This window comes from Halovivax asiaticus JCM 14624 (genome assembly GCF_000337515.1).
Lineage (GTDB): Archaea > Halobacteriota > Halobacteria > Halobacteriales > Natrialbaceae > Halovivax > Halovivax asiaticus.
In genome coordinates, this window is sequence record NZ_AOIQ01000023.1 from 1 (window position 1) to 57,671 (window position 57,671).

The 57,671-nt window shown below is 63.5% G+C and carries 53 protein-coding genes (1 of these 53 running past the window's edge); 38 read left to right on the forward strand and 15 right to left on the reverse strand.

Annotated elements, in window-relative coordinates:
- Positions 1–79 precede the first annotated feature (79 nt).
- The 3 genes from C479_RS14985 to C479_RS14995 all read left to right on the forward strand — a co-directional run bounded on the left by C479_RS14985 (position 80) and on the right by C479_RS14995 (position 3,937).
- Positions 80–1,684 carry an electron transfer flavoprotein subunit alpha/FixB family protein gene (locus C479_RS14985; RefSeq protein ID WP_007704466.1) on the forward strand — a complete coding sequence of 535 codons (1,605 nt, stop codon included), beginning with the start codon at positions 80–82 and terminating at the stop codon, positions 1,682–1,684.
- Positions 1,684–3,453: an FAD-dependent monooxygenase gene (locus C479_RS14990; protein ID WP_007704468.1), complete on the forward strand. Its 1,770-nt coding sequence runs from the start codon at positions 1,684–1,686 to the stop codon at positions 3,451–3,453. The genes C479_RS14985 and C479_RS14990 overlap by 1 nt, the downstream gene beginning before the upstream one ends.
- Positions 3,454–3,562: 109 nt before the next feature.
- Positions 3,563–3,937 carry a hypothetical protein gene (locus C479_RS14995; protein WP_007704470.1) on the forward strand — a complete coding sequence of 125 codons (375 nt, stop codon included), beginning with the start codon at positions 3,563–3,565 and terminating at the stop codon, positions 3,935–3,937.
- A 63-nt stretch (positions 3,938–4,000) separates the two neighbouring features.
- On the opposite strand, the gene C479_RS15000 is transcribed toward C479_RS14995, so the two are convergent.
- The 4 genes from C479_RS15000 to C479_RS15015 form a co-directional block, all read right to left on the reverse strand.
- Positions 4,001–4,195, reverse strand: a complete 195-nt coding sequence (locus C479_RS15000) for a cold-shock protein (protein ID WP_007704472.1) — start codon at positions 4,193–4,195, stop codon at positions 4,001–4,003.
- Between the two features lie 82 nt (positions 4,196–4,277).
- Positions 4,278–4,730 (reverse strand): hypothetical protein, encoded by a 453-nt coding sequence (locus tag C479_RS15005; protein WP_007704474.1) that lies wholly within the window; start codon positions 4,728–4,730, stop codon positions 4,278–4,280.
- A 181-nt stretch (positions 4,731–4,911) separates the two neighbouring features.
- Positions 4,912–5,358, reverse strand: a complete 447-nt coding sequence (locus tag C479_RS15010) for a UPF0179 family protein (protein WP_007704476.1) — start codon at positions 5,356–5,358, stop codon at positions 4,912–4,914.
- A 68-nt stretch (positions 5,359–5,426) separates the two neighbouring features.
- Complete coding sequence (locus C479_RS15015; protein WP_007704478.1) at positions 5,427–5,834, reverse strand: DUF5820 family protein; 408 nt, start codon at positions 5,832–5,834, stop codon at positions 5,427–5,429.
- A gap of 546 nt (positions 5,835–6,380) precedes the next feature.
- Between C479_RS15015 and C479_RS15020 the strand changes: the two genes are divergently transcribed.
- The 4 genes from C479_RS15020 (at position 6,381) to C479_RS15035 (ending at position 14,197) form a co-directional block, all read left to right on the forward strand.
- Positions 6,381–8,456 carry a PrkA family serine protein kinase gene (locus C479_RS15020; RefSeq protein ID WP_007704480.1) on the forward strand — a complete coding sequence of 692 codons (2,076 nt, stop codon included), beginning with the start codon at positions 6,381–6,383 and terminating at the stop codon, positions 8,454–8,456.
- Entirely contained in the window at positions 8,453–10,741 is a 2,289-nt protein-coding gene (locus tag C479_RS15025) for a PrkA family serine protein kinase (RefSeq protein WP_007704481.1), read from the forward strand. Before C479_RS15020 ends, C479_RS15025 begins: the two co-directional genes overlap by 4 nt.
- A 91-nt stretch (positions 10,742–10,832) precedes the next feature.
- Positions 10,833–12,155, forward strand: coding sequence for a YeaH/YhbH family protein (locus C479_RS15030; protein ID WP_007704483.1), 1,323 nt, complete (start codon positions 10,833–10,835; stop codon positions 12,153–12,155).
- Between the two features lie 29 nt (positions 12,156–12,184).
- Positions 12,185–14,197, forward strand: coding sequence for a SpoVR family protein (locus tag C479_RS15035; RefSeq protein WP_007704484.1), 2,013 nt, complete (start codon positions 12,185–12,187; stop codon positions 14,195–14,197).
- Between the two features lie 90 nt (positions 14,198–14,287).
- On the opposite strand, the gene C479_RS15040 is transcribed toward C479_RS15035, so the two are convergent.
- Positions 14,288–14,833: a hypothetical protein gene (locus C479_RS15040; protein WP_007704486.1), complete on the reverse strand. Its 546-nt coding sequence runs from the start codon at positions 14,831–14,833 to the stop codon at positions 14,288–14,290.
- Between the two features lie 96 nt (positions 14,834–14,929).
- Here C479_RS15040 and C479_RS15045 point away from each other — a divergent pair, with 96 nt between their 5' ends.
- The 5 genes from C479_RS15045 (at position 14,930) to C479_RS15065 (ending at position 19,855) form a co-directional block, all read left to right on the forward strand.
- Positions 14,930–15,661 (forward strand): SDR family oxidoreductase, encoded by a 732-nt coding sequence (locus C479_RS15045; RefSeq protein WP_007704488.1) that lies wholly within the window; start codon positions 14,930–14,932, stop codon positions 15,659–15,661.
- A 178-nt stretch (positions 15,662–15,839) separates the two neighbouring features.
- Positions 15,840–16,958 carry a branched-chain amino acid ABC transporter permease gene (locus tag C479_RS15050; protein WP_193788379.1) on the forward strand — a complete coding sequence of 373 codons (1,119 nt, stop codon included), beginning with the start codon at positions 15,840–15,842 and terminating at the stop codon, positions 16,956–16,958.
- Positions 16,955–18,304 carry a branched-chain amino acid ABC transporter permease gene (locus C479_RS15055; RefSeq protein WP_007704491.1) on the forward strand — a complete coding sequence of 450 codons (1,350 nt, stop codon included), beginning with the start codon at positions 16,955–16,957 and terminating at the stop codon, positions 18,302–18,304. The genes C479_RS15050 and C479_RS15055 overlap by 4 nt, the downstream gene beginning before the upstream one ends.
- A complete protein-coding gene (locus C479_RS15060; protein ID WP_083893872.1) occupies positions 18,297–19,151 on the forward strand; it encodes an ABC transporter ATP-binding protein in 855 nt (284 codons plus the stop codon). Before C479_RS15055 ends, C479_RS15060 begins: the two co-directional genes overlap by 8 nt.
- The gene (locus tag C479_RS15065; RefSeq protein ID WP_007704496.1) at positions 19,151–19,855 is read left to right on the forward strand and encodes an ABC transporter ATP-binding protein; all 705 of its coding nucleotides are present in this window, start codon (positions 19,151–19,153) and stop codon (positions 19,853–19,855) included. The genes C479_RS15060 and C479_RS15065 overlap by 1 nt, the downstream gene beginning before the upstream one ends.
- A 379-nt stretch (positions 19,856–20,234) precedes the next feature.
- Here C479_RS15065 and C479_RS15070 read toward each other — a convergent pair whose 3' ends face one another.
- A complete protein-coding gene (locus C479_RS15070; RefSeq protein WP_007704498.1) occupies positions 20,235–21,476 on the reverse strand; it encodes an ABC transporter substrate-binding protein in 1,242 nt (413 codons plus the stop codon).
- A 243-nt stretch (positions 21,477–21,719) separates the two neighbouring features.
- Here C479_RS15070 and C479_RS15075 point away from each other — a divergent pair, with 243 nt between their 5' ends.
- The 11 genes from C479_RS15075 to C479_RS15125 all read left to right on the forward strand — a co-directional run bounded on the left by C479_RS15075 (position 21,720) and on the right by C479_RS15125 (position 33,820).
- Complete coding sequence (locus C479_RS15075; protein WP_049907445.1) at positions 21,720–23,090, forward strand: sodium-dependent transporter; 1,371 nt, start codon at positions 21,720–21,722, stop codon at positions 23,088–23,090.
- A gap of 250 nt (positions 23,091–23,340) precedes the next feature.
- A complete protein-coding gene (locus tag C479_RS15080; protein WP_007704501.1) occupies positions 23,341–24,885 on the forward strand; it encodes an acyl-CoA carboxylase subunit beta in 1,545 nt (514 codons plus the stop codon).
- 13 nt (positions 24,886–24,898) lie between these two features.
- The gene (locus C479_RS15085; protein WP_083893873.1) at positions 24,899–25,267 is read left to right on the forward strand and encodes a hypothetical protein; all 369 of its coding nucleotides are present in this window, start codon (positions 24,899–24,901) and stop codon (positions 25,265–25,267) included.
- A gap of 228 nt (positions 25,268–25,495) precedes the next feature.
- Positions 25,496–25,945, forward strand: a complete 450-nt coding sequence (locus C479_RS15090) for a hypothetical protein (protein ID WP_007704506.1) — start codon at positions 25,496–25,498, stop codon at positions 25,943–25,945.
- A gap of 386 nt (positions 25,946–26,331) precedes the next feature.
- Complete coding sequence (locus tag C479_RS15095; RefSeq protein ID WP_161607183.1) at positions 26,332–27,099, forward strand: hypothetical protein; 768 nt, start codon at positions 26,332–26,334, stop codon at positions 27,097–27,099.
- Positions 27,100–27,214: 115 nt separating this feature from the next.
- Positions 27,215–29,053, forward strand: coding sequence for an acetyl-CoA carboxylase biotin carboxylase subunit (locus C479_RS15100; protein ID WP_007704512.1), 1,839 nt, complete (start codon positions 27,215–27,217; stop codon positions 29,051–29,053).
- Between the two features lie 107 nt (positions 29,054–29,160).
- Positions 29,161–29,814: a transcriptional regulator GfcR gene (gfcR, locus tag C479_RS15105; RefSeq protein WP_007704515.1), complete on the forward strand. Its 654-nt coding sequence runs from the start codon at positions 29,161–29,163 to the stop codon at positions 29,812–29,814.
- A gap of 119 nt (positions 29,815–29,933) precedes the next feature.
- A complete protein-coding gene (locus C479_RS15110; protein WP_007704519.1) occupies positions 29,934–31,223 on the forward strand; it encodes a mandelate racemase/muconate lactonizing enzyme family protein in 1,290 nt (429 codons plus the stop codon).
- Between the two features lie 5 nt (positions 31,224–31,228).
- Positions 31,229–31,903, forward strand: a complete 675-nt coding sequence (locus C479_RS15115) for a bifunctional 4-hydroxy-2-oxoglutarate aldolase/2-dehydro-3-deoxy-phosphogluconate aldolase (protein ID WP_007704522.1) — start codon at positions 31,229–31,231, stop codon at positions 31,901–31,903.
- An 805-nt stretch (positions 31,904–32,708) separates the two neighbouring features.
- On the forward strand, positions 32,709–33,056 hold the full coding sequence (locus C479_RS15120; RefSeq protein WP_007704525.1) for a glutaredoxin family protein: 348 nt from the start codon (positions 32,709–32,711) through the stop codon (positions 33,054–33,056).
- 182 nt (positions 33,057–33,238) lie between these two features.
- Positions 33,239–33,820 carry a DUF7110 family protein gene (locus C479_RS15125; protein ID WP_007704526.1) on the forward strand — a complete coding sequence of 194 codons (582 nt, stop codon included), beginning with the start codon at positions 33,239–33,241 and terminating at the stop codon, positions 33,818–33,820.
- Between the two features lie 53 nt (positions 33,821–33,873).
- On the opposite strand, the gene C479_RS16170 is transcribed toward C479_RS15125, so the two are convergent.
- On the reverse strand, positions 33,874–34,194 hold the full coding sequence (locus tag C479_RS16170) for a hypothetical protein (RefSeq protein ID WP_152415930.1): 321 nt from the start codon (positions 34,192–34,194) through the stop codon (positions 33,874–33,876).
- A 548-nt stretch (positions 34,195–34,742) separates the two neighbouring features.
- Between C479_RS16170 and C479_RS15130 the strand changes: the two genes are divergently transcribed.
- From C479_RS15130 to C479_RS15145, 4 genes are all read left to right on the forward strand, one after another.
- On the forward strand, positions 34,743–34,997 hold the full coding sequence (locus C479_RS15130) for a hypothetical protein (RefSeq protein WP_007704528.1): 255 nt from the start codon (positions 34,743–34,745) through the stop codon (positions 34,995–34,997).
- 352 nt (positions 34,998–35,349) lie between these two features.
- Positions 35,350–35,586, forward strand: a complete 237-nt coding sequence (locus tag C479_RS15135; RefSeq protein ID WP_007704532.1) for a hypothetical protein — start codon at positions 35,350–35,352, stop codon at positions 35,584–35,586.
- On the forward strand, positions 35,586–35,984 hold the full coding sequence (locus C479_RS15140) for a hypothetical protein (RefSeq protein WP_007704534.1): 399 nt from the start codon (positions 35,586–35,588) through the stop codon (positions 35,982–35,984). Before C479_RS15135 ends, C479_RS15140 begins: the two co-directional genes overlap by 1 nt.
- 6 nt (positions 35,985–35,990) lie before the next feature.
- Positions 35,991–36,191 (forward strand): helix-turn-helix transcriptional regulator, encoded by a 201-nt coding sequence (locus C479_RS15145; RefSeq protein ID WP_007704537.1) that lies wholly within the window; start codon positions 35,991–35,993, stop codon positions 36,189–36,191.
- Positions 36,192–36,373: 182 nt separating this feature from the next.
- On the opposite strand, the gene C479_RS15150 is transcribed toward C479_RS15145, so the two are convergent.
- The gene (locus C479_RS15150; RefSeq protein WP_007704540.1) at positions 36,374–37,582 is read right to left on the reverse strand and encodes an aminotransferase-like domain-containing protein; all 1,209 of its coding nucleotides are present in this window, start codon (positions 37,580–37,582) and stop codon (positions 36,374–36,376) included.
- A 186-nt stretch (positions 37,583–37,768) separates the two neighbouring features.
- A complete protein-coding gene (locus C479_RS15155; protein WP_007704543.1) occupies positions 37,769–38,425 on the reverse strand; it encodes a hypothetical protein in 657 nt (218 codons plus the stop codon).
- A 284-nt stretch (positions 38,426–38,709) separates the two neighbouring features.
- Between C479_RS15155 and C479_RS15160 the strand changes: the two genes are divergently transcribed.
- Both C479_RS15160 and C479_RS15165 read left to right on the forward strand, forming a co-directional pair.
- A complete protein-coding gene (locus C479_RS15160; protein ID WP_007704546.1) occupies positions 38,710–39,681 on the forward strand; it encodes a phosphoadenosine phosphosulfate reductase family protein in 972 nt (323 codons plus the stop codon).
- A 272-nt stretch (positions 39,682–39,953) separates the two neighbouring features.
- Complete coding sequence (locus C479_RS15165; RefSeq protein ID WP_007704549.1) at positions 39,954–40,643, forward strand: YqjF family protein; 690 nt, start codon at positions 39,954–39,956, stop codon at positions 40,641–40,643.
- Between the two features lie 38 nt (positions 40,644–40,681).
- Here C479_RS15165 and C479_RS15170 read toward each other — a convergent pair whose 3' ends face one another.
- On the reverse strand, positions 40,682–41,452 hold the full coding sequence (locus C479_RS15170; protein WP_049907431.1) for a hypothetical protein: 771 nt from the start codon (positions 41,450–41,452) through the stop codon (positions 40,682–40,684).
- Between the two features lie 138 nt (positions 41,453–41,590).
- Positions 41,591–42,436, reverse strand: coding sequence for an aldo/keto reductase (locus C479_RS15175; RefSeq protein ID WP_007704552.1), 846 nt, complete (start codon positions 42,434–42,436; stop codon positions 41,591–41,593).
- Between the two features lie 182 nt (positions 42,437–42,618).
- Between C479_RS15175 and C479_RS15180 the strand changes: the two genes are divergently transcribed.
- Together C479_RS15180 and C479_RS15185 are read left to right on the forward strand one after the other, a co-directional pair.
- Positions 42,619–43,527 carry an RsmB/NOP family class I SAM-dependent RNA methyltransferase gene (locus tag C479_RS15180; protein ID WP_007704560.1) on the forward strand — a complete coding sequence of 303 codons (909 nt, stop codon included), beginning with the start codon at positions 42,619–42,621 and terminating at the stop codon, positions 43,525–43,527.
- Positions 43,527–44,129, forward strand: a complete 603-nt coding sequence (locus C479_RS15185; RefSeq protein WP_007704562.1) for a DUF7122 family protein — start codon at positions 43,527–43,529, stop codon at positions 44,127–44,129. Before C479_RS15180 ends, C479_RS15185 begins: the two co-directional genes overlap by 1 nt.
- A 72-nt stretch (positions 44,130–44,201) precedes the next feature.
- Here the strand turns inward: C479_RS15185 and C479_RS15190 are convergent, their stop codons facing one another.
- Positions 44,202–44,591: a hypothetical protein gene (locus tag C479_RS15190; protein ID WP_007704563.1), complete on the reverse strand. Its 390-nt coding sequence runs from the start codon at positions 44,589–44,591 to the stop codon at positions 44,202–44,204.
- A complete protein-coding gene (locus C479_RS15195) occupies positions 44,591–45,283 on the reverse strand; it encodes a SatD family protein (RefSeq protein WP_007704565.1) in 693 nt (230 codons plus the stop codon). Before C479_RS15195 ends, C479_RS15190 begins: the two co-directional genes overlap by 1 nt.
- Before the next feature lie 392 nt (positions 45,284–45,675).
- Between C479_RS15195 and C479_RS15200 the strand changes: the two genes are divergently transcribed.
- From C479_RS15200 to C479_RS15210, 3 genes are read left to right on the forward strand one after another with little or no spacing between them, the layout of a single operon-like run.
- A complete protein-coding gene (locus C479_RS15200; RefSeq protein ID WP_007704567.1) occupies positions 45,676–46,902 on the forward strand; it encodes an ABC transporter ATP-binding protein in 1,227 nt (408 codons plus the stop codon).
- 9 nt (positions 46,903–46,911) lie between these two features.
- Positions 46,912–48,045: a carbohydrate ABC transporter permease gene (locus C479_RS15205; RefSeq protein WP_007704569.1), complete on the forward strand. Its 1,134-nt coding sequence runs from the start codon at positions 46,912–46,914 to the stop codon at positions 48,043–48,045.
- Positions 48,046–48,048: 3 nt separating this feature from the next.
- Complete coding sequence (locus tag C479_RS15210) at positions 48,049–49,122, forward strand: carbohydrate ABC transporter permease (RefSeq protein ID WP_007704571.1); 1,074 nt, start codon at positions 48,049–48,051, stop codon at positions 49,120–49,122.
- Positions 49,123–49,321: 199 nt separating this feature from the next.
- Here C479_RS15210 and C479_RS15215 read toward each other — a convergent pair whose 3' ends face one another.
- Positions 49,322–49,621 carry a hypothetical protein gene (locus C479_RS15215; protein ID WP_007704574.1) on the reverse strand — a complete coding sequence of 100 codons (300 nt, stop codon included), beginning with the start codon at positions 49,619–49,621 and terminating at the stop codon, positions 49,322–49,324.
- Positions 49,618–50,877 carry an ABC transporter substrate-binding protein gene (locus C479_RS15220; protein WP_007704575.1) on the reverse strand — a complete coding sequence of 420 codons (1,260 nt, stop codon included), beginning with the start codon at positions 50,875–50,877 and terminating at the stop codon, positions 49,618–49,620. Before C479_RS15220 ends, C479_RS15215 begins: the two co-directional genes overlap by 4 nt.
- A 180-nt stretch (positions 50,878–51,057) precedes the next feature.
- Here C479_RS15220 and grpE point away from each other — a divergent pair, with 180 nt between their 5' ends.
- The 4 genes from grpE to dnaJ form a co-directional block, all read left to right on the forward strand.
- On the forward strand, positions 51,058–52,509 hold the full coding sequence (gene grpE / locus C479_RS15225) for a nucleotide exchange factor GrpE (protein WP_007704577.1): 1,452 nt from the start codon (positions 51,058–51,060) through the stop codon (positions 52,507–52,509).
- A gap of 370 nt (positions 52,510–52,879) precedes the next feature.
- Positions 52,880–54,805 carry a molecular chaperone DnaK gene (gene dnaK, locus C479_RS15230; RefSeq protein WP_007704579.1) on the forward strand — a complete coding sequence of 642 codons (1,926 nt, stop codon included), beginning with the start codon at positions 52,880–52,882 and terminating at the stop codon, positions 54,803–54,805.
- Between the two features lie 370 nt (positions 54,806–55,175).
- Positions 55,176–56,687 carry a hypothetical protein gene (locus C479_RS15235; RefSeq protein ID WP_007704580.1) on the forward strand — a complete coding sequence of 504 codons (1,512 nt, stop codon included), beginning with the start codon at positions 55,176–55,178 and terminating at the stop codon, positions 56,685–56,687.
- A gap of 148 nt (positions 56,688–56,835) precedes the next feature.
- Positions 56,836–57,671, forward strand: the 5' portion of a protein-coding gene (gene dnaJ, locus C479_RS15240; protein WP_007704583.1) for a molecular chaperone DnaJ. 334 nt of this gene lie beyond the right edge of the window; 836 of the gene's 1,170 nt are visible here — the first part of the coding sequence; it begins with the start codon at positions 56,836–56,838; its stop codon lies off the right edge, out of view.

Sequence of the window (57,671 nt, forward strand, 5' to 3'; positions counted from 1 at the left end):
TCCCTCGCGCCATCAGAGATGTGTATAAGAGACAGGTGCTAGAGGAGATGCAACCGTTCGCCGCGGGGGGTGATTGACGATGGTGAACCCCGACGAACACACGGTGGCTGCACTGCGAGAGGAACTGACCGACGTCGACGATCTCGAAACGCTGAGCGCCGCCCTCGAAGACGAACGTGAGAACCAGGATCGAAAGACGGCGCGCGAGGCCATCGAGGCGCGGATGGATGAACTCCGCGAGGCAGGCGAGGTCGACGAACCCGAGACCGAGGGCGAGTACGAAGAGCCCGACGATGCCGACGAATCGGCGGCAGCCGAGGAATCCGACGACGAGTCCGACGCGGACGACGAATCGGCCGATGAAGGGGAATCGTCTGACGAAGCGGAAAAGGACGAATCGGCTGACGAAGCGGAAACTGACGACGCAGCTGAGGGCGAGGACGAAGACGACGGCCTCACCCATCCGACCCGGGACAAAAAACACATCCGAGCGCTTCAGGGTGGCCACTACGAGGATATGTGGGTTTTCTGTGAGACCCAGCAGGGTGAGTTGCTCGACGTCTCGAAGGAGATGCTCGGCAAAGCCCGGGAGTTAATGGACGAGTACGCCGCGGACTACGGCGACGAGGAGCGTGTCGTCGCGTACCTGATGGGCGACGACTGTCGAGCCCACGCCGAGGAGGCGATCCAGTACGGCGCGGACGTCGCCGTCTTCCACGACGATGACCGCCTCGAACGCTTCCTCAACACGCCGTACACGCAGATTACGTCGCACATGGCTCGCGGGGAGGGTTCGTTCGACGACGACAGCTGGTACGACTACGACAAACCGCGCTACGCGCTCTTCCCGGCGACGAACAACGGTCGCGACCTCTCGGCGACGGTCCAAGCCGAACTCGACTCCGGGCTGGCATCTGACTGTTCCGACCTCTTCATCGAGGAAGAGAAGATCTCGAATCCCGTCAAGACGGGCGAACCTGGCGAGAAGAAAGTGTTCGAGAAGGTACTCCACATGAAGCGCCCGGACTTCTCCGGGTTCGAGTACTCGACGATCCTCTGTCTCGACAATCCCGATCGGGACTTTCACCCGCAGGGGGCGTCGGTCATTCCGGGAACGTTCGACGTTCCGGAGCCCGACTCCGACCGCGAAGGGCTGGTCGTCGAACACGACATGGGCCTGGACGACGAGTGGTTCGCCGTCACGGTCGAGGAGTCCGACGAACTCGACGAGGGTGTCGACCTCACCGGCCACGACGTGGTCGTCTGTCTGGGTCGCGGGATCGGCGACGCACCGACCGAGGGCATCGAACTCGGCCTCGATCTCGCCGACGCGTTCGAGGACGCGGCGTTCGGCATCACGCGCGGTATCGTGACGTCGTCCTACCAGTTCGACGGGCACGTCGAGCAGTACACGGGTGAGGATCGCCAGATCGGCGAGACCGGTCAGGAGGTCGCCCCCGACCTCTACGTTGCGGCCGGCGTCTCGGGCGCCGTCCAGCACAAGGTCGGGATGGACGAGTCGGAGACGATCGTCGCGATCAACACCGACCCGGATGCGCGGATCCGGGACTTTTCGGACTACTTCGTCGAGGGCGACCTCTTCGAGGTCCTTCCGCACCTGATCGAGGCGGTCGAGAGTGGCGAGTTGAACGTCGAGGCCGTCGCGGACGGAGGTGAGGACTGATGACAGACACTGGCGAGTACGAACACTACGAGGCGATCGTCGTCGGCTGTGGGCCGGGCGGGGCCGCAGCCGCGGCGCGACTGGCGGATCACGGGGTAGAGACACTGGTGCTGGAACGCGGCGTGGAGTCGGGATCGAAGAACGTCTCCGGCGGACTGGTCTACGCGGAGCAGTCCGCGCCGTACACGATGGACGACCTCTTCGACGGCTTTCGCGAGCACGCGGCCGAACGCCCCGTGACCGACTACGAGATCCACAACGTCGCCGGAAACAAGGTGAAGTCGATCTCGCTCGAGGACCTCCACGAACACGACACCGACTGGTGTGACGCCGTCCTCCGACGCAAGATGGACTCGTGGCTCGAAGACCGCGTCCACGAGAAGACGAGCGAGACGGGTGGCGGCGTCTTGACGGGCGTTCGCGCCAACGGGTTGCTACGCGAGAACGGCGAGATCGTCGGCGTCACCTTCGACGAACTCGATCCGATCACCGCAGACGTGATCGTCGCGGCGGACGGCGTCAACTCCGAACTGGCGCGTGACGCGGGCCTGATGGACTGGGACGAACCCGACGAGTGGTTCCAGGGCGTCAAAGCCGTCGTCGAGATGGATCCCGACGCGATCGCCGACCGCTTCGACGTCGGCGAGAACGAGGGTGCGGCCCACCTCTTCTCGGGCGACCTCTTTGAGGGCGTTCGCGGCGGCGGCTTCCTCTACACCAACGAGGAGTCCCTGTCCATCGGGACCGTGTTCCACTTAGACAGCCTGGTGGCCCAGGAGGCCAATCCACACGAGTTACTCGACGCCTTGCTCACTCACCCGCTGCTCGCACAGTGGCTCGGCGACGAGTACCACGAACGCGAATACAGCGCGAAACTCGTGCCCGACTCGAAGAAGGTGGCCCACCNCCCGCTGCTCGCACAGTGGCTCGGCGACGAGTACCACGAACGCGAATACAGCGCGAAACTCGTGCCCGACTCGAAGAAGGTGGCCCACCCCTCACCCTACCGCGGACGGCTCCTCCTGGTCGGCGACGCCGCCGGGCAGATGCAAGCCCAGGGCCCGATCATCAAGGGGATGAACCACGCCGTCTCCGCGGGTGCGCTCGCAGCCGATGCGTTCGCGAGCACCCGCACCGAGTCGGCGCCGGACGCGGCTGGGCGCAGCTACGTCGACATGCTGGAAAAATCCGGCACGATGGACAAGCTTCGTCCCCGGCGCTATCGCCTCGCGAGCAAACTCGGCGAACACGATCTCGTCGAGCGCGTGACGAACGGCCTTCTCAAATCGAAAGTTGGTCGCGTCGCCGCGACGAATCGGCTCTCGGCGAAGCTACTCGAGAAGGCGTACAACTCCCCGTTCCTCGTCGGTATGCTCCCCGATACCAGCACCGGGTACGTGACCCTGCCGACGGTCCTCGGCGAGGAACTCGGCCGGACGGTCCACTGGGACTCCCCGGTCGAACCCCCGGCGCTCGCCGAGCGAATCGGCGACCTCACGTACGACACGGACGTCGGTAACCCGCACATCCGGTTGCTGGACGAATCCTACGAGGCAAGCGGCGCGGCGGTCGCGGCCTGTCCGGTCAGCGCCGAGGACTTCGGTGGCGGCTGTTATCGTTCCGAGGACGTCGGGGCGAACGGCTCGACAGAACGCCTCGTCAGTCTCGACACGCAACCCTGTGTCGAGTGTGGAACCTGCGCCGTCGTCGCCGACACCGAGTGGGAACACCCGAGCGGCAACAAGGGAGTCGAGTTCAAACAGGGCTAGGTCGCCGTGTCGACTCCGTGCAATCACGGATGCAGACGACCCGCTGGGACACTGGATACGAACCGATGGGACACTGGATCCGAATCGATGGGACACTGGAGACGAACCCATGAAACATCGTGGCGCACGCATTTTGGCGCTGGCCCGGCAGGCCGAGCGGGATCGCCGGCGCTGTGAGCGCGACGACTGGTCGGCATCTGATCCGGAACAACGATACCTCCGTGAGGGTGCCGGACAGGCCATCTGGCTCTACGTGGAGGGTCGAACGGGTGGGCGGTTCGTCCAGTTTTCCGCGGCCGAGTACGATGCACTGGAGACGGCGATGAACGATTGGCTCGCCTGTTACGCGCGGGCCACGGGTGTCGACCTCGACGCCTCCTTTACCCTGCGGACGGCGGCCGAGTTACTATTGGAAACGCGAAATATTCACGATGTGGCCGCGTTGCTCATCAAGAATGACGATTGGAGCTCGGCGCGTGCCTAACGCTGGCGCTCGTCACATTCTGCGTCGCGAAGAAAATCTGCTACCGGGAAAACGCTCGCCGTGTTACAGGCGGGTGACGTTGGTCGCCCGGGGGCCCTTGGGGGCCTGTTCGATGTCGAATTCGATCTCTGTGCCTTCTTCGAGGTCCGGACCGCCAACGTCTTCCATGTGGAAGAAAACGTCATCGTCCGCGTCGTCAGTCTCGATGAAACCGTAGCCGCCTGTGTCGTTGAAGAAATCAACGTTGCCTTCTGCCATTGCTTCTAAACACAACGCCGGATCACGGATAAGACTTGCGTGGGTACTGTTGTCGCGTGAACACACGCCGCGACTGTGGTGATCATCGGTGTGTCCCGGTACCGCTCTCGGTACCATCGAGCGCGACGGATTCGAGCGCCCGGTCGGCGTAGAACGCGACCGAGAAGTCCTGTGGGCTCGGGAGCGCACAGGCGAACCAGCCGAGCGCGAACGACAGCTGGACGGGGGAGGCTGCCGTCGGCGTGTGGCCGAGCGCAGCCAGGGTGAACAGCGGGACAGCGAGGAGCAGCGGGGCGAGAGCACCAAGTTGGAGCGCCCAGGTGGGCGTGGCGGGCCGGGGAGCGGGCAACACCACTGCCCAGGGCGTCCGCGTGAGCCACCTGATCGGGTGGCCATCGCGGTGAGGGAGGATCTTCACACGGTACGGAACGCCGCTCAGGTGGAGGGCGACGGCGTGGGTTCCTTCGTGGGCGAGGAGGCCGAAACTCACGCCGAGAGCGAGCGACGCGCCGAGCAGGGTGAATTCCGGAACCATGCGCGCGAGCCACAGCGGTGAGCCCACGACAGCGGGTTGGTGGGCCCACCAGAGCGGGTGTCCACGAACTGTGTCTCGCAGCAGAGGCTGGGAAGGCGACTGCAAAACGCCTCAGGGTGTCCAGATCGCGCAGTTAAGTATGGGCCGCTGTCCGACGATCGGTTGGTCGGGCGGCGAGCACTCACCCGTCGGGGTCGAGCTCGACCGTGGTGAGCGAGCGATCGAGGTGGCAGACATCGTGGGGTGGGTCGCCGTGGACCGTCGCGATGCGAGCCGACTCTCCGTGCTCGATGCCGTCGGGTTCGCACAATTCGTGACTCGGGCACTCGACGTAGGGGCACGGTCCGGCGAGGCTAGCCGTACTTCCGGCGAAGGAGCCGTCTTCGGGGACGTTCGCTCTGACTGTCGTCGGCTCGACCTCGACAGCGCGGACCCCGCGATCGTGGATCGCACACTCGAGCAACTGGCCGTTCTCTCTGACGTCGGTTACCCGATACCGCCGTCCGGACTCCAGCGTGAGACATTGACTCCGATACGGACAGCCGGCACAGGCATCGGCTTCGCCTTCGTAGACGAACTCCGTGCCAGGCTCGGCCAGTAGATCGCCGAGCAGTGTGATCGTCGACATGAATCCTCGTAGTCGCCGCGGCGGGTTAAGCCCGACGGGGCGACCGCCTCGTCGATCGCCGTTCCCGGCTATCGGGTCGACGATCGGCCGGTCAACTCGTCGAGTCGATCGAGGTAGCGGTCCCGGGGGACCTGATAGGCGGCCCGGTAGTCGATTTCGCCGGCGGCGAAGCGCCTCAGCAAGTCGATGGCGGTCGACTCGGCGTCCGCCTGCGAATCGACTCGCTCGACGTCCCCGACGTACACCTCGGGTTCGAGATAGAGGGTGACGAACCAGTCGTCGTCGACGGTCCGGTCGGTGGGGTTCTGCCCGGGCCGGCGCGTCCGGGCGCCGTGGGTCAGATAACACACGGGAAGACAGGGGGCAGGGTACTCGCTGCCGTCGAAGACGTCCGGTCGGTAAGCGTAGACCGTTCGTCCGTCCGACTCGTCGTCCCAGACGACCCATCCGGGCGGCAGTTCGGTGGACGGCGTCATACCGCCACGTACACCGTGCACTCGTATAGCCCCGGCGGTTGCTGTGGGCTGTTGGCTGTTCCTTTGGTCTGTCCGTTGGGTGCGGTCCCCCCGCAGGGGCAGCAGCTATGGCGCGCGCCAAGCGCCTGGTCGGAGACGTGGCAAGTGCAAGCACGCCGCTTTAGCCATCGCTTCGTGTTGTCCGGGTACGCTGCCCCTGCGAACTTGATTCCCCGGCGCGAGGGGACGAATCGAGTGCTCATATAAACGCCTTGGGGGCAAGCTTATGTGTGTGGATTACAACCATATTAAATACCACCGATATCTGTCCAACGATCGGTGCCTGCGGTATCCGGGTGCGCACGTCCCGGGTGCCACGAGGAACAGTATGGTGTGTCAGCCCCTCCGTCAGCGCTGGTCCGTCCGTCCCCAGTGTCGCCGATCACGCGATCACAGCGTTCGGTGGACCCACCTGCCAGCGGGATCGGCCTCGAACCGAACGTGGTGGTCCCGCGGTGAACGGATGGACACCGTTTCGGGCGGCCGATACGCGATTCCAGTGATACCATGACCAGTGACACCGACACGCTCGAACGACTCAGTACCGCCTACCAGCAATCGATGCCCGCCGATCTGCGCGAGGCGAAATCGTTCGGCTGGTACCTAGACGAAGTCACCGCCGATCCGAAGATCGCTCGCAACGCCCACCAGCGCGTCGCGGACATGTTCGATCACTACGGCACGACCTACGACGACGAACGCGGCGTCGTCGAGTACCACCTGGCGTCGTTGGACCCACTCAACGACGGCGAGAACACGTTCTACGGTCGTGTCGTCCACCAGGCGATTCACGAGTTCGTCAACAAGGTCAAGTCGGGCTCGCGCCGGCTGGGGCCCGAACGCCGTATCAAACTCCTGCTGGGTCCCGTCGGCTCCGGGAAGTCACACTTCGACCGCCAGCTCCGCCGATACTTCGAAGACTACACGCTGACCGAGGACGGTCGAATGTACACGTTCCGGTGGACGAACCTCTGTGACGTCATTCGGGATCAGGACCCGTCGGACGACGTCGTCCGATCGCCGATGAACCAGGACCCGCTCGTCCTCTTGCCGATCGAACAGCGACGAGACGTCATCGACGCGATGAACGACGGTCTCGACGCGCCGTACACGATCCAGAACGAGCAGGCGCTGGATCCGGAGAGCGAGTTTTACATGGACCGGCTCCTGGCGCACTACGAGGACGACCTCCAGGCCGTACTGGAGAATCACGTCGAGATCGTCCGGTTCGTCGCCGACGAGAACAAACGCCAGGGGCTCGAGACGTTCGAACCGAAGGACAAGAAGAATCAGGACGAGACGGAGCTGACGGGGGACGTCAACTACTCGAAGATCGCCGTCTACGGAGAGTCCGACCCGCGCGCGTTCGACTACTCGGGCGCGTTCTGTAACGCGAATCGGGGCATCTTCTCCGGCGAGGAACTGCTCAAACTCCAGCGGGAATTCCTCTACGACTTCCTGCACGCGACCCAGGAGCAGACCATCAAGCCGAAGAACAATCCACGGATCGACATCGACCAGGTGATCGTCGGCCGGACGAACATGCCCGAGTACAAGGACAAGAAGGGCGACGAGAAGATGGAAGCGTTCAACGACCGCACGAAGCGGATCGATTTCCCGTACGTCCTGTCTTACGAGGACGAGGCGCGCATCTACGAGAAGATGCTCGAAAACGCCGACGTTCCGGACATCCACGTCGAGCCCCACACGCTGGAGATGGCCGGCCTCTTCGGCGTCCTCACCCGCGTCGAGGAGCCGGACTCGGACCGTGTCGACCTCCTCTCGAAGGCGAAAGCCTACAACGGCGAGATCGACGAGGCGACGGACGTCGACGTGAAGAAACTCCGCGAGGAGGCCGATCAGACCGCCGAAATCGGCGAGGGGATGGTCGGGATCTCTCCGCGGTTCATCGGCGACGAGATCGCGGAGGCGATCATGGATTCGAAGCATCGCGACCGCGAGTATCTCTCGCCGCTGACCGTGTTCTCCTTCTTCGAAGAGAACCTGGAGCACCACGGCTCGATCCCGGAGGCGGAGTTCGAGCGGTACTACCGCTATCTGGAGCGCGTCCGCGAGGAGTACCGCGAGCGCGCCATCGAGGACGTCCGCAACGCGCTGGCGTACGACGTCGAGGAGATCCAGCGCCAGGGCGAGAAGTACATGGACCACGTGATGGCCCACATCGACGACGCGACGATCGAGGACGAGCTCACCGGCCGCGAGCAAGAACCCGACGAGACCTTCCTGCGGGCCGTCGAGGAGGAACTCGACATCCCCTCCGACCGCAAGGACGACTTCCGACAGGAGGTCTCGAACTGGGTGTCACGGCGCGCACGCGAGGGCGAGGCGTTCGACCCGACGGACAACGAACGGCTTCGTCGTGCCTTAGAACGCAAACTCTGGGAGGACAAGAAGCACAACATCAACTTCTCCGCGCTGGTCAGCGCCGGTGAGATCGACGACGAGGAGCGGTCGGCGTGGATCGACGCGTTGGTCGAACAGGGCTACTCGAAGAACGGGGCGAAGGAGGTGCTCGAGTTCGCGGGCGCCGAAGTCGCCCGCTCGGAGATCGAAGAGCAATGACGCACGGAACCGACTACGTCTCCGACGCCGACAGCACACTGGCGGAGACGTACGAGGAGCCCCAGCGCCTGGACGCATTCGTCGATCGCCTCTTCGAGCGGCCGACGCTCGCCGCCCACGCCTCGAAGTACCTCCTCGACGCTATCGAGGCTGCGGGGACGCGAACCGTGCTCGAAGAGGGCGAGTATCGGACGCGCTATCGCTTCTTCGACGATCCGCACAACGACGGTGAGCACGCCGTGCTCGGCAACACGGAGATGCTGAACGCGTTCGTCGACGACCTGCGATCGATAGCCGCGGGTCGAGGCAAGGGCGAGAAACTCATCTGGTTCGAGGGACCGACGGCGACCGGGAAGTCGGAACTCAAGCGCTGTCTGATCAACGGCCTCCGTGAGTACTCGAAGACGCCAGCGGGCCGGCGCTACACCGTCGAGTGGAACGTCCGGTCGGCGACGGCGGAGGATCGCAGCCTGAGTTACGGCGTCGATCCGACAGCGGCCGACGACGAACACTGGTTCGCGAGCCCAGTACAGACACACCCCCTCTCGGTCTTCCCCGAGGACGTCCGCGACGACCTCCTCGCGACGCTCAACGAGTCGTCCGACGAATCCGTCCCGATCCGGCTGGAGACGGATCTCGATCCGTTCTCCCGGGAGGCCTTCGAGTACTTAGAAGAGCGCTACCGGAACCAGGGTGTCGATTCGCTGTTCTCGGCGATCACGGACGACCGGCACCTGCGCGTGCGCAACTACGTCGTCGACGTCGGCCAGGGGATCGGTGTCCTCCACGCGGAGGACGACGGAACGCCCAAAGAACGGCTGGTCGGCTCCTGGATGCACGGTATGCTTCAGGAACTCGACTCGCGCGGGCGGAAGAACCCGCAGGCCTTCTCCTACGATGGCGTGCTCTCGCAGGGAAACGGCGTCCTGACGATCGTCGAAGACGCCGCCCAGCACGCCGACCTCTTACGGAAACTGCTCAACGTCCCCGACGAGGGGACGGTCAAGCTGGACAAGGGGATCGGGATGGACGTCGATACGCAACTGGTTATCATCTCCAATCCCGATCTGGAGGCCCAGCTCGATCAGCACGCCGACAAGAACGGGATGGATCCGCTGAAGGCGCTGAAGCGCCGGCTGAACAAGCGGCGCTTCCAGTACCTGACGAACCGCTCCATGGAAGCCGAACTTATCAGGCGCGAGCTGACCGACGAGACGACCGTCTGGACGGCGACCGATCCCGACCAGCGAGACGAGAAGGTTCGCCAGCCACTTTCCGTGTCGGTTACCACCGAGGCCGGTCACACGCGAGCGCGAGAACTGGCCCCACATGCCGTCGAGGCGGCCGCGCTCTACGCCGTCGTCACCCGGCTCGTCACGGAGGATCTGCCGGCGGACCTCGACCTGGTCGAGAAGGCGGTGCTCTTCGATCAGGGGTATCTGCAACAGGGAGACGTTCGCCGCGACCTCGACGACTTCGGGTTCGAGGATGACGCGCCGGACGGTACGCACGGGATTCCAGTGACGTACACGCGCGACGTGATCGCCGACCTCCTGCAGGAGGGGAGCGATCGTCACCACCCCGAGCTCCCCGTCGAAGACGTCGTCATGCCGCGAGACGTGCTAGACGCGATGGCCGACGGGCTCTTCGAGGCGCCGATCTTCTCCACGGGGGAGCAGTCGGAGTTCGAGTCTCGCGTCACGCCGGTTCGCGAGCATGTCTTCGGCCGACAGGAGTCGGACGTGATCGAGGCGATCATGGCCGACCGCCGCGTGGACGAGGAGACAGTCGCGGAATACGTCGAGCACGTCTACGCCTGGGAGACCGGCGAGCAACTCACCGACGATCGGAACGATCCGGTCGATCCCGACCCGCTGAAGATGAAACTGTTCGAGGTCGAGGAGCTCGGTCGGTTCCACGAACTCGACTACGACGGAAATCGGCCAACCGAGGACGTCCGCGAGTTCCGCCAGGAGAATGTCATCACCGCGCTGAACCGGTACGCCTGGGAGCACCGCGACGAGGCGTTCTCCGCGGCGGATGCGGACCTGACCGCGATCCCGGTTCTGACGGACGTCCTCGAAGCACACGACTGGGAGGACGTCCGTCGTCACTACGAGGATCTGGATCCGCACGCGTGGGACGACCCGCCGAGCAATACGGAGACCGAGCGCGTCAAGTCGACGACGATCGATCGGTTGGTCGACGACTTCGGCTACTCCGTCGCCTCGGCCGAACTGACGAGTCGACACGTCATGAGCCAGGTGAGTTACCAGTGGGAGTGAGCGTCGAGAGCCGAGTGCGACACCGACGCATCCCGTACGATGAGGGAGGCCGGTCGATACTCGTCGTCACACCCGGTGAGGTGACTCGCGAATGGGGCTGAGAGACGACCTGGAGCGATTCCGGGCGGTCGGCGAAGACCGCCGGGAGGACCTCGCTGACTTCATTCAGTACGGCGACCTGGGCCACAGCGGCGCGGACGAGATCAACGTCCCGATCAAGATCGTCTCCCTGCCCGAGTTCGCGTACGACCGTCGTGACAGAGGCGGTGTCGGCCAGGGTGACGGCGACACGCCCGACGTGGGGCAACCGGTCGGCCAGCCACAGCCCCAGCCTGGCGACGGTGACGAGGAGGGTGACCCCGGCGAGGAGGGCGGCGAACACGAGTATTACGAGATGGATCCGGAGGAGTTCGCCCAGGAACTCGACGAGGAACTCGGCCTCGACCTCGACCCGAAAGGCAAGACGGTCGTCGAGGAACACGAGGGCCCCTTCACTGACCTCACTCGTTCCGGCCCGAACAGTACGCTCGACGTCGAACGCATGTTCCGTGAAGGGTTGAAACGGAAGGTCGCGATGGCGTTCGACGAGAATTTCGTTCGCGAAGTCTGCAAGGTCGAGGGGATCACGCCGCGCGAGGTCTTCGAGTGGGCCCGGGGCGAGCGGTTGCCCGTGTCGATGTCGTGGATCGAGCGCGCCCACGAGTCGGTCGCCGACGAGCGCGGGACGTGGGCCTCGATCGAGGAGGTCGAGGCGGGCGTCGATCGCCAGCCGGTCCAGCAACGGATCCGGCGCGACGGCATCGATCACGTGCCGCTCCGCCGCGACGACGAGCGGTATCGCCATCCGGAGATCGTCGAGGAACGTGAGCGAAACGTCGTCGTGGTGAACATCCGCGACGTCTCCGGGTCGATGCGAGAGACCAAGCGCGAACTCGTCGAGCGCGTGTTCACCCCGCTCGACTGGTATCTCACGGGCAAGTACGACACGGCGGAGTTCGTCTACATCGCCCACGACGCCGAGGCCTGGGCGGTCGAGCGCGAGGACTTCTTCGGCATCCGCTCGGGCGGCGGGACGAAGATCTCGAGCGCGTACGAGCTCGCCGCCGAACTGCTCGAGGCCTATCCCTGGAGCGACTGGAACCGCTACGTCTTCGCCGCTGGCGACTCGGAAAACTCCTCCAACGACACGTCGGAGCGGGTCATCCCGCTGATGGAGGAGATCCCGGCGAACCTTCACGCCTACGTCGAGACGCAGCCGAGCGGCAACGCGATCAACGCGACCCACGCCGAAGAACTCGAGAAACACTTCGGACCGGACGACGAGGACGTCGCCGTCACGTACGTCAATTCGCCCGACGACGTCGCCGGTGCGATCTACGACATCCTCAGTACGGAGAGTGAGCCAGATGAGTAACAGTACACAGCCGCCTGGCGGTGAGTCCGATGCGTGAGCCCGAGCACCGTCGCAAACGCGCGATCGCGACCGACCTCGAAGAGCCGGTTACGGCGGCCCGTAATCTCGCGGCAAAACTCGGGCTGGAACCGTATCCGGTCCGCTACTGGATCGTCGACCACGACGAGATGAACGAACTCATCGCCTACGGGGGCTTCCAGCGTCGCTATCCGCACTGGCGTTGGGGGATGCAGTACGATCGCCAGCAAAAGCAGGACCGCTACACCGGTGCGCGGGCGTTCGAAATCGTCAACAACGACAATCCGTCGCACGCGTTCTTGCAGGAGTCGAACTCGTTGGCCGACCAGAAGGCGGTCATCACCCACGTCGAGGCCCACGCCGACTTCTTCGCGAACAACGATTGGTTCGGCCTGTTCACCGATCGGCGCTCCGACTCGGACGACGTCGACGCCGCGGCGATGCTCGAGCGCCACTCGCGGGCCATCGAGGCGTACATGGCCGATCCGGAGATCGACCGAAGCGACGTCGAGCGCTGGATCGATCACGTACTCTCGCTGGAGGACACGATCGACCAGCACCGACCCTACCGCGGGCGCCTCGAACGGGACGTGGAGCCGCCGGATCTTGACGACGATCTGCAGGAGACGCTCGAAAATCTGGACCTCTCTTCGGAGGTAACCTCGGAGGTTTTCGACGACGAGTGGCTGGAAGCTCGGGCGGCAGACGATGGGGACGGTGACCCGTCGACGCCCGAGACGGACGTCCTCGGCTTCCTGCGCGAGTACGGCAAAGCCTACGATCCCGAGGAGGAACGCGCCGTCGAACTGACCGACTGGCAACGAGACATCCTCGAGATCCTCCGCGAAGAGGCCTACTACTTCGCGCCCCAGCAGATGACGAAGGTGATGAACGAGGGATGGGCCGCCCTCTGGGAGTCGCGTATGATGGCCGACGAGGCCTTCGCCGGCGACGACGAGGTGGTCGAGTACGCCGATCACATGGCGAGCGTTCTGGCCTCTCCCGGGTTGAATCCCTACAGCCTGGGCCTCGCGCTCTGGCAGTACATCGAGAACGTGACCAATCGGCGGGAGGTCGTCGAACACCTGCTCCGCGTCGACGGCATCACGTGGCGGACGCTCACTGAAGATATCGACTTCGACGCCGTCCTCGACCGGCTCGAACCGCCCGCAGCGATCGATTCGATCGATTCTGCGTCGCTCTCGGCGCTCGAAACGGTCCCTGACGCGTGGGTCGATGCGGACGCACTCGAGGCAGCCCGAGCGGGTCGGATCGACGTCGACCGGTATCCGTGGCGTGTCCTCTCCTACGAGGGACTGGCCCGCAGGCACTACTCGCTCGTGAAACCCGCCAATCGGGGCGTCTTCGAACGAATCGGTCGCGACCGCCTCGAGGAGCTCGGTCGGTACATCTTCGATTCGGATCGCTACGACTCCGTCGACGAGGCGGTCGCGGCCGTCGACTTCACGGCCGGCTGGGATCGCCTGTTCGACGTCCGCGAGAGTCACAACGACGTGACGTTCCTGGACGAGTTTCTAACCGCGGAGTTCGTCCGCGAGAACGACTACTTCACCTACGAGTACTCCCAGGCGACCGGCCAGTTCCACGTCGCCAGCACGGATCCCGAGGACGTCAAACGCAAACTCCTCTTGCAGTTCACCAACTTCGGCAAGCCCACGATTACCGTCGCGGACGGCAACTACGACAACGCCGGCGAGTTGCTGCTGGAACACGAGTACAACGGCATCGAGCTCGACTTCGAACAGGCCAAAGCCGTTCTCGAACGCGTGTTCGAACTCTGGGGGCGACCGGTGAACCTGCTGACGATCAGGAAGGAACTCGACGACCACGACGTCGAGGTGGCAAAACGCCGGAACCGGGAACCGACGCCCGACGAGCGCGGCGTCCGTCTTCGTCACGACGGCACCGAGACGACGGTCGAACGCGTCGACTGGACCGCCGTCGAACACCTGGCCGCTGACGACGTCGATTACGACACGAAACCCGACGAGTGGCTCGCCTGAGCGATTTCCACGGCCACCGAACGGCGTCTCCATCGTGGACGCGACGGCACGTATTCGACCCGATCGCTGTCGTTCCGACCCCTGGTAGCGTCACGATTCGCTTTCGTTGTCCGTTCGTTCGACGGGATTGTCCTGAAACTCGCTCAGTGCGTCACCGGTCGCGAACCTAATCTCGTCTACATCGTCTGCGCCGAGCGTGACGGCGAGCATCTCTTCGTCCGGATCGCTGATCTCGATCGACGTACTCGCTGTCGCGTCGTCCCCGACGGTCTGGGCTTCGTCGAGTTGCACGCGCACCTCGTACGTTCCCGGCCCGTCCCACACGTCCTCGAACACCTGGGTCTCCTCACTGGCCGCTGTCGACGTGTTCTCCGCGTCTGCCTGCGAATCGTTTCCGTCGTCTTCCGATGGCGGGGCGTCGAACGAGGCGTCGAGTACGTCCGTTCCGTCGGAACCGGTCACGACGATCGATCCTGTGACCCGTTCGGTCCTCCCGTTGAAGATGTTCACGTCCCCAAGCACTTTGTCGCCGATCCAGTCGACGAATGCCGTACAGCCGGCCAGCCCTGCGAGCGTCCCACTGCCGACGATTCCGAGCAGTTCTCGTCGCCGAACTCTTGCTCCGCATTCGTCCATGGTATTAGAATATGCCCGTGGAGAAATGAATTTTTCCGTCACCGGTCGCATTCGCCACCCGAGCATTGAACCAGTCCGGGAGTGTCAGGGGCCACCATGCCACGAACGGCAACCTTTGCGTTCGACGAGACGGTGACGATCGTCACTGGAGCGACCGGCTCACTCGGCACGGCCGTCGCCGACCGGTTCGTGCGTGCGGGGTCGACGGTCTGTGGGGTCGACGTGGCCGAGCCCGACCCAGCCGATTCGGCTACGGACGACGCTCCGTTCGCGGCGGCGGAGCGCGCCCACTTCTCCCAGGCCGATCTCACCGACGAATCCGACGTCGAGCGAGTTATTGCGGAGATCAGTGACGAGTACGGTCGTATCGATCACGTGTTGAATATCGCCGGGACGTGGCGCGGCGGCCAGCCGATCGAGGCGACGAGCGTCGACGAGTTCGATCTCCTCATGGACGTCAATCTGAAAACGGCCTTCCTGACGAGTAAACATGCCTTACCCGCATTACAGGAGGCCGAAGGTGCTATCGTCAACGTGAGTTCGCGTTCGTCGCTCGAAGGGGGTGCGGGCGACGGCCCGTACCGCATCTCGAAGGCAGGTATTCGGCTTCTCACCGAGACCCTCGCCGCGGAGAATCGAGGGACCGTTCGTGCCAACTGCGTCATGCCGAGCGTGATCGACACGCCGATGAACCGTGAGATGATGCCCGACGCCGATCACAACTCGTGGGTCGATCCCGGAGAGATTGCGGACATCGTCGCGTTCCTCTGTAGTGACGCGGCGTCGGTGACGAGCGGTGCGGCGGTGCCGGTGTACGGCGAAGCGTGAACCTCTCTATCAGTCTCGTTGACGGCCACGAGCACGCGTTCAGGACGTTCCAGGGTACCCGCCAAACAGTCACCGGTCACGGAACGTCAGAACCGCCAGCAGGCTGCGGGTAATCCGTTCGGTATGTTGGCTAGTAGCGTGAAGTATATTACCTATGAGCAGAGAGTCGCTGACAGGCATGGGTGAGAATATCAGTGGAGGTCGGATTTCGGACAGCGCATCCGCTGTGCGAAACCGCCTTTCACCGACGTCAGGTGCTGACATTGTGGGGCTTTTCGTCGCCCTTCTCATGGTATTGCTGGTGCTCGATATCGTTCGCCGGTTGGTAACCGGTGGCATCGCATACACAAAGCTTCTGGAGTACCTGTGGTGGGGGCTCCGGGATGCTATGTACATCGCACTCGCCGCAGTCGGTCTGTCGATGACCTACAGCATCCTTCAATTCGCGAACTTTTCGCACGGTGATCTGATCACGACCGGTGCGTTCGGGGGCTGGGCCGCCGCCTATCTTGTCGGAGGGTGGGGGCTGGCCAGCGTCGGCGAACTCGTGTTGGTTCGTGCAACGTCGGGCGGTGTCTCACCGGGGCAGGTGGGACTACAGGTATTCGCGTCTCCGCTCGCGATCCTCATCGGGATGGTGGTCGCCGGGGCGGTGACAGTCCTCGTTGCCCTCGCGATCGATCGGCTCGTGTACAAACGAATGCGGGATCAGGGCGGTATTTCGATGCTCATCGCGAGCGTCGGTGTCGCACTCGCCCTTCGGTACTTCCTCGCCGTCATCTTCACGAACAGAAAGCGTGGCGTGACCGCGACCGCACCCGATGTTGGACCGTTTACGGCACACGAGTTGACGCTCGTCATCATCGCGTTCGCCCTCATCGTCGGTTTGCACCTGCTGCTACAGCGCACGAAACTTGGAAAGTCCATGCGGGCGATGGCGGACAACAAGGATCTCGCGCTGATTACGGGCATTCCGACCGAACGCGTCATCACGGCAACCTGGATTATCGGTGCGGCGTTCGCCGGAATCTCCGGCTACCTCATCGTCCTCGATCGGGGATCGGTCTCCATCAACCTCGGCTGGTTCCTGCTGTTGTTGATATTCGCCGCAGTCATCCTCGGCGGCATCGGTTCCATCTACGGAGCCCTCGTGGGATCGCTCATCATCGGGATGACCGTGAACGTGTCGTTGATCTGGTTGCCGTCTGACCTTGCGAAAGTTTCCGCATTCATTCTCATGATTCTGATACTGGTATTCAAACCAAACGGCCTGCTCGGGGGGGTGGAGACGACATGAGTACCGAAACTGTCGCCGACTCGGACGGCGAAGACAACGCGCCGGCACCGATGGTTCGACCGAGCTGGTTCGCCGATATCGGTCGAATCGCCGCGGTCGTCGCCGTGACCTACGTGTTCTTCATGGGCCTCGGACTTCTCGCCGGGTTGAACGTCAACTTCATCATGAGTTTCCTCCAGCGCATCACGTTCTACGGGGCCGTCTTCGCGATGGGCGCACTCGCCCTGAACCTGCACTGGGGCTACACCGGAATGTTCAACATCGGCGTGGTCGGCTTCATGGGCGTCGGCGTGTACGCGATGTCGTTCGTTACCGCCTCACCAGACGCGTCGCCGGCCGGTCTCGGCCTCCCCATTCCGGTCGGGATCCTCGTTGGCTTCCTGGCAGCGTGTCTCGCGGGGTTGGTGATCGCACTCCCTGCGCTTCGCGTTCGTGCGGATTACTTCGCGATCATTACCCTCGGGTTCTCCGAAATCATCCGGTTACTCGCGGTCTCGGGGTCGTTACGGACGTTACCAGGTGGCTACGGGACGGGCGGCGGGAGTGGTATCAGTGCCCCTCGAACCGACAGTGTCGTCTCGTGGCTGCAGTCGAAACCGGTCACCGGAGAGCTCACGGATGGCATTATCTGGGCGGGGGTCAACCTCGGCGGGGTTCCGGACTCCGTCATGGAGAACTACGTCTATACGGGCATCCTGATCGGGATCGTGATTCTGATCTTTTTGCTCCTGACGCGGATCGCCTACTCGCCGTTCGGACGGGTACTGAAAGCGATTCGCGAGGACGAACTGGCCGCGAGATCCCTCGGGAAGCGGACGGACCGGGCGAAGGTCGTGGTGTTCGTCCTCGGCTGCGGGCTGATGGGTCTCGCTGGCATGCTATGGCTCGGTAAACGGACACTCGTCACCCCGAACCACATCAGACCGATCTGGACGTTCTACATCTTCGTCGCACTGATCGTCGGTGGGGCTGGATCGAACACGGGCAGCGTTATCGGGGGCTTCGTCTTTGCAGCCTTCGTGTACGATGGTCCGGACTTCCTGAAGCGAGTCATCGAGTCCTTCTACGAAGTGCAATCACCGCCGACGATCGCCGATGCGTTCGTTTCGTCGAATCCGCTGGCAGTGATCGACTACCTCGTCAATTCGATGGACGAAATAAAGTACATTATCCTCGGTCTGGTCCTGATTGTCCTGATGATCAAGCGACCGCAGGGACTGCTCGGCCACCGCAAGGAGATAGCCGCGGCAGTCGACCTCAGTCGACCCAGTACCCCCTCTGACGGAGCGAATTCCACGGATGAATCTGCGACGACTGGTTCAGCGGGAGGTGAGTCGGATGAGTAGCGCCGACTCCCCCGACCTGGAATCGCAGCGTGACGATGCGGAATCGGTGGACGAGGACGCATCGGCCCGGTCGGTCGACGATGCGGTTCTGGAAGTGTCGAACCTCCACAAGCGCTTCGGCGGAATCGTCGCGGTCGACGATACGAGTTTCTCCGTCGAACGGGGGTCGATCACCGGATTGATCGGTCCGAACGGGGCCGGTAAATCGACCACGTTCAACTGCATCACTGGGGTCTACGAACCGGAAGACGGATCGGTGACGTTCGATGGAACGGATATCACCGGCTGGGAACCCCATCAGGTTGCGAATCAGGGACTCGTTCGCACGTTCCAGATCGCACGCGAATTCCCGGAGATGACCGTCCTCGAGAACATGATGCTCGCCCCGAAGGACCAACTGGGTGAACACCTCTGGCGGTCGGTTCTTCCCGGTGCGCGCGGTGGTGTCGTCGAGCAGGAACGAGAACTCAGAGACCAAGCCTGGGAGACGCTCGAGTTCTTCGAGATCGATCACCTCGCCGAAGAGTACGCGATGAACCTCTCTGGCGGCCAGCGGAAACTCCTCGACCTGGCACGCGCACTCCAGACGGATCCGGAGATGCTCATGCTCGACGAACCGATGGCCGGCGTCAACCCGACGCTCGAAGAGAAGATCCTGGATCGGATCCACGCCCTTCGCGAGGACGGTTACACCTTCCTCATCGTCGAACACGATATGGACCTGATTATGGAACACTGCGAACACGTGATCGTGATGCATCAAGGGGGTGTCCTCGACGAGGGGACGCCAGAAGTGATTCAGTCGAACGAACAGGTTATCGAGGCGTACCTCGGAGGTGAGGTCTAATGACGCTACTCGATGTGGCCAACCTCGACTCCGGCTACGGCGACCTGCAGATCATCAACGGCGTCGACATGCAAGTTGGGGACGGGGAGTACGTCACCATCGTCGGCCCGAACGGCGCAGGAAAGTCGACCGTCATGAAGTCGGTCTTCGGCCTCACCACCTACATGGGTGGCTCGATCGAATTCAAGGGTACCGAGATCAGCGGCTATCGCCCGGAAGAGATCATTTCGACCGGTATCGGGTACGTCCCACAGAGCGACAACGTCTTCCCCTCGATGTCGGTGATGGAGAACCTGGAGATGGGCGCGTACATCTTGGACGAGGTTCCACAGGAACGGATCGATCGGATCTTCGACCGGTTCCCGATCCTGGAGGAACGCCGCCAGCAAAACGCCGGTGACCTGAGCGGTGGTCAGCAGCAGATGCTCGCGATGGGTCGGGCTCTCATGCTCGATCCCGATCTCCTCTTGCTCGACGAACCGAGCGCGGGCCTCGCGCCCGATCTCGTCCAGGACATGTTCGACCGAATCGATCGCATCAACGACGATGGAACGGGCGTTCTACTGGTCGAACAGAACGCGAAAGAGGCGTTGCGTCGGTGTAATCGCGGCTACGTCCTCGTACAGGGGCAAAACCGCTACGAAGACACCGGAGACGCGTTACTCGCGGACGAACAGGTCCGAAAGGACTTCCTCGGCGGATAACGCGCCGCGCCCGGTTTTCTGGGAGCAAGCAGACACCGAGACGACGTAATGGAACGGCGCACCCGTAATTCCGGCGTGTGTCGTCACGGATGGTGTGTCCTTACGTGTGGGACCATGATTTCGTGCCCGTCTACCTGAGGCGGACACGCTCGCCGAGCGGCCGGGCGGTGTGTTCGCGATACATGAGTGTGGTATACAGACCCAATAGTCGCTGGGCCGAACTGTCTGGACGCAACGTTGTCGGTCACCCGTCGCGACCGTGGTTCCGTGGCGCTACTCGTGGAGTGATGCTCTCGGTCTCGTCCGATCGATCGAACGTAAGCGTTTGTGTCGACAGTCGATCACGACACCGCGAAAAGTAGTCGGGTTGCAGCCGGCGTCAGGCTTCGTAGGTGACGCTGCGGTCGACGGAGTAGCCGTCCATCGTGTAGCTACCGATCTGGTACGTCACGGCGGAGGGGTTCCCGTTATCGAGGAAGTCGACGGGACCGGATGCGCCCTGATAGTTGATGGCGTCGCCGTTCTGTGCCATCTCCACCGCCTCGTCGAGATTACCCGGACCGACCTCTTCGCCGTCCGGGTTGGCGACCTCGCGGACGTTATCGGCGATCGTGGGGCCGTCTACCTCGCCACCGTACAGCGTGGCGAGGATGAGGACGGCGCTCGCGTCGTACGCTTGCGCGTTGAAGACCCCAGGTGCTGAGCCGTACTCGGATTCGTAGAGGCTGGTGAAGTCGTCGATACCCTCGCCGTCCGCTCCGGGTGCCGTCCCGATGACGTTCTCCATCGGATTGTCCGCGTTCGTGGGAAGATTGTCGTCGATGAGCCCGTCGGGAACGAGAATCGGCATGTCGTTGTCGAAATTCTGGTAAAATTCACGGAAGATGACTTGCCCGGCCTCGGGGTAGCCGACGATCATCAACAGGTCGGGATCGGTTCCGGCCGAGTTCTCCAGTTGCGACGTGAACGACGTATTGCTCGAGGAGAAGGAAACTTCGGCGAGCACTTCGGCGCCTCGGTCCTCACAGCCGGCGACGAATTCGTCGTTGAGGCCCTGCCCGTAGTCGTTGTTCAGGTAGAGCGTGGCGATCGAACTGGCGCCCTGGTCGTTGACGGCGATTTCCGCCATCGCGTCGCCCTGCCAGGCGTCGCTGGGGCAGGTCCGAAGCAGGTAGTCCCCGTTCATCCCCGTAATGTCGGGACTGGTACTCGCAGGCGAGATTCCGACTACTTCGTTCGGAATGAGGATGTCGTTAGCGATGTTGATCGTGACGGCTGAAGACGCCGCCCCGGTGATCGCCGGATAGCCCGAGTCGACGAGTGTCTGGGCCTGACTCACGCCGACCTCCGGTCTCGTCTCGGTGTCACGGCGACCGACGTCGATGGTGAGATCGGTGTCGGATTCGAGCTGTAGTGCGGGCAATTCGGCGCCGTCCGCGATCGGGGTCCCGAGGGAGCCTAGCTGGCCGGACTCCGGTTGCAAAATCCCGAGGCGCGGTTCGATATCGCCGCTCCCTGATCCATCGTCTCCACTGAGCGCGTTGAGACAGCCTGCGATCGAGAGTGTTCCTGCGGCACCGATTCCCCCGAGCACCCGCCGCCGATTCAGCTTTCGTGCCATAGGTTACCGTATAGCGGTCCATTATATAGTACTTATGTATTTGTTTCCTAACACAATATATCAAGTAAGGTGGCCTTCGGTGTGACATTTTTAGCTATAGGAGCCGGATACCCCGCATCCATACTCGTTAGATCTGTACCCGATCGGCGACACAGCTGGGGGTCGGTCGCGGGGTGAACGATTGGCGAGAATCTCGTTGTAGGCACCCAGTACCATCGGATGGTCGCGTCGCGTGTCCGTCGAATGTCCCGCAGTTCGACCGACCGGAGTTCGTGGACTAGGCGGGCGGGATTTATCCTCGCGGCCGTGGGAAGCGCCGTCGGATTGGGGAACGTCTGGCGGTTCCCGTTTCAGGCCGGCCAGGAGGGTGGAGCCGTCTTCGTCCTCCTGTACCTCTGGTTCGTGTTATTGATCGGCGTCCCTGCGATGCTGGTCGAGTTCACGGTCGGGCGGCTCACCGGGCGGAGCCCGGTCGGTGCACTGGCCGAGTTCGGCGGCGGTGCGTGGCGGTACCTCGGTGGGTTGTTCATCCTGATCGGGTTTCTCATCCTGTCGTACTATAGCGTGGTCGCCGGCTGGGTGCTTCGGTACGTCGTCGGCAGCGTAACCGGTGGGTACGCCGGCCGATCGGAGTCGTACTTCCTCGACATCGCGACCGGGTTCGACGCGCTGGTCTTTCACGCGATATTCATGGCACTGACGGTCGCGATCGTCGCACTCGGGGTCAGGCGGGGGATCGAACTGGCCGTCACGGTGATGGTCCCGGCAGTCGCGTTCGTCGTTCTTGCCCTCGTCGTCTACGCGTGGACGCTCCCTGATGCCGGCGCCGCCTACGAGTACTACCTCTCGCCGGATTTCTCCCTCCTGGCTTCGGACTGGCGGTCGATCGTCCCGGCGGCGGCCGGGCAGGCCTTTTTCAGCCTCTCGGTCGGGATGGGGGTCATGATCACGTTCGCCTCCTACCTGGACGAGGAGCGGAATCTGCTCGTCGACACCGGAATCATCGTGGCGATCGATACGGCCGTCGCCTTTCTGACCGGGCTGTTCGTCTTTCCGATCCTGTTCACAGCCGGTGTCGGGCCCGCGGATCCGGGTCCCGGCGCCATCTTCGTCGCGCTCGCTGGTGCCTTCGCCGACATTCCGGCGGGCTCGGTCGTCGGGGTCGTCTTCTTCGGGATGTTCGCCATCGCGGCGCTCTCGTCGGCGATCAGTATCATGGAGGTCGTCGTCTCGTTCGCCATCGACGAGTTCGGCGCCGTGCGGCGACGGACGGCGGCCGTGACCGGGGTGGCCATGTTTCTCCTCGGCACGCCGGTCGCACTCCTGTCCTCCCAGCGCCAGCCGATTCTCGTAACGCTGTACGACGCCCTCGCTGCCCAGATTCTCCTCGTCTCCGGCGGGATCGTCCTGATGATCCTGGTCGCCTGGATCGGGGCCGACCGAGCGATGGCGGAACTCCGTCGTGGCATGCACTCACCCGGGGTACTCCCGCAGGTGTGGATCTGGCTCGTCAGAATTCCCGTCATCGTCGTGTTGCTCGTCACCCTCGCCCTCGCGGTCGGCGACTACTGGTCCTTCCTCTCGGGAGACTTCGCCGACTTCCTCGGCCTGTGACCGATCAGCGTCGGCGTTTTTCTCTCTCTTGTCACTCCGACGGAGACGTGCGGCCTGGCCGCATTCCGACGTTCCACAACGGGGGTGTCGACGACGTACGGGCCTGATTGTGGAGCGTGTCGCCAGCCGGAACGTCGTTACCGTGGCCAATACCGACGACTTCGCACACCGTTCGCATTGCAGAACGCTTTTTGTGTGGCTGGCCGTTCGACCCGACAATGATTATCGCAGGGAGGAGTCGACAATGACGATGGAGGAGCGTATCGAAGCACTCGAACGCCTGCGGGAGGAGGCGCTTCTGGGTGGCGGCGAGGAGCGTATCGAGCGCCAGCACGAGAAGGGCAAGATGACCGCCCGCGAGCGTATCGAGTACTTCCTCGACGACGACACGTTCACCGAATTCGACCAGCTTCGTACGCACGACGAGACGAACTTCGGGATGGACGAAAAGCAGGTCAAAGGCGACGGTGTCGTAACTGGCTACGGCGAGGTCGACGGCCGGAACGTCTTCGTCTTCGCCCACGACTTCACCGTCTTCGGCGGCTCGCTCGGCGAGGTCTTCGCCGAGAAGGTCTGCAAGGTCATGGACATGGCGATGGAAGTCGGCGCACCCGTCATCGGGCTCAACGACTCCGCGGGCGCGCGGATTCAGGAGGGGGTCAAGAGCCTGGCCGGCTACACCGAGATCTTCCGGCGGAACCAGCAGGCGAGCGGCGTGATCCCCCAGATATCCGCGACGATGGGGCCCTGCGCCGGCGGTGCGGTGTACTCCCCCGCTATCACGGACTTCATCTTCATGGTGAAGGACACGAGCCACATGTACATCACCGGCCCCGGCGTCACGAAGACCGTCACTGGTGAGGACGTCACGCACGAGGAACTCGGTGGGGCGATGACCCACGCCGGCGAGACCGGCGTCGCCCAGTTCGCCTGCGAATCCGAGGAAGACGCGCTCGACAAGATCCGCCGGCTCCTCTCGTATCTCCCGCAGAACAACGTCGAAGACCCGCCGCGGGTCGAGCCCTGGGACGATCCGGAACGACGCGACGATGCGCTCGAATCGATCGTCCCCGACAACCCCCAGAAGCCCTACGACATGACGGACGTCATCGAGACGACCGTCGACGAGGGCTCGTTCTTCGAAGTGGCGGAGAACTACGCGAAGAACCTCGTGGTCGGCTTCGGCCGCCTCGACGGCCGATCGGTGGGCCTCGTGGCCAACCAGCCGCGAGTCAACGCCGGGACCCTTACCGTCGACGCCTCGATGAAGGGCTCGCGCTTCGTGCGCTTCTGTGATTCGTTCAACATCCCGATCGTCACCTTCGTCGACGTCCCCGGCTACATGCCGGGTACCGATCAGGAACACCGGGGGATCATCCGCCACGGCGCGAAATTGCTCTATGCTTTCTCCGAGGCGACCGTCCCGCTCCTGACCGTCATCACGCGCAAGGCCTACGGCGGCGCCTACTGCGTGATGGCCTCGAAGAACCTGGGCGCGGACGTCAATTACGCCTGGCCCACTGCCGAGATTGCTGTCATGGGCCCGAAGGGCGCGGTCAACATCCTCTACCGGGAGGAACTCGCCGAGGCCGACGATCCCGACGCGCTCCGTGAGGAACTCATCGAGGAGTACCGCGAGGAGTTCGCCAACCCCTACACGGCGACCGACAAGGGCTTCCTCGACGACGTCATCCGCCCTACCGAGACCCGGCCGCGACTGATCTCGGATCTCGAGATGCTCCAGTCAAAGCGCGAGGACACGCCCGACAAGAAACACGGAAACATCCCGCTGTGATGGGGGCCGAGCTATGAGTCAGAACGAATCCCCAGTGTCCGACGACGGAACGGACGAGTCGGCGGAGGCGTCGACGGATGATCGTCGCGACGCAGGGGACACGGCGGCCACCATCGACCTCCCTCTCGACGGCGACGTCTCGCTCTCCGTTCCGCCGTCGGCTACACCGGCCGAGACCGCGGCCATCGCGGTTGCGATCGGCGCGCACCTGCGCGATCGTGAACTCGCCGCAGCGGCCGCGGACGGACCGGACGAGACGTGGGACGGTGAGCGCTGGGCGTTCGCTGGACGATTGGATGCGCTCGGCGAACGGTCCTCACGCGTTCCGACAGCGGCGCCAATGGATCCGTGGACTGCCGCGGGTCGACGTGACCGGTTTTAACCCACACCTCATTCGTTACGATTCTTCGCTTATAGATGTCAAATAGCTCGTTTTGCAGGGTATTATTGGGGAATAGTATAGATTGTCGCTTGCACTATCGGTATATTTGTCCCAAATGTTTAAGTGTAGGCACGTTCGGTCCGTCAGAAACTATTAGTGATAGTAAAACCAATACAAAATAACATAGATGAGTACGCTCTGGCTCTCGTCAGAATATTCCGATGGCGAGTGGACGCCGCCGAACTGCCCGCCTATCTGCCCGACGACAAACGAATGACTGGACACTATAGCCGTCGCGGGTATCTGTTGGGGACTACCCCGTTTGTTGCGGGGGCCGTCGCAGGCTGCCTGACAGACGATAGTACGACGAGCGAAAGTCTGCCCTACATCGATGTCTCGAACATGTCAACCTCCTCGGTGGCTGTCTCTATCGAAGCGCACGCTGCCGAGACGGATCGCGAACTGGTATCTGAGACGGTCAGGACGGAACCGAAGGGAGTGGAGACACAGTACATGCTCGATATGGACATCGAGAAACGAACGGAGATTCTTGTTACTGGGGAAATCGAGGCCGATAGCGATTCGGCTACCCATCATGCGTATCCGACAGGACATAACCCGTTTAGCGTTTCTATTACTGATGGACCTGCAGTAGATGTCGGATACACTGAAGTGTAATTGATTGAACAAAGACAATCATAAATTCCGTTACGGCACGTTCTAGTGGTGTTATTTATCAAATTATATGGGGGATATCTGGAACCACGATTCCGCCAGCGGCTCGCGACCAGCTGTTTACACAATTTGGAGCGAAGCGGTGACCTAGAGACCCCTGGTCAGCCGCTGGCCGGACAGATCGATTCTGAGCCGTGGCGTCGGGTTTTGGACAACTCGGACCGTTATTGACCGTCCTAGTTTCGGAGGGCGCTGATTGCAGTATATTTATGCCCAACTGTTGGTAACATATCGACCGACGGATGTGGGTTCACGGTCGTACTAACCGGAGGGGAGAACCCGAGCACGCGTACGTTTTCGGACCGGGGTCGGTGTGAGTGGATCGTTCTATGAGGGCGGTCGTGGCTCTTGTTGTCGTCGTGATGCTGGCTGGTTGCGGTGGGTTCGTCGGAAGCGATCAGCAATCTCCATCCACCGACCCAGCCGATCTCGCACTCCTTCCTGGCCTCTCCGGAGCCGAGGTCACGAACAGTAGTCTTCTGGCCGCCCAACACGACGAGCTATCCGGGAAAGCGTATCGAATGGAGTGGAAACAGACCGCCACGGACGGCTCTGGATCCGTTCTCTCGTACGAGAACGGGACGAGTATCGTCGCAGCAGGTGGCAACCCTGCCCGTGAACGGATCGTCCGTAGGGGCCCAACTGCGACCGCCTCGAACGTGAACCGGACAGACTACTGGTCGGACGACGAGCTGTCCGTCGTCCGGGAGTCGGGCGCAGGATCTGTCCGTTACGCTGAGGTGACAGATGAGGGGGTCAGTCCCGACCCACCGTTTCCGCTAGAGCGGGCGTACGATGCGGTCGATACGGTGATTGTTCGCCCGCGTACCAGCGAGCCGTACGTCCTCGAGGGGCATACTGACCACCTCGGTCGGTACGAGAACGTCTCGTTCCGACTCACCCTTTCTGCCGACGGCTATCTGACGGCGGCAACGCTCGAAGGAGAAACGCTATACAGTGCAATCTATCGTGCTGACGAGGTATCTGTCGAGCTGACGTATACCCTTCGCCAGCTATCAGTCTTCGAGTCAGGTCCGACGGAGCCGACGTGGATCGAGACGGCGCGAACCGAAATCGGAAATCAGTCGGCGGGGTGACCGTCAACTCGTTCGCTGTCCGGATCGTCTTCTTTGAGGGGGCTGTGCGTGGGTTCGTCGTCCCGACTCCGTTGCGAAAAAGTAAGGTACGCCCCGAGCGACCGTCCGAGCAGGAATGTTCCGGAAGGTTCTAGTCGCAAACCGCGGCGAGATCGCGGTGCGGGTCATGCGGGCCTGCGAGGAACTGGGCGTCGAGACAGTCGCAGTCTACTCCGAGGCGGACAAGAACGGGGGGCACGTCCGCTACGCCGACGAGGCGTACAACGTGGGTCCGGCGCGCGCGGCGGACTCCTATCTCGATCACGAGGCCGTCATCGAGGCCGCGCACAAGGCCGACGCGGACGCGATCCATCCCGGCTACGGCTTCCTCGCGGAGAACGCCGAGTTCGCCGCCAAGGTGCAGGACGAGGAGGGGATCACCTGGGTTGGGCCGTCCAGCGACGCGATGGAGTCGCTCGGCGAGAAGACCAAGGCGCGGACGATCATGAGCGACGCGGACGTCCCGATCGTCCCGGGGACGACCGATCCCGTCGAGTCGGCCGAGGAAGTCGAGGAATTCGGCGAGGAACACGGTTTCCCCGTCGCGATCAAGGCCGAAGGTGGCGGTGGCGGTCGCGGGATGAAAGTCGTCGAGAGCGCAGACGAGGCCGCAGACCAGTTCGAGAGTGCCAAGCGTGAGGGTGAGGCTTACTTCGACAACGACTCGGTCTACCTCGAACGCTACCTCGAGAACCCACGACACATCGAGGTCCAGATCGTCGCCGACCACCACGGCAACGTTCGCCACCTCGGCGAACGGGACTGCTCGCTCCAGCGCCGCCACCAGAAGGTCGTCGAAGAGGGGCCGTCGCCGGCGCTCTCCGACGAACTGCGCGAACAGATCGGCGAGGCCGCCCGTCGCGGTGTCGCCGCCGCAGACTACACCAACGCCGGGACCGTCGAGTTCCTCGTCGAGGAAGAGCCCGGCCGCGACGGCCTGCTCGGCCCCGACGCGAACTTCTACTTCCTCGAGGTCAACACGCGGATCCAGGTCGAACACTGCGTCACCGAGGAGATCACGGGCATCGACATCCTCAAGTGGCAACTCCGGATCGCCGCCGGCGAGGAGCTGTCCTTCGGGCAGGACGACGTCGAGATCGACGGCCACGCGATCGAGTTCCGGATCAACGCCGAGAACGCGGCGAACGACTTCCAGCCCGCATCCGGTGGGACCCTCACCACCTACGACCCGCCGGGCGGCGTCGGCGTTCGCGTCGACGACGCGATGCGCCAGGGTGACGAGCTCGTCACCGACTACGACTCGATGATCGCGAAGCTCATCGTCTGGGGAGCCGACCGCGAAGAGTGTCTCGCCCGTTCCCAGCGCGCGCTCGCGGAGTACGACATCGAGGGCGTGACGACGATCGTCCCCTTCCACCGGCTGATGTGCACCGACGAGCGCTTCGTCGAGGGCACGCACACGACGAAGTACTTAGACGAGGAGGCAGACCGCAGCCGCTTCGAAGACGCTCAGGAGCGCTGGGGGCCGGACGAGCCGTCCGCGTCCGCCGACGACGTCGATGTCGTCGAGCGCGAGTTCACAGTCGAGGTCAACGGCAAGCGTTTCGAGGTCGATCTGGAGGAACGCGGTGCGGCGCCGCTGGCGAACGGCGGTGGAAGCGGGGGCCAGGCTCAGCGCCCACCCCAGCAGACGGGGAGTGACGGCGCGTCCAGCGGGGACGACACCGCAGTCGCCGGTGACGGCGAGTCTGTCACCGCCGAGATGCAGGGGACCGTCCTCTCCGTCGAGGTCGGCGACGGTGACGAGGTCACGGCCGGCGACGTGGTCGTCGTGCTCGAAGCGATGAAGATGGAAAACGACATCGTCGCCTCCATCGGCGGCACCGTAAGTCAGGTGCCGATCTCCGAGGGCGACAGCGTCGACATGGGCGACACGCTGGTCGTACTGGAGTAAGACTTCGGACCGCCGGTTCAGTGTTGCCGATCTCGGTCAGTCGGCCGTTTTGTCTCCTCTGTTCGGTCCGTGTTAGCCCTTTGAGCGTGCGCGATGTAGCCGGTCGCATGAAGAACGTCGACGACCTTATCGAGGGGGCGGCTGAACTCGCCGAACAAGGACTCTCACGGGGGGAAATCGCGGACGAACTCAACGTCTCTCGCGAGACGGCCAGCTGGCTGGTCGAGCGAAGTGGGATGGAGACGCCCGAGAGCGACGCGCCGAGCGAACGGGCGGACGCCGGTCGACCGCAGGACATCCACGTCGACTGGTCGGCCATCGGGCGCGATTCGCGCCGACTGGACGCCATCGCGGTCGCCATGGCCGATCTCCTCGCGAAACACGGGGAGGACGTCGACCTGACGGTCGGCATCGAGAAAGCTGGCGGACCGATCGCGGCACTCGTCGCTCGCGAACTCGAGACCGATCTGGCGACCTACACGCCGGCGAAACACCAGTGGGAGGAAGGCGACATCGCCGAGCTCCACGGCACGTTCAGCCGCAACTTCGCCGGGATCAGGGATCGGGAGTGCTACGTCGTCGACGACACGATCACGAGCGGCACCACGATGACCGAGACGATCGAGGCGATCCGTGAGGAAGGCGGTGAGCCGCTCTCGTGCGTCGTGCTGGCGGACAAACATGGGGTCGACCAACTCGAAGGGGTGCCGGTGTACTCGCTCTTGCAGGTGATCAGCGTCGGGCGGGACGAAACTGAATGAGGTGTCCACGTGCACCGAATTAGCCTGCTCAGATCTCCTCTCGATTCTGAATCTCTCCTAGGAGAACTGATCACGAACACTGAACCAAAGGCTACAACCGTCCGAGTGGTTCGGGTGGTATGGGCATCGAGTATCGCGGGCTCCACGATCCGAACGCCGAGTACACGATGCGCGATCTGGCGGCCGAGTCGATGGGGATCATCGCGAAGCGCGGCGGCGGTCGCGACGTCGAGATCACCGACGTCCAGACCACGATGGTCGACGGCAACTTCCCGTGGACGCTCGTCCGGGTCTACACGGACGCCGGCATCGTCGGGACTGGCGAGGCCTATTGGGGAGCGGGAGCGCCCGAGTTGATCGAGCGCATGGCGCCGTTTCTCCGCGGGGAGAACCCGCTCGACGTCGATCGGCTGACCGAGCACCTGCTCCAGCGGATGTCGGGCGAGGGGTCGATCGGCGGCGTGACGGTGACCGCGATCTCGGGCATCGAGGTGGCGCTGCACGATCTGGCCGGCACGATTCTCGAGGTGCCGGCCTACCAGCTGCTCGGCGGCAAGTACCGCGACGCGGTCCGCGTTTACTGTGACTGCCACGTCGAGGGTGGGGAAGAAGATGGGCCACCGACGCAGGCGGCGACGGACGCACAACCTCAACCCGCCGAGCCGCTGGCACAGGCCGAGGAGGCCGAACGGGTCGTCTCGGAACTGGGCTACGACGCGCTGAAGTTCGACCTCGACGTGCCCTCCGGTCACGAGAAGGATCGGGCGAATCGGCACTTGCGCGAGGCCGAGATCGAGCACAAGCGCTCGATCGTCGAGGCCGTCACCGAGGCGGTCGGCCACCGGGCGGACGTCGCGTTCGACTGTCACTGGTCGTTCACCGCCGGGAGCGCGAAGCGGCTGGCGAGCGCGCTCGAACCGTACGACGTGTGGTGGCTCGAAGATCCCGTCCCGCCGGAGAACCACGACGTCCAGTGCGACGTGACGCGGTCGACGACGACGCCGATCGCGGCCGGGGAGAACGTCTATCGTACGCACGGGCAGCGTCGCCTCCTCCAGGAGGGCGGCGTGGATATCGTCGCGCCGGACCTGCCCAAGGTCGGCGGGATGCGCGAGACGGTGAAGATCGCGAACCTGGCCGATCTGCACTACGTCCCCGTCGCGATGCACAACGTCTCTTCGCCGGTCGCGACGATGGCCAGTGCCCAGGTCGGTGCGGCGATCCCGAACACGCTGGCCGTCGAGTTTCACTCCTACGAACTCGACTTGTGGGCGGAGCTGGTCGAGGAGTCCGTCATCGAGGAGGGGTACATCGAGATCCCCGAAGAGCCGGGGCTGGGTGTCACGCTCGATCTGGACGTCGTGTCCGAGCACATGGTCGAGGGTGAGGAACTCTTCGACGAGGCCTGATCCGGATGAGCTTCCTCCCAACCTCAGACCGCGTTGGCGACAAGCCGCTCGCCACCATCGTCGACAGCGGCGTTGTCGCCGTGCTCCGTGGGGTCGATCGCGAGTCCGTCGCTCCGGTCGCGAAGGCGCTCGTGGCCGGTGGCGTGCTAGGGATCGAGATCACGGCGGACGATCCCGGTGCGGCCGAGAAGGTCTCGCGGCTCCGGGCGGAACTGGCCGAGACGGACGCGGTGATCGGGGCGGGGACGGTTCTCGACGCGGCGACGGCGAGCGCCGTCGTTGACGCCGGTGCCTCGTTCGTCGTCACGCCCCACACCGCACCCGAGGTTGTCCGGACGTGCAACAGACGCGACGTCCTCTCGATGTGCGGTGTCCTGACTCCCACCGAGGCCGTGACGGCGATTGAGGCCGGGGCGGACGTCCTGAAGGTCTTTCCCGCCAGTAGCGTGGGACCGGGGCACCTCTCCGCGCTCGCCGGCCCGCTGGGTGACGTGAATTTGATCCCCACCGGCGGCGTCACGTTGCAGAACACGGCTGCCTACATCGACGCTGGCGCGTGTGCGATCGGTGTCGGTGGCGATCTGGTAGACGGGGACGCGATCGAATCAGGTGACTTCGACATGCTGGAACGGCGCGCCGAGAAATTCGTCGACGAAGTCGCCGACGCCCGTGGGAAGTAAGTATCCCGATTTGGTCCCGGTTAGCGCTGTTGATATCCTCTTCTCCAGCCACGTCGTAGCGAGAAACGGACGCTCTCTATACGCACAATGTTAACAGGGAAAGAACTATTGTAATGTCGATGAACATTCTATAACATGGGTGCGGATAATCCGAACACAAGAACGAGGCTCGGCTTTATTTTCGTCTTCGCTCTTCTCGTCGTTCTGCTAATAGCCACTAGAGGCGTCATGGGGGGTATGTATGGGTATATTTCTGATATAAGCTGGGTGGCTGGAATCTTATTTCTCCTATTTGCAAGTGCAACCTCTCTTTGGATTGTTTTCCGATACGTTGGTTCTTATGGTGAGGAGTAAACCACCTGTACGTACCGCGGCGGTATCAGACTTATATCCGAAGGGTCCCGACAGGGACTCCCCCGTTCCATTACTTCGATCGCTTTGCGTGGACAGCTGGATCGCGACCGGTTGACACCAGTCAGATGCCTCCTTCCAGAACTGTAACGGCTGAATTACTTCCGTACTGACCGACCCAGCTACCATTGCTGTCCGGTGTAAGGCGTGTGAGGGGAACTGCTGGTGTGGCCGATCCTGATTCTGCGATTGAGGGGTTTGCCGACAGCACTCACCGCGAGCGACCGACGGGAGAGCGGGCCGACGACCGACCCAGAAGCCGCGCTTCGCGCGGCTGGCGGGGAGGGAGGAGGCCTTTCATCAAAGTTTTCCCGAGTGCGGTCCCGTCAGCGACCGCACGCAAGGGAAAAGTTTGGTCGCAAGCCCTATGCGGCTGAGTGCTCTTAGATGGGATATGGACGACTTCCCACCGAATCAGGGACTCGATCAGGACGAGGTCACTGAACAGGTCGAGACGGCGCTCGCGGAAAACGAGGTAGTCCTCTTCATGAAAGGGACGGAGCTCATGCCCCAGTGTGGGTACTCCCGGAAGGCGCTGGGGCTCCTCTCGGAGCACCGAGACGACATCGAGACTGTCGACGTGCTCCAGTCGTTAGACGAGTACCGACAGGCGCTCGAAGCCCACAGCGGTTGGGAGACGATCCCCCAGACGTACGTCGACGGCGAGTTCGTCGGCGGGAGCGACATTTTGGAGGAACTGCACGAGCGCGGCGAACTTGCCGAGACGGTCAACGCGGCGTAGACCTGCTGGGCGCAGTTATCCAGATCGTCACTGATCGGCGATGTCAGCATCCCGGTGTTTGCTGGGTAAACACGCTGCCGTCGTCGTGATTCATCCGATCTGCACGAGGCGGTATCGAACAGCAGGTCATTTAAGCGCGGCCCTCGTAGTATCCCGCAAGCGAGCACTCACGAACTTTCACCATGTCAACAGAGGAATCCGGCCACGTCTATCGTCTCCACTCGACGCTCGAATTGCCCCTCGAGGAGCTCCACGATCACCTCGACGAAGCAACCTACCCCGACGGGATCGCCGACGTCGAACTCACGCGGCGTAACAACACGCTCATCCTCAAGGCGGACGCCGAGGACGAAAGCGTCAGTAAGTACACGCCGTCGGCCCAGCTCAAAGCCAGCGTGGTGGAGAACCGGGTCTACGAGGAGGATCCCGAAGAGCGCCGGAACGCCTTTCGCTGGGAGGACGACGAGGAAGAGGAGATCGAGTCCGAACTCGTCGAGTACGCAGCGTTCAAGGGCGATCGCGAGACCGTCCTCCAGAACTCCCTCCTCCAGTACGAGATGTTCCAGGTCCTCTGTGACATCGCCCAGCAGTCCGAGAAGGGCACCCTGACGGCCATCTCCGACCACGACGGAGATCTCGAGGCCACCCGGATCGTCGACAGCGAGGTCCGCCCGGCGGACGTCGAAGTCGTCGAAGGCCCCCGCGACAGCACGGGCCAGTCCGGCGGCGTCAACTGGCGCGACAACAAATTCATCAGCGACTGAGGGTGGCCTCGTAGCGGTTAGGTGCTATCTCGTACTTGTCTCCTCAGTCCACTCTATGAGAGGTATCCAGACCGCACGATTCCGATACTAGCGAAGAGGACCAGAATTCCTAAAAAATAGGCAACCTCTGTCTTCATCTGCGTTCGGTTTTCCGACTGGGCGGGTGTTTCATTTTCAGGCCATCGAGGGAGCGATTTTCGTCCAAACAGGTATCCAAACCCAATTATCAGGCCAATAACAGGTGTCAACACAAACGACATATAAATCACTGGTTGCTTCACATTTTGCCGGTGTGCATCAAAATAGACGAGAACCGCACCCAGCACTTGTACCGCGAAAACCAAAAGAAAGCCACGCAACAGCCATTCGTCCATATCAATTACTTATGTTATTCGGATAAGTAGATACCCCTCGTTTGCTACGCCCACTATTTGAGAGAACGGCGCGATCACTACCCAAATCTATATGGCGGTTAGTGAACCGTCGCGTGAACCTAGTTTGGCCTTGGGGATTAGCAATGCTAGCTGACTCATCAGTGGATAGCTTCTCCAATATTGACCAGCCGTTGTGTCCCACCGTGAATTGCCTTCTAGATCGAATGCGACTGATGGGCTCGTGACTTCTCCATTAATTCCACCTTCTAACCAGTAACTATATTATCCTTCACGTCAATCATGCAGACGGAAGCCCCGTCCGAAGGGTACGAAAGTGCCCCGGGTGCTGTAACACCCGAGACGTGGCTTCCAAATCCCCACCATGGGATTGTGGTCGCCATGTTCCGAAACACACCATCGAGACAAAAAGGTCTCGCACGCCCGTTGCCTAGAGAGTCGTATCGCTACCCGTCGCTCACTTCAGCTTCTTGGGATGGGGGGCCGAGTCACGTCGATCAGTTCGATCCACAGAACTGCGAGGTGCTCGGATGAAATCCGTCGAGCGAACGCGCGACGGGACCGGCGACGCGACTCCCGCCCGGGAGTGCTATCGGTGTGATCGGGACGTGGCACCATCACAGCTGTTCCGCGTCGATGTCGAGCCGCCGGACGCGCTGGCTCGTGAGTATCGGCCCTCGATGCGGTACTGTTGTCCGGACTGTGCGGCCGCGATGAACCTCTCCGAGTTCTCAGATTGGATGAAATCGCGACCGCGACGGGGTGTCGGGTCGGGAGGCGAGTGATCACGCCGCTCGACCACTGATCCGGCACTTGTGATCTGCGTTTTCGATCCGATTTCTCGCCGCCGATTTTTCTGCCGTCCGGCTCTCCGTCGGGGGTGAGACGGCAGTCGTCGACGCCGGACTCGACTCGGAATCGTCGTCGGTGAATGGTCGATATGCTCGCCCGCGTGCTTCGGGTCGGAACCTTCCTCTCCGTTGGTTCGACCCGAATGGTGACTTCCGTTCGATCTGTCGTGGTGGGAGTGTTCACGCATTCTCGGCGGAGAACAGTTGCGTGAGGCCATGTTAAGCAACCCTCTCATTTTGCAAAGCTTCCTTAACATTCATGTGGGTGCAGTCAAAAGGGTGCTGTATGGTCGAGAACCCACGAAAAGCGTACAGTGCCCTTCTCGTGCTGGTGGCAGCAGCTGTTAGTGGCGTCATTATCGCGTCGGGATTCATCGCGCCGGAATTCATGGTGGAAGGCAACACCTTCTGGCTCTTCATCGGGGCCATAGTGGTGATGATTGCCTGTGCGATCATCAGCTGGACCGTCAACCTCCCGTACATTATCGCAGAAGAATTTGCCGCCAACGGAGGGGACAACTGATGGTGAGGATACTACCACTAAAATACAATTTGCTTCTATTCGTAGTCACATCGCTCCTCTATCCCATTATTGGGTTACTGCTCGGTGAGCCATTTGCAAACCCAACAATCGCAGATTTGACCGTGCTCCCTGCAGTTCTCCTTCTCTTCGCTAACCTCGGTTATCTCGCGCAGTCCCGGCGTGCGGAATCAGGGGTGGTTGATGAGCGTGACATGCAGAATATCGATCTTGCGCTAGCTGGTACTGGAATCGTCCTGCTCGTCTCGATCCTAACGATGTATGTCGGGTATGCGGCGACGGATACTGGCACCCCAACGGAGATCGATTATCTCGCGTTAGCAGCTGTCGGGACGATATTTGCCGTGCTGGGTGGGACGGAAGTCTATCAGCGTCTCTAACGGAATATGGACAACAATCTCCGGGTCAAACGTGCAGAGAGGGAAATTACCCAGCAAGAGCTCGCGGATGCAGTCGATGTAAGTCGGCAGACGATCTATGCGATAGAGAAATCGAAGTACGATCCGTCGTTGGAACTCGCCTTTTCTCTCGCGAACTACTTCGACTGTTCAATAGAGGACATATTCGACCCAGCTATCGACAACTAGTCTGTCGGTGGCAAATACGTGGGGAACTGGACGGACGTCGGATACCCTTTCATGAGCTGGCCAGCACCCGACACCCACGGAATCCTCGTTCGAGGCCGCATCTGTACGGCACCCCTGATCCATGTCTCTCGATAAATCACCGAACCGCAGTACAAACTACGGGACAGTAAACTGAATCCACGTTACGACTGACTCGCCACGACATCCGCGAGCGAGGCGATGGCCCCGTCGAAGGCGTCCGGCTCGGCGTAGGAGAAGGAGAGCCGGAGGGTGTTCGACCCACCGTCGTCGGGGTAGAACATCGACCCGGGGAGGTAGGTCACGCCGGCGTCGATGGCGTCGGCGAGTAACTCGTCGGTGTCGACGGTATCGGCGAGTTCGACCCAGACGAAGAAGCCGCCGTCGGGTTCGGTCCAGGTGGCCTCGGGCGGCAGGTGGCGGTCGAGCGCTTCGAGCAATCGGTCGCGACGCGTGGCGTACGCCTCGCGGAGGACGGGGAGCGAGTCGTCGAAGTGGCCGGCGTCGCAGTAGTGGCCGACGACGCTCCGAGTGAAGGTGTTCGTTCCGCCGGCGGCGAGGGAGTCGATCGCGTCGCAGATCGGTTCGGGGGCGACGAGCCAACCGAGGCGGACGCCCGGGGCGATCGTCTTCGCGAACGAGCCGACGCGGATCACCCGCCCCGAGTCGTCGAGCGCGGCCAGCGGCGGGATCGACTCGCTATCGTACCGGAGATCGGTGTACGCGCCGTCTTCGACGATGACGAAGTCGTACTCGTCGGCGAGGGCCAGCAGGCGCTTCCGGCGATCGAGCGAGAGCGTCGCGCCGGTCGGGTTCTGGAAGTCGGTGATCGTGTAGAGGAGTGTGGGGGCGGATTCGCCCGCCGCCTGCCTGGTTTCCAGTCGATCCGCGAGCGCCTCCACGTCGATCCCCGCATCGTCGACGGCGAGCCCGTCGATCTCGACCCCGAAGTTCTCGAAGACGCTGATCGACCCCATGAACGTGGGCCGTTCGACGGCGACGACGTCACCTGGTTCGAGGAACGCCCGGCAGACGCTGTCGATGGCGTGCGTAGCGCCGTTGGTCAGGAGGACGTCCGTCTCCGCGGGGTCGATCCCGCGCGCCGTTTCGCGCTCGCGAACGAACGATTCCAGTCGCGCCGCGTACTGGCCACCGCCGTATTGGAGCGCCTGTGGGCCTTCGGCGTCGAAGACCGCCTCGACGGAGCGGGCCAGCTCGTCGGTCGGAAACGATTCCGGGAACGGAAAGCCGAACGCGAGCGAAACCGCGTCGGCCTCGGCGATCTCGCGCCAGTTGCCGTACGCGGAACGCTCGAGTGTCGACCGGGCCTGCGGTGTGAGCAGGTCCGTCCCGGCAGGGACTGCGTCGTGCATTCGTTGTCCGAGCAACGATCGACCGACGCAAAAACGTACCCATCCCGGCGGTCTAGACTGATTCCTGCGGAGCGACTCGGTCGTGTTAACACGGCCTCGTGCTCGTTCGGCCCAACCAGATCGATCTCGATGGAGAGCGACGATGGTTTCGTTCGGCGAAAAACGGTGTCAGCGTGCAGACCGAGGTTATCCGTCGGTACTCGACTCGTTACGACTGCCGCGTCCGCCGGCGCCGGGGAGCACGCCGACGAATTTCCGGGCGTAGCCGAGTTTGAGTAGGCCGATCTGGAGGGCGATCCCCACGACGAACAGTGCGAGGAAGACCGGCTCGGTGGTCTCGAACAGCAGCGGATCGACGCTCGTCGAGGACTGGGCCTCGGCGATCGCCTCGAACGTGAGCGACTGGCTGGCCAGGGCGGCACCGATGAACGACGTGATGGCGATCATCGTCACGTTGGTGAGCGTCATGCCGGCGAGGGCGACGGCAGCACCGATGGCGACGCCAACCCCGATCTCGACGTACCATGCGCCGTCGACGAGGATCGGCGCGAGGGCGGTCAGGCCGAAGTACGTCCCGACGATGAAGCCGATCGCCCCGATCGCGAGCGAGAGCAGCATGTGGGCGACGAGGACGCCGACGACGATGCCGAGTGCGATGCCGACTGCGGCTGCGGCGGGGGTCCCGACACCGGCTGCGCCGGCGATCGACGGTGCGACGAGGTAGCCACCGCCGGCACCGAGCAAGGCACCCATGAGGGCGACGCCGTATCGTGCGAGCGTCGCGCCGGCGAACAGGAGGACGATCCCGATCCCGATCGGCGCGACGACCAGTGGGTCGAGCATGACGGAGACGTTCGCTCACAGCGGCAAGTACTTTGCGCCTGACTGTCTCTCTCGCCTATCAGTCAGGGTGGCTATCATTGCCGTCCGATAGCCGTCGGTTCTCGATTTCGGTACCGACACCGCCTACGCGTCCACACCATGCGAGTCGTCCAAATCTGGAGAGCACGTCGCCGTTTTACAGCTGGTGCGACGGCACCACAGGGTTTTCTCCGTGAGATGAGAAGGAGAACCTGCGACGTGCAAACCCGAGGATTTACATCCGTTAATTACATCTAATTACGCACATGGCCAGCGACTCCCAGATCACAGTCGACGTCGACTACGAAGACGGCACGGACGAATCGCCCGAGAGCTATTCCGACCTGCAGGACAAGATCGAGAAGGCGATCGACGTCACTCGCGAGGGCCTCCAGCAGTACGACAACCCTGCCGTGATGTGGACCGGCGGTAAAGACTCGACGCTTACCCTCTATTTCATCAAGGAAGTCGCCGAGAAGTACGACCTCGACCTGCCGCCGGCGGTCTTCATCGACCACTACCAGCACTTCGACGCCATCCACGACTTCGTCGACCACTGGGCCGACGAGTGGGACCTAGAGGTCATCTACGCACGCAACGAGGACGTCGGCGCGTACGTCGAGGAACACGATCTCGAACCCGGCGACGACATCCCGATTTCCGACCTCTCGGAGCACAATCGCCACCACGTCCGTGAGATCCTGGAGTACGAGGAGGACACTTTCCCCTTCCTGCTCGACACCTACGTGGGCAACCACCTGCTGAAGACCGTTGCGCTCAATGACGCGCTCGAAACCCACGACATCGACGGCGTCATCTCCGGCGTCCGCTGGGACGAACAGGAAGCCCGCGCTGACGAGACGTTCTTCTCGCCGCGTCACGATCCCGACATCTACCCACCACACGACCGCATCCAGCCGATCCTGCAGTTCGACGAACCCGCCGTCTGGGACGCCTTCTGGCACTACGTCGTCCCCGACACCGTGGCCGACTTTCCCGACGACGGCTACGTGCCCCAGAGCGGTGACGACCTGCCCAACGGCCTCACCCAGGACGACATCCCCGTCTCGCCCAAGTACTTCGCCGGCTTCCGCTCACTCGGCAGCGAGGTCAGCACCGAGAAATCCGACGAGGAACCCGCCTGGCTGCAGGACATGGCCAACACGACCGAGCGCGCGGGCCGCGCCCAGGACAAAGAGGACCTGATGGAGCGCCTGCGTGACCTCGGATACATGTAACGAACTTTTTCCGCCTTGGGTGCGCTTCGCGCACCACGCGGCGCAAAAACTTCGATGAAAAAGGCCGCCTCCGCGGACTCCTTCCGCTCCGGCGGTACAACGCGCTGAACTACGGTTCGCTTCGCTCACCCCCGAAGATTTCCCCTTCACCATTCGTGCGTTTTCCGTCCCCTGTTTCGAACTCTTCGTTTCTGCCCACCTGCGAGACGTCGGTCGTTGTGACCTGCTCGTTCGTGGCAAAGTGATTTTTATCTGAACGACTGAGTCTCTCCATGGTCGTTCCGCTGGCGATGGGGTGGCGCCACCTGCTGTTCGAGAACTGGCCGATCGAACCGGCCGTGATGGACGCCCATCTCCCCGACGGTTTGGCACCCGACGTGTACGACGGTTCGGCGTGGCTCTCGATCGTGCCGTTCACCAACGTCGCCGTTCGCCCTAAGGGCGTCCCCGAATCGCTCGGGGTCCGATTGCCGGAACTCAATGTCAGGACGTACGTCACGCACGCCGGTGTTCCGAGCGTCTACTTCTTCAGTCTCGACGCGCAGGGTATCGCGAGCGTTCTCGGAGCCCGTCTCTTCCACCATTTGCCGTACTTCTACGCGCGCATCTCGCTGGAGCGGGTCGACGATCGAATCTGGTTCCGGAGTCGCCGGCACCATCCCGGGGCTCGCCCCGCCCGATACGCGGGAACGTACCGGCCGATCGGCGACCCGTTTTCGGCTCCCGAGGAGCCGTTCGCCGCGTTTCTGGTCGAGCGCTACCGATTCTACACCGAGGCGCAGGACGGGTCGCTCCGGTACACGGACGTCGACCACGATCCGTGGACGCTCTCCCCGGCTGAGGCCACGATCGAACGGAACACGCTATTTTCTGCGCACGGGTTCGAGACACCGAATGCCGGGCCCACGTACTACTACAGTCCGGGCCTGGACGTGATCGCCTCGCGGAGTAACTCGGTGTAGAAAATGCGGCGTCGATCGCAGCGGCCGACGTCGTCGGCTCAGGACTCGTCGTCGCCGTCGTCCGGCGACGGGCGGACGAGGTTTGCGAGGGAGACGAGGATGCCGAAGAGCCACCCGGAGGTGACGGCGAAGCCGAACCACATGGCGGCGTAGGCGGCGCCCTCGAGGTCGAAGTTGTCGCGGAAGTAGTCGCTGATCCCACCGACGTAGAGGACATTGTTGAGGAGCCAGGCGGCGAAGTCGTAGCTCGGTTCGAGGACGTAGGGTTCGAGCGACGGCGTCACGAGTGCGGCGGCGACCGGCGGCAGGAAGATCGCCGTCATCGCGAACGGGTAGGCGATCAGCACCGACAGCCAGCGACCGCCGTACTTCGAGGTGGTGGCGGCGATGGCCGTCGAGACGACGGCGACGGAACTCGCCGCCGCGATGGCGACGAACGGTTCCCACTCGAGTTGGAGGTACGCGAGCGCGCTCAACAGTCCCCAGACGACGACGGCGACGAGGGTGATGCCGGCGATGCCCAGTCGCGTGACGGTCGAATCCAGCTTCGAGGCGTAGAATCGAGTACCGAGTCCGACGACGGCCAGCGGATACAGACAGAGAAGGACGAGCGCTCCGAGGAGGTACCAGCTATAGTAACCGAGCGCCTGCGGAAGCGTCTCCGGTTTCCACTTACCCATCACCGAGTGACCGCGCCCGCGCTGGCGCGGGAAGAACACCTCCATCCACGAGCCGTGTAACATCGCGAGATCGAGCATCACCGCACCGATAATGCCGGTACGGTTTCTGCTCCGCGTGCGGGTTGCCATATCCAGTCCCTGCGACCGGCGGACCGTAAACTTTCCTGTGTATTCTTCGGCGCTGATCACTCAGAAACGCTGGGAAATCGCCCGCTCATATTACTCACGCTGCTTCCTGCCCAGAACCCCTAACGGGAGGTTTGGACGTCAGTGCTGGTTCCAGGGACCGAAACCTGGATCGACTTCGCGCTCACCGCGATCGAGTTCGTCGATGCGAGCGATCTCGTCCGCCGAGAGCGACAGGTCGAGCGAGGCCCAGTTGTCGGCGATGTGGTCGCGCCCGGTCGCTTTCGGGATCGCGGTCACGCCCCTCTCGCGGAGCCAGGCGAGGCTCACCTGTGCGGCCGACACGCCGTGGTCGTCGGCGATGTCGGCGAGTTCGTCCTCGTCGAAGACGTGTCCGCGGGCGAGCGGCGAGTAAGCGACGACGTTGATGTCGAGTTCGTCGCAGGTGTCGAGCACCTCCTGTTGCTGGAGGAACGGATGCATCTCGTACTGGTGGGCGAAGATGGGTGCGTCGAGAATGTCGGCAGCCTCCTCTAGCTGGTGGGGCAGGAAGTTACTGACGCCGACGCGCCGTGTTACGCCGTCGTCGACGAGTTCGTCGAACGCGGCCAGCGTCGCCTCGGGGTCGTACTCGCGGGCTGGCCAGTGAATGTACAGCAGGTCGACGGTGTCGACGCCGAGATCGTCGAGACTCTCGCGAGCCGTCCGTTTCACGTCTTCTGGAGCCAGGTTGTCGATCCAGACCTTCGTCGCGAGGAAGATATCGTCCCGATCGACGGTGGCTCGCTCGATGCCGTCGCCGACGGCAGACTCGTTGCCGTAGGCCTGGGCCGTATCGATGTGGCGGTAGCCCATGTTGAGGGCCGTTTCGACGCTGGTTGCACACTCGTCCGGGTCGGTGTTCTCCCAGGTACCGAGACCGAGGCGGGGCATTCCGTCTGTCGTCGGACAGTCCGTCGGCTCGATGGCAGTTGGGTCGGTTGTCATACACGCCCCTTTGGACGCGATGACCGTAATGGGTTCCCCTTCCGGCGAGCGACACGTGTACCGAAACCGATCGACTCAGTTACAGGCCGGTGGACGGGACGTCGGACGGCTGGGCAACGCGCGGCCCGCTTCGAACGATGACTTCGAAACCCACAAGCGACGGCCGGTCGAACGACGGACAAATGGAGCCGTTCGAGCGGTACCGGCCGATTATCGACGACTTCGAGGCGTTCCTCGCGGCGTGTGAGCGATCGCTCGGCAGCGCCGTCAGGGTCAACACGATCAAGGCGACACCCGAGCGGGCGATGGCGACGCTCGATGTCGAATCCGTCGGGTACGAACAGGCCGACTGGGACCCGCGCGTGCTCCGTCTCGAGACCGATTCACCCGGGTCGACGTGGGCGTCGTTCCACGGGTTCACGCACGGCCAGGAGGAGGTGTCCGTGATCCCGCCGCTCGTTCTGGACCCGGAGCCGGGCGAGCGCGTCTGGGACGCCTGCGCCGCGCCCGGGAGCAAGGCGACACAGCTCGCCGCGCTGATCGACGACCGCGGAACCGTCGTGGCCAACGACAACAACCTCGGACGCCTCTCTGCGCTCCGATTCAACGCCGAGCGCCTCGGTGCGACGTCGCTCGCGGTCACGAACGACGATGCGCGGAACTACTCCCTGCAGCCGTTCGACTTCGACGAGTTCGACCGGGCCCTCGTCGACGTTCCCTGCTCCTGTGAGGGGACGATTCGGAAGAACCCGGACGCGTTAGACGAGTGGTCGATGGGCCACGTTCGCTCGATCGCCGGGATCCAGACCGGCATCCTCCGGCGGGCCGTGCAGGCGACCCGCACCGGCGGGACGGTCGTGTACTCGACGTGTACCTTCGCTCCCGAGGAGAACGAGGCGGTCGTCGACCGTGTGCTCGCACGCGAAGACTGTGAGGTCGTTCCGTTCGACCTCGCGCTCGAGCACGACCCCGGTCTCACCGAGTGGGACGAGGAGACCTACGATCCGTCGCTCGCCGAGGCGGCCCGGATCTATCCCCACCAGAACGACACCGGCGGCTTCTTCGTCGCGAAGCTGGAGGTGACCGGCTGATGGCGGACGACGAGCGTGTAACCGGGGCCGACGCCGCTGACACTGCGGACACCGAAGACGCCGAGAACGCTGCCGATACGGACGCCATCGACGGCGAACTCGCCACCAACGAGGGGGAGCGATTCGACCGCTTGCCAGCGACATCCGCCGAACGGACCGTGGCGGGGCGAGTGTCTCGAAAGGAGGTGCTCGAGTACTACGACGAGCGGTTCGGTATTCCACCCGAGACTTTCGCGGACTACACCTTCTGGGAGAAGGGAGCCGGCAAGATCTGGGTCTACGCGGGGGAGGCTCCGTCACCGACGGCGGTCGAGTCCCTCGGTATGCTGTGTCTCCGAACCCGCCAGGAACACTGGAAGCCGACGACGGATTTCGTCCAGCGATTCGGCCAGCATGCGACCGAGTGCGTGATCGATCTCGATCCGGATGCAGCCGCCCGATTCGTCGCGGGCGAGGACCAGGAACTCGACTGGGACGGCGACTGGGGGTACCTGATCGCCGCTCACGAGATGGCGGGCGAGCGGGAGCCACTCGGGATCGGACTTTACGTCTACGACGAACTCCGCTCGCTGATTCCGAAGGGGCGCCGACGCGACCTGTAGTGGGTCGCTGTGGCGCCGTCGATCACTAGTTTTGTCGTCGTTCACACGGCTTGCCGTCGACACACCGAGTCTCTACAGGCCGGCCCCGAGGAAGACGCGGACGAGCACGCCGACGACGAGGGAGTACGTGACGTTGACGAGCGTGCCCGCGAGGTAGAACAGGCTGTTGTTCTTCATGTCGTCGCTGCGGACGATGCTCTTGGCGGCGAAGACGATCGCGAGTGCGGCATAGGCGCCCGCGAGGACGAATGTGAGCAGGAGGACGTTCTCCGTCTTGCCGACGATGGTGCCGATGTCGCGGTCGGTATCGGTGACGGACGCGGCGTAGCCGTCGTCGGCCCAGGCGAGCGCGTTCGTCACGACCCAGCCGCTGGTTCCGAGCAGCAGCGCGTAGCCGGCCAGGACGTAGACGGCCGACTCGTCGAACGGGGCGACGTCGATGCCGACCGCTTGCAGCGCCATCACGCCGATTGCACCTCCTCGTCGCGACTATCGGCCGCGTCGGCCGGCCACCCGGCCGACAGCGTCTCGCGGAGTCGGCCCTCGATCGTCTCGATCAGCGGCCATGAGGCACTCTGGAGGGTGTTCGAGACGGCCTGTTGGCTGATGCCCAAATCGTCGGCGACGGCTCGCTGGGTCGGAGCCCGCTCGTAACGGGTCACGACCTCGCGCTGGCGATCGGTCCAGGACTCGCGCAGCGAGAGGAGGAGGTTGACCTCGTCGGCGACCGCGGTGTCGAGCGGATGGGTGTCGGTGTCGAGCCCGAAGCGAAGCCCGTCGCGTTCGACGGCCTCCAGCAGCTCCGTCGCCCGGTGGAACGCCTCGCCGTCCATGTGTGCGACTGCATCGGTCTCGCCGACTGAGATCTCGCCGCTGGCGACGGCGAGCCTGATCGCGTGGGGGTATAGGACATTCTGGAGCGTGATGGCGACGTCGTAGAGCGAGTCGAGCGAGGACAGCACCGCTCCCAGTTCGTCGATGCCCTTCAGAACCGACGGCCCGGCGACGAACGACGATTCGTACCGCGCCGCCACCGTCTCGCGCGCCTCGGTGAACGTCTCTCGAAACCCGTCTCGATCGGCGATCTCCCGGGAATCGACCACGTCGCCGAGGACGACGTATCGATCGGCTCCAGCGTCGGTTCGGTCCGTCATTCGTCGATGCCGACGAACCCACAATAGAAAAAAGTTGTCTCTGAGAAAACAAACATAAATGGTTGTTCGATGACCGTTGTGATTCTCGCGTGGTGCGTCGAGTGCAGATGACGGTGCGTTGCCGATCTCTCACGAAACACAATCTATTACCATAGTATATTGTAATACAGGCTTTATTGATTGTTGTTTCGGGCTCCTACTGCCGGAACCGGTCGTTCCTCTTCGTGACCGCTCATCCCGTCGGTGAATCGACCGAGTAACGACCGGCTACGGCCGGGTCCCTGTCACCCGTCCGGACCGGTCGACGGAACTGATGGTCTCCCGGACGTGGCAGTTTGCTAGTATTAATGCCTGTGTGTGGCGTTGTCTAGCTATCGATGACCCGGGTTTCGATGGAGTCGGTCAGCAAGTACTTCGACGGCGGCGAGACCGTCGCGAACTATCGGCTGAATCTCGAGATCGAAGACGGCGAGTTCGTCGTGTTTCTCGGCCCGTCGGGCTGTGGCAAGACGACGGCGCTGCGGCTGATCGCCGGGCTCGAAACGCCCTCGGAGGGAGCGATCTACTTCGGCGACGAGCGGGTCGACGGCTGGTCGCCGAGCGCGCGCAACGTCGCGATGGTGTTCCAGAACTACGCGCTGTACCCGCACATGAGCGTCTGGGAGAACATCGAGTATCCCCTGAAGGTCCGCGGGTTCGAACCGGACGAGCGCGATCGGCGGATCGAGGATGTCGTTTCGCTCCTCCACATCGAGGAGCAGGTGAACAAGCCGCCGTCCGATCTGAGCGGAGGCCAGCGCCAGCGCGTCTCGCTGGCGCGCGCGATCGTTCGCGAACCGTCTGTCTTCCTGCTCGACGAACCGCTCTCGAACTTGGACGCGAAGCTGCGCCAGGAGATGCGCATCGAGCTGAAACGGTTGCAGGACGAACTCGACGTCACGACGATCTACGTCACTCACAACCAGGAGGAAGCGATGAGTATGGCCGACCGGGTCGTCGTGATGAACCGGGGGACGATCCGGCAGATCGCTCCCCCGGGCGAACTCTACGACCGGCCACGGACCGCCTGGGTCGCGCGCTTCATCGGCTCCCCGCCGATGAACCTCCTGGAGGGCGTTCGAACGGACGGTGCGATCGACTTCGGAGATGCTGGCACCGTCCACGTGGACGCGATCGACGCCGACAGATCGGCGGCCGTCGCCGATAACGAGTCGAGCCCCACTCCGGAATCGCAAGCGACAGAGGCCTCGGGTGCCGTCGTCGCCGGCGGCGGAGAGCCGGGGGCCGGTACGGGATCGAGCGGTGACGCAACAGAGGCGATGGAAGCTGTCACGGCGGCCGAGTCGACCAGCGGCGGGGCGAACGCCGTCTTGCTGGGCGTCCGTCCCGAGGACTTCTCCCTCTCGACCGATCCCCCACCGAGTGGAAACGCCATCGTCGGGGAGGTCGACACGATCGAACCGCTCGGGGAGTACACGCTCGTCAACGTCGCGGCGAACGACCAGCTGGTCAACGTGAAGGTCGCCGATACCCGGCTACAGCGGGACGACCGGGTCTACCTTACGTTCGAAGACAGCGACGCCTACCTGTACGACGCAAACGGGGAGCTAGTGGCCTGACTCAGGATCATGGACCTTCGATCCCACCTCGACGCCGTCGGATTCGACCGGCTGTGGCCGCTCTCGACGAGCGGGGACGGAGATGCCACAGCCGGCAACGGGACGAGCGGGGACGATGATGACGCAGCCGCCAACGAGACGAACGACCCAGCCCAGACGGACGGCGGCTCGACCGTCCACTCCGATCCCGGACCGCCGAGCGCGTCTGGCGGCGGACTCTCACGTCGGGTGAGCCGGCGACTGGGGATCGATCACGAGAAGGCGACCGCACTGGCCATCTTTCTGTTGCCCGGCATGACGCTGTTCGCGATCTTCTCGATCGGGCCGATCGCGTACTCGGCGGTCGGGAGCTTCTTCTCGTGGGACGCGTTCACCATCGGTGAATTCGTCGCGTTCGAAAACTGGGTCGAGACGTTTCGGGACCCACTGATCATCAACTGGGAGAATATGCGCGAGTTCCGGTTCCCGATGGGTGCCTTGCCGCAGAACCTCCTCTGGGTCGTGATTCACGTCCCACTGAGCACGCTGCTGGGACTGGGCCTGGCGCTGCTGTTCGCCGATCTGAAGGGCCGGCGGATCCTCCGCTCGATGATCTTTCTCGGCTTCACGACGCCCACGATCATCATCGGACTCATCATGCTGTTTATCTACGACCCACAGGCCGGGATCTTCAACGAACTCCTTCGCGTGATCGGCCTCGAGGCTCAGGTCAGAAACTGGACGCAATCGCCACAGGTCGCGATCTACGCCCTGATCGCCGGCGGCGTCTGGGTCCAGACCGGATTCTCGATGCTGCTGTACAGTTCGGCGCTGGCCGCGGTCGATCCGTCGCTCATCGAGTCGGCGAAGATCGACGGGGCGGGCCGGATCAGGCGATTCCGCGACGTCATCTGGCCCCAGGTCAGACCCGTCACCGCCGTGGTCGTGATAATGGGCATCATCTGGGTCCTCCGGATGTTCGACATCGTCTACGCGGCTGGCGGCTCCGCGGGCGGCCCGAATCACGTCTACTCCGTCCTCGGAATCGAGGTGTACCGCGCGGCGTTCGAACCACCGATACAGTACGGCAACGCGATGGTCGTGGCATTGGTCGAGTTGCTCATCGTTGCACCCCTGGCGCTGTACATCGCCCGCATGAGGTAACAGATGACCGAAGACGACACCACCGACGACAGCATCGAGGATACCACCGACGGCGGCATCGACGAACCCTCCGCCTCCGACACGAGCGACGATACCGACGGCGATGGCACCGGATCGGAGCCGGTCGCTCATCCCGACGGCGGTGCGTCGACTGCGGCCGGTGCCCGAGATCAGTACATTCCGGCCGCGGAGATTCCAGATAGCAGACCCGCGCGTGACCGCGACTGGGCGGCCTGGCTTCGCGACCATGCGCCGTCGCTCCGGCGCACGCTGACCTACGTCGTCGCGATCGGGGTGGCAATCCTGTGGATCGTCCCGTTCATCGGGCTGTTTATGGCCTCGCTCCGCCCGCTCTCTGAGATTATCGGCGGCTGGTGGCAGCTGGAGGGGATGACGCTCACGCTCGAGAATTACCAGCGCGCGTGGGAGTACCAGACGGCGCCGCTCGGCCGGGCGCTGATCAACACGATGATCGTCACGGTTCCGGCCGTGCTGGTCGTGATGCTCCTCGGTGCGATGGCCGCGTATCCGTTCGCCCGGTTCGAGTTCCCGCTGAAGACGGTGATCTTCTTCGCGATCTTGCTGGTGATGGCTGCGCCGCCCGAACTGGTGGCGATGGGCAACTACAACACGCTTCGGAACACCGGGATGTTCGACACCTACATGGGGCTCATTCTGGTCCACATCGGCTGGGGTCTGGGCTGGGTCGTCCTCTTCCTGCGGAACTACCTGCTTGGTATCCCGGAGGAGTTAGAGGAGGCCGCCCGCATCGACGGCGCCTCTCGTTTCCAGATCTTCCGGACGATCATCCTGCCCCTGTCGGTCCCGGCGCTCGTCTCCGTCGCCGTCATCCAGTTCACCTGGGTCTGGAACGCCTTCTTCTTCCCGCTCGTCTTCATGCGCTCGCCCGATCTCTACCTCGCTCCCCAGGTACTCCCGCTGATGCGCGGCCGACTGCAGGTGGACTGGGGCCTCGTCGCCGCTGGATCCATCATGACGATGGTCGTCCCGATCGTCCTGTTCCTCCTGCTCGAACGGTACTACACGCGCGGAATGGTGGCCGCGGTCGTCGACTGAGGCCAATCAGAGATCGTCGACGGCGACCAGCTCGACGTCGTCGACTGAGACAACCCACGATCGTCACTGGGATACCCCACGATCATCACTGGGACAGCCCGCGGTCGTCGACTGCGACGTACACACTGTCGGTTCCTCGGATGGTGGTCGATTCGTCGACCCGAACGGCCCCGTCGCTACCCCGGTCTTGCCCCCTCGCTCAAAACGGCACGTAGCCTGTTATCGTCGCGACTGCGGCGACGACGATGGTGATGAGATTCGCGACGAGAAAGGCCATCGACGAGCGCCAGGCGAACAGCAGAAACGTCGCGAGGGGGATCGTTGCGATCGCCGCTGGCCAGGCTCCCTGCAGTGCGAGAATCGTCAAGAACCCCGTCGTGAACAGGAAGAGGACGTCGATGACGAGAGCGTTCGCGTTCCGGCGGCGGAGTTCTTCGACCGTAATCGCGAGTGTCGACGAGCGCGAGCGCCGGTCGCCGTCGGCGGCAGCGTCGCTCATCCGCCACCGCCGCCCGCGCTCTCCTGCTGGACCTCGGCGAGTGACTCGGCCATCGACGAGACGTCCTGGTCGGGATCGGCCCAGAGGCCGGTGAGCTGTGACCAGAACTCGGACTGGAAGGGGTCGCCGAGCGTGTCGTCGAGGTCGGGGACGAGATCGACCTCCTCCGCCTGCTGGGCGAGCGTCTGCATGACTTCCAGGCTATACGCGTCCGTCGGGACGTCCGTACTGGAGGCGATGAAGCCGCCCTGCTCGGCCCAGATCTGCTGGGCGTCGGGGCTGACGAACGCTTCGACGGCACTCGTCGCCTGATCGGCGTCGTCGACGTACGACGGGACGGTGAACCAGTTCTCCGCCGCGACCATCGACTCTGTCCCGGGCAGTCTGAACACGCCCAGATCCGAGGGCTCCTGGATGGCGTCGAAGCCGGTCGTGAACGATCCCTGGAAGTACAGCGGGATCTGGTTCTCCCAGAGGTACTCGAACTGAATCCCGAAGTCGCGCACCTCGCTGAAGTAGCCGTCCGCGATCAGTCCCTGGATCTCTTCTAAGGCGGTGACGACGCGGTCGTCGGTCATCGACGCCTCGCCGGCGATGAGGTCGCGCTGGAGTTGCGCGCCGTCTTCCTGGCGCAGGATGAACGCCTCGGTGACGTCAGAGAGTGGCCAACCGGTGCCGTTGCCCGACGCCAGCGGTGCGTCGACGCCGTCGATTCCCTGGATCTCGTCGAGCAGGCTCATGAATTCGTCGTAGTCGCCCGGCTCTTCGAGGTCATTGTCGTCGAAGAACGACTGGCGATACCAGAACCCCGGTTTGAGGTCCATCTTGAAGGGTGCGCCGTACTGGTCGCCGTCGACGGTCACCTGTTGGGAGTCCGGAGCGAAGTTTCCGCCCTCCCAGACGCTGGTCACCGGCTCCAGGTGCCCCGATTGAGCGTCGGACTGCACTCGCGCCGGTGATGGCATCACGACGATGTCGGCCGTCGCCACGCCGGCTTCGTAGTCCATCAGCGTCCCGGTGAGGATCGCCTCCGTATCGCGCGGGTCGTAGGCGATGTCGATGTCCAGCTCGTCCTGGACGTAGTCGACGACGTCGAGGAAACTCTCTTCTTCGCCACCGGTCCAGACGCCCGTTACGGTCAGATCACTGTCGCTACCGCCGCCTGGCCCTCCCTGACACCCAGCCAGGCCGACGATGCCGGCGCCGGTCGCAGCGAGGACCGTTCGTCGGTCGAAACGGTGTCGTGTCGCGTCCATGTGTAGCCCTGCCACCGAGGACGGGGATATCAGTATCTCATGGTCTCGTGACTACTTCTGACTGACATTGTGACAGTCGTCCGTTCGGTGGCGTCGACTCCCGAACGGCGCTGCGCCCGCCGCCACGCCTGACGGGCCCGTACCTCAATCCTTTTATTTCCCGTCTTCCTTTGCCCCGACATGAGCGAAGACGAGGGCACGGAACCGACGGCTCGCGGGATCCGGCCGGACGACGAGCCCCCGGGGGACGAGTCGGCCCCGCCCGCCGCGTCCGAATCGGGGGGCACGGACGACGGATCGAGCGACGAACCGACCGACATCGACGGAGACACCCACGCTGACGATACTGTCACCGCGGCGGATCCGAACGACCCAGCGGGTGCGCCCGCTCACGACCACGAGTCGGACGAAGCGACAGACGAGTCGACGGGTGATCGATCGAGACAGGGTCCGGAGACCGCTGCGGAACTGCAGGCGCTCCTGGACGACGTCGCCGAGTACGACGAAGCCCTCTCACAGGAAGTCGCGAGCGTCGTCGACACCGCACGCGAGGTCAACGAGACGGTCGAACACCAGCGCACGGAACTCGCCGACCTCCGCGGGCGAAACGACGAACAGGCGGAGACGATCGACGGCCTCCACGACGAACTCGGCGATAGCGCAGCGCGGATCGAGACGCTCGAAACGAAACTGGCCGAGCGCGACGACCGTATCGAGGAACTCGAAACCGAGCTCGCGGAGACGACCGACCGCGTCGACGAACTGGAAGAGGCGCTGAAACGCAAGCAAGCCGACTTCCAGAACTACAAGAAACGGGCCAAAAAGCGCCAGGAGCAGCTCAAGACGAGGGCGACGGAGGATCTCGTCGGCCGACTCGTCGGCGTTCGGGACAATCTCAAGCGCGCACTCGACGAGGAGAGCGACGACGCCGGCTCCCTGCGCGAGGGCGTCGACATGACGCTGCGGGAGTTCGACCGCGTCCTGGCCGACGAGAACGTCGAGGAGATCGATCCCGAGCCGGGAAGCGAGGTCAACCCCCAGCGCCACGAGGTGATGGTCCAGATCGACAGCGATCAGCCCGAAGGGACGATCGCGGAGGTCTTCACGCCCGGCTACGAAATGGGCGAGAAGGTCATCCAGTCCGCGCAGGTCACGGTTAGTAACGGTGCGCTCGCCGACGACGTGGACGCCGAAGCCGACGGAAAAGGCAGATCGGAGACCGACGAGGAACCGGATTCGGCTGACGACGGATCAAGCGACGGGGGCGACGAATCGATCGATGCGCCAGACGACGAAGCCGAAGCGACGGGTTCCCACGACGAGGCTGGCGCGTCGGACGCCGAAGACGCCGACGCTGATAATGCTGCCACAGGCGACGCTACGACGCAGGACGCCAAGCAGTCCGACGACGCTGCCGAAGCGGCGAGCGAATCGGGCGCTGACGACGTCAACGCGGCTGGCGAGGCGTCCACTGGCGCCGGTGAGGACGCGATCGAACTCGGCGGCGAAGTCGATTCGAGCGACGACGCCGGTGCTCCCGACGAGGGCGACGGCGACACTGAAGAGGAGACGATCGAACTCGGCGGTGACGTTGCGGACGGAGACGAATCCACGACCGACGACGCGGCGTAACTGTACGCCGGGGCGGCGCACCGGCCTGTCGGGGAGACGCTCTTCTTTTCTCGGTCGCAACCACTCTCGGCGAGCGGATACTGGTGGAGTAGTTCTTGCGTGTGATCGCTGTCAGATTGACTGTCAGCTCTCGTAGTCCTTTTTCAGTCCGGTCTGCCCGCCCGCCGGTGAGAAGTCTCTGCGTGGCACACAATCGCCCTTACGAAGAGGTCCTCGAGTGTCCGATGTCTGTCGTGCTGCCTTCTCGACTCGTTACAATCGGCCTGCCTGAGTGTGCTACTGCCCGCCAGCGCTGCTTCCTTCTATAATACCAAGTAAACTCGGTCTCGTCCACCAACATTTAAACCAAAGTGCGCACAAAGAGGAGGTGATGACGAGCAACAAGATTCTCGGGATCGACCTGGGGACGACAAACAGCGCGTTCGCGGTGATGGAAGGGGGCGACCCGGAGATCATCGTCAACGCAGAGGGCGACCGGACGACGCCGTCGGTGGTCGCGTTCACGGACGACGACGAACGACTCGTCGGGAAACCGGCGAAGAACCAGGCGATCCAGAACCCCGAACACACGATCTCCTCGATCAAGCGCCACATGGGCGAAGAGGACTACGCCGTCGACATCGACGACGAGGCGTACACGCCCGAGGAGATCTCCGCGATGACCCTCCAGAAGATCAAGCGCGACGCCGAGGAGTACCTCGGTGACGAGGTCGAGAAGGCGGTCATCACGGTCCCGGCGTACTTCTCCGACCGCCAGCGCCAGGCAACCAAGGACGCCGGCGAGATCGCCGGGTTCGAGGTCGAGCGCATCATCAACGAGCCGACCGCGGCGGCGATGGCCTACGGGCTAGACGACGAGTCCGACCAGACGGTGCTCGTCTACGACCTCGGTGGCGGGACGTTCGACGTCTCCATCCTCGACCTCGGTGGCGGCGTCTACGAAGTCGTCGCGACCAACGGTGACAACGACCTCGGTGGTGACGACTGGGACCACGCCATCATCGACTGGCTCGCCGACGACTTCGAGGACGATCACGGCATCGACCTGCGCGACGACCGCCAGGCCCTCCAGCGGCTCAAGGACGCAGCCGAGGAGGCCAAGATCGAACTCTCCTCGCGCAAGGAGACCGAGATCAACCTGCCCTTCATCACGGCGACCGACGACGGTCCGATCCACCTGGAAGCGTCGCTCACGCGTGCGAAGTTCGAGTCGCTCACCGCGGACCTGATCGAGCGGACGGTCGAGCCGACCGAGCAAGCTCTCGAGGACGCCGGCTACGACAAGGACGACATCGACGAGGTGCTGCTCGTCGGCGGGTCGACCCGGATGCCCCAGGTCGCAGATCAGGTCGAGGATCTCACCGGGAAGGAACCACAGAAGAACGTCAACCCCGACGAGGCCGTCGGGCTGGGCGCGGCGATCCAGGGTGGCGTGCTCGGCGGCGAGGTCGACGACATCGTCCTGCTCGACGTGACGCCGCTCTCTCTCGGTATCGAGGTCAAGGGCGGGCTCTTCGAACGACTCATCGAGAAGAACACGACGATCCCGACCGAGGAGTCGAAGATCTTCACTACCGCGGCGGACAACCAGACATCCGTGCAGGTACGGGTCTTCCAGGGTGAGCGAGAGATCGCCGAGAAGAACGAACAGCTCGGCGAGTTCCACCTCACCGGTATCCCACCGGCCCCGGCCGGCCAGCCGAAGATCGAGGTCGCGTTCTCCATCGACGAGAACGGGATCGTCAACGTGACCGCCGAAGACCAGGGAACTGGCGAATCCGAGGAGATCACGATCGAGGGCGGTGCGGGTCTCTCCGACGACGAGATCGACCGCATGCAGCGCGAGGCCGAAGAGCACGCCGAAGAGGACGAGCAGCGTCGTGAGCGGATCGAGGCTCGCAACGCCGCCGAGGCGACGATCCAGCGCGCCGAGACGCTATTAGAGGAGAACGACGAGGTCGACGACGACCTGCGCGACTCCATCGAGGCCGCCGTCGACGATCTGGAGGAGACGATCGACGACACGGACGCCGACGCCGACGACATCGAAGCGGCGACCGAAGAGCTGAGCAAGGAACTCCAGGAGATCGGCAAGCAGATCTACCAGGAGGCCGCCGCCGGCGCCGAGGGCGCTGGGGCCGACATGGGTGGCGCCGCGGGTGGCGCGGCCGGTGCTGGCATGGGCGGTGGTCCCGGTCCGAACCCCGGCCCGGGCGGCGCTGCCGGTGACGGAACCGAAGAGGAGTACGTCGACGCCGACTTCGAAGAAGTCGACGACGAGGACGAGGACGCCTAGGCGACACTGACGGCCCAGCTTCGACGAATAACTTGCATCGCGGCCGGTTCTGTCTCCGGCTGGCGACGCCCGCGACTCGCTCTTTGATTGCCCGATGCGGTTCGTCCGACAGCCTTTCTCGTCGCGCCGACCGCGGTTTATCGACGGTTACGATCGAACACCACGCGGTGTCCCCCGCGGGCGAACCCGCCGTCCGCCGGCGGAGCGGCGGACGACGACCGAGTTACCGGTAACGCGCCCTTGATCGGTGGGCCCTCGAATCACCGCCGGTTCCGCCTCGAATCTCGGTTCGCCCGTCGCCGGAAATCCGGAACTATCGGTGAAACGATTCTCCGCGTTTAGGAGTCAGACGCCGGAACCGCCGAACGCTATGAGTCGAGATTCGACCGATGCTGACGAGCGGCGAATGTCCGCGGACCGAAAGACGATCCGCGGCTGGGCGGACGAACACCAGGCGATCCCGATCAGAGACGACGACCGATCGACGGACGAGGCGCCGCGGTATCGAGTAGTCGGCGAGTCGACCGTCGGCGACTCGCACGAACGAGCCGACTGGGACGAATTCTTCGACCATCTGGACGAGGGCGACCAGGTCGTCGTCTACCGGGGTGCGGAGACGGACCAACCGTTCGAGGTGATCGACCGGACGGAGGCGATTACCCGGGGCGACCTCTCGGAGGCGGAGCTCGAAGAGCGCCTCATCGAGGGCGAGGTGGTGACGAGCGAGGTGCGGGAGACGACGGTGGTCGAGAGCGTGGTCGTCGAGGAGGCCACCATCGAGAGCGAACTCGTCGACACCGACCTGATCGATCAGGAGGTACTCGACGCGGAACTCGTCTCCCGTGAGTGTACCGGCTGTCGCCTCGTCGGGGACGGGGAGCACGAAGCCAGCCACCGCGACTGGTTCGACGAGGGCCGGTACGTCGGGTCGCTCGATGCCCGAATGCCGGCCGACGGGACGACAGCGTCCGGGCAGACGGCTGGCGGGGGCGCAGGCACACTGGACCCGGACCACGAGCACGCGACGGAGATGGACGTCAACGAGGCCGGCACGCGTGGTGAGGGAATGGCAGACGACCCCACTCCGCAGATCGACCTCTCGAACGCGCCGTACGCCGCGGAGTTCGACGTCGAGGAGATGTGGTCGGTGACGCGTAGCTTCGTCGAGCGGTTCACGATCGAGAGCCGGGTCGCGGAGACCGACGTCGCCGGGACCGATACGGTGGAGGGTCGCGATATCGACGTCGAAGGACTCCACCGATCGATCGCGACGAGCGAGTTGCTCGACGTCGACCTCTCCGCCGACGAGGTGCTGAGCCAGTGTGAAATCCAGACGGAGTTCGCCGAGGACGATCGCATCCGTACGCAGTTCGATCGCGAGCGCGTCGTCGAGGACGACGTGGTGGATCGAAAGCTGCTTCGGGCGGACGTGACCGGCGGCACCGTCGAATCGATGGAGGTCACGAGCAGTCGGGACGTCTCCACCGAGATAACCGACGAGGCCGTGTCGGGCGACTCCGGGACTTCGACCGGGCTGACCGGCGGCGAGTCGATCGACGCTGCTGATCGGGAATCGGGCGCGGTTGGCGGCGTCGAACCTGACGTCGGCCGGGTGACGCTCACGGACGACGAGGTCGGAAAGACCGTCGTCGACGCGACCGGCGAAGAGGTTGGGATGGTCGCGGCCGTCGAGGAGAACGGCGAGGTGATGCAGGTCGACGCGCACCCGGGTCTCACTGACCGGATCAAGGCCGCCCTCGAGTGGGGAGATGCAGGCGAGGACGAGTATCCGGTCGAGATCGAGCAGGTGGCACGCGTCACGGACGATCAAGTGCAGTTGAAGGGAACCGAGAAGTTGGACGGCTCCGAGCGGGCCGACTGACGGTCCTCGGTCGGCCGGGCGTTCGCCACATCCACTCGTTGCAAATCGACTTCAGTTTCCGGCTTCGAGCGCCGATTCGACGGACCACCTCGCCGCGAGGCCCGAACGGTCCCTTGAAGTGTTTCAACCCATTATCGAGTGGTAACGAATGAGCGAGGACTTCTACGACGTGCTCGGCGTGAGTGCCGACGCGTCCGCCGAAGAGATCAAACGGGCCTACCGGGAGAAGGCGACGGAGTACCACCCGGACGTCTCGGACGAACCCGACGCCGAGGAGAAGTTCAAGAAGATACAGAAGGCAAAGCAGGTGCTGACCGACGACGAAAAACGCGAGGCCTACGACCGGATGGGTCACGACCGCTACGAGCAGGCCGAAAAACACGGCTTCGATGCCAGCGACGCTGGTGCTGGCCCCTTCGGCGGCGGAGCCGGGATGGGTGGCAATCCGTTCGGCGGTGGCGGCATGGGCGGCGGTGGCATCGGCGACATCTTCGAACAGGTGTTCGGCGGTGGTGGCGGTCGCGGCCGTCGCCGACCGCGGTCCGGAAACGACCTCCGAACGGAACTCGATATCTCCCTGGAGGACGCCTACGAAGGCGTCGAACGACAGTTCTCGTTCGAGCGACCGACCGAATGCGACACGTGCGAGGGAGCCGGGCACCCGCCGTCGGCCGACGCGGAGCAGTGTCCGGAGTGTCAGGGCCGCGGCCAGGTGACGCAGGTTCAGCAGACGCCGCTCGGGCGCGTCCAGCAGACGACGACCTGTCGGCGCTGTGAGGGCGAGGGGACGCTCTACTCGGAAACCTGCAGTGACTGTCGCGGCGAGGGCTACGTCCGTGACGAGGTGACGTTGACGGTGGACGTGCCGGCCGGTATCGAGGACGGCCAGACCCTCCGGATGGAGCGCGAAGGGGCGCCGAGTCCCGAGGGCGGTCCAGCCGGCGACCTGCTGATCGACGTCTCGATCGCCGAACACGAGGAGTT

Bases quoted from the DNA above. Each gene is read 5' to 3' on its own strand.
- C479_RS14985 (WP_007704466.1), top strand. From the start codon at position 80: ATGGTGAACCCCGACGAACACACGGTGGCTGCACTGCGAGAGGAACTG.
- C479_RS14995 (WP_007704470.1), top strand. From the start codon at position 3,563: ATGAAACATCGTGGCGCACGCATTTTGGCGCTGGCCCGGCAGGCCGAG.
- C479_RS15000 (WP_007704472.1), bottom strand. From the start codon at position 4,195: ATGGCAGAAGGCAACGTTGATTTCTTCAACGACACAGGCGGCTACGGT.
- C479_RS15005 (WP_007704474.1), bottom strand. From the start codon at position 4,730: ATGGTTCCGGAATTCACCCTGCTCGGCGCGTCGCTCGCTCTCGGCGTG.
- C479_RS15010 (WP_007704476.1), bottom strand. From the start codon at position 5,358: ATGTCGACGATCACACTGCTCGGCGATCTACTGGCCGAGCCTGGCACG.
- C479_RS15015 (WP_007704478.1), bottom strand. From the start codon at position 5,834: ATGACGCCGTCCACCGAACTGCCGCCCGGATGGGTCGTCTGGGACGAC.
- C479_RS15020 (WP_007704480.1), top strand. From the start codon at position 6,381: ATGACCAGTGACACCGACACGCTCGAACGACTCAGTACCGCCTACCAG.
- C479_RS15025 (WP_007704481.1), top strand. From the start codon at position 8,453: ATGACGCACGGAACCGACTACGTCTCCGACGCCGACAGCACACTGGCG.
- C479_RS15030 (WP_007704483.1), top strand. From the start codon at position 10,833: ATGGGGCTGAGAGACGACCTGGAGCGATTCCGGGCGGTCGGCGAAGAC.
- C479_RS15035 (WP_007704484.1), top strand. From the start codon at position 12,185: ATGCGTGAGCCCGAGCACCGTCGCAAACGCGCGATCGCGACCGACCTC.
- C479_RS15040 (WP_007704486.1), bottom strand. From the start codon at position 14,833: ATGGACGAATGCGGAGCAAGAGTTCGGCGACGAGAACTGCTCGGAATC.
- C479_RS15045 (WP_007704488.1), top strand. From the start codon at position 14,930: ATGCCACGAACGGCAACCTTTGCGTTCGACGAGACGGTGACGATCGTC.
- C479_RS15050 (WP_193788379.1), top strand. From the start codon at position 15,840: ATGGGTGAGAATATCAGTGGAGGTCGGATTTCGGACAGCGCATCCGCT.
- C479_RS15055 (WP_007704491.1), top strand. From the start codon at position 16,955: ATGAGTACCGAAACTGTCGCCGACTCGGACGGCGAAGACAACGCGCCG.
- C479_RS15060 (WP_083893872.1), top strand. From the start codon at position 18,297: ATGAGTAGCGCCGACTCCCCCGACCTGGAATCGCAGCGTGACGATGCG.
- C479_RS15065 (WP_007704496.1), top strand. From the start codon at position 19,151: ATGACGCTACTCGATGTGGCCAACCTCGACTCCGGCTACGGCGACCTG.
- C479_RS15070 (WP_007704498.1), bottom strand. From the start codon at position 21,476: ATGGCACGAAAGCTGAATCGGCGGCGGGTGCTCGGGGGAATCGGTGCC.
- C479_RS15075 (WP_049907445.1), top strand. From the start codon at position 21,720: ATGTCCCGCAGTTCGACCGACCGGAGTTCGTGGACTAGGCGGGCGGGA.
- C479_RS15080 (WP_007704501.1), top strand. From the start codon at position 23,341: ATGGAGGAGCGTATCGAAGCACTCGAACGCCTGCGGGAGGAGGCGCTT.
- C479_RS15085 (WP_083893873.1), top strand. From the start codon at position 24,899: ATGAGTCAGAACGAATCCCCAGTGTCCGACGACGGAACGGACGAGTCG.
- C479_RS15095 (WP_161607183.1), top strand. From the start codon at position 26,332: ATGAGGGCGGTCGTGGCTCTTGTTGTCGTCGTGATGCTGGCTGGTTGC.
- C479_RS15100 (WP_007704512.1), top strand. From the start codon at position 27,215: ATGTTCCGGAAGGTTCTAGTCGCAAACCGCGGCGAGATCGCGGTGCGG.
- gfcR (WP_007704515.1), top strand. From the start codon at position 29,161: ATGAAGAACGTCGACGACCTTATCGAGGGGGCGGCTGAACTCGCCGAA.
- C479_RS15110 (WP_007704519.1), top strand. From the start codon at position 29,934: ATGGGCATCGAGTATCGCGGGCTCCACGATCCGAACGCCGAGTACACG.
- C479_RS15115 (WP_007704522.1), top strand. From the start codon at position 31,229: ATGAGCTTCCTCCCAACCTCAGACCGCGTTGGCGACAAGCCGCTCGCC.
- C479_RS15120 (WP_007704525.1), top strand. From the start codon at position 32,709: ATGGACGACTTCCCACCGAATCAGGGACTCGATCAGGACGAGGTCACT.
- C479_RS15125 (WP_007704526.1), top strand. From the start codon at position 33,239: ATGTCAACAGAGGAATCCGGCCACGTCTATCGTCTCCACTCGACGCTC.
- C479_RS16170 (WP_152415930.1), bottom strand. From the start codon at position 34,194: ATGGACGAATGGCTGTTGCGTGGCTTTCTTTTGGTTTTCGCGGTACAA.
- C479_RS15130 (WP_007704528.1), top strand. From the start codon at position 34,743: ATGAAATCCGTCGAGCGAACGCGCGACGGGACCGGCGACGCGACTCCC.
- C479_RS15135 (WP_007704532.1), top strand. From the start codon at position 35,350: ATGGTCGAGAACCCACGAAAAGCGTACAGTGCCCTTCTCGTGCTGGTG.
- C479_RS15140 (WP_007704534.1), top strand. From the start codon at position 35,586: ATGGTGAGGATACTACCACTAAAATACAATTTGCTTCTATTCGTAGTC.
- C479_RS15145 (WP_007704537.1), top strand. From the start codon at position 35,991: ATGGACAACAATCTCCGGGTCAAACGTGCAGAGAGGGAAATTACCCAG.
- C479_RS15150 (WP_007704540.1), bottom strand. From the start codon at position 37,582: ATGCACGACGCAGTCCCTGCCGGGACGGACCTGCTCACACCGCAGGCC.
- C479_RS15155 (WP_007704543.1), bottom strand. From the start codon at position 38,425: ATGCTCGACCCACTGGTCGTCGCGCCGATCGGGATCGGGATCGTCCTC.
- C479_RS15160 (WP_007704546.1), top strand. From the start codon at position 38,710: ATGGCCAGCGACTCCCAGATCACAGTCGACGTCGACTACGAAGACGGC.
- C479_RS15165 (WP_007704549.1), top strand. From the start codon at position 39,954: ATGGTCGTTCCGCTGGCGATGGGGTGGCGCCACCTGCTGTTCGAGAAC.
- C479_RS15170 (WP_049907431.1), bottom strand. From the start codon at position 41,452: ATGGCAACCCGCACGCGGAGCAGAAACCGTACCGGCATTATCGGTGCG.
- C479_RS15175 (WP_007704552.1), bottom strand. From the start codon at position 42,436: ATGACAACCGACCCAACTGCCATCGAGCCGACGGACTGTCCGACGACA.
- C479_RS15180 (WP_007704560.1), top strand. From the start codon at position 42,619: ATGGAGCCGTTCGAGCGGTACCGGCCGATTATCGACGACTTCGAGGCG.
- C479_RS15185 (WP_007704562.1), top strand. From the start codon at position 43,527: ATGGCGGACGACGAGCGTGTAACCGGGGCCGACGCCGCTGACACTGCG.
- C479_RS15190 (WP_007704563.1), bottom strand. From the start codon at position 44,591: ATGGCGCTGCAAGCGGTCGGCATCGACGTCGCCCCGTTCGACGAGTCG.
- C479_RS15195 (WP_007704565.1), bottom strand. From the start codon at position 45,283: ATGACGGACCGAACCGACGCTGGAGCCGATCGATACGTCGTCCTCGGC.
- C479_RS15200 (WP_007704567.1), top strand. From the start codon at position 45,676: ATGGAGTCGGTCAGCAAGTACTTCGACGGCGGCGAGACCGTCGCGAAC.
- C479_RS15205 (WP_007704569.1), top strand. From the start codon at position 46,912: ATGGACCTTCGATCCCACCTCGACGCCGTCGGATTCGACCGGCTGTGG.
- C479_RS15210 (WP_007704571.1), top strand. From the start codon at position 48,049: ATGACCGAAGACGACACCACCGACGACAGCATCGAGGATACCACCGAC.
- C479_RS15215 (WP_007704574.1), bottom strand. From the start codon at position 49,621: ATGAGCGACGCTGCCGCCGACGGCGACCGGCGCTCGCGCTCGTCGACA.
- C479_RS15220 (WP_007704575.1), bottom strand. From the start codon at position 50,877: ATGGACGCGACACGACACCGTTTCGACCGACGAACGGTCCTCGCTGCG.
- grpE (WP_007704577.1), top strand. From the start codon at position 51,058: ATGAGCGAAGACGAGGGCACGGAACCGACGGCTCGCGGGATCCGGCCG.
- dnaK (WP_007704579.1), top strand. From the start codon at position 52,880: ATGACGAGCAACAAGATTCTCGGGATCGACCTGGGGACGACAAACAGC.
- C479_RS15235 (WP_007704580.1), top strand. From the start codon at position 55,176: ATGAGTCGAGATTCGACCGATGCTGACGAGCGGCGAATGTCCGCGGAC.